This window comes from Salinicoccus jeotgali (genome assembly GCF_039538805.1).
Taxonomy (GTDB): Bacteria; Bacillota; Bacilli; order Staphylococcales; family Salinicoccaceae; genus Salinicoccus; species Salinicoccus jeotgali.
The window spans coordinates 115,343-169,122 of record NZ_BAABCK010000022.1 but is presented as its reverse complement, the minus strand read 5'-3'; the positions used below and the strand labels follow the sequence as shown (position 1 = coordinate 169,122).

Annotated in this window: 45 protein-coding genes, 2 tRNA genes and 1 other annotated feature (1 of these 48 cut by a window edge); of the genes, 6 read left to right on the top strand and 41 right to left on the bottom strand. The window is 45.2% G+C overall.

Annotated elements, in window-relative coordinates; translation table 11 throughout:
- Positions 1–132: 132 nt before the first annotated feature.
- The 4 genes from ABD734_RS06940 to ABD734_RS06925 all read right to left on the bottom strand — a co-directional run bounded on the left by ABD734_RS06940 (position 133) and on the right by ABD734_RS06925 (position 5,389).
- Complete coding sequence (locus tag ABD734_RS06940; RefSeq protein ID WP_344702812.1) at positions 133–1,377, bottom strand: peptidoglycan bridge formation glycyltransferase FemA/FemB family protein; 1,245 nt, start codon at positions 1,375–1,377, stop codon at positions 133–135.
- A gap of 21 nt (positions 1,378–1,398) precedes the next feature.
- Complete coding sequence (locus tag ABD734_RS06935) at positions 1,399–2,673, bottom strand: aminoacyltransferase (protein ID WP_344702810.1); 1,275 nt, start codon at positions 2,671–2,673, stop codon at positions 1,399–1,401.
- A gap of 7 nt (positions 2,674–2,680) precedes the next feature.
- Positions 2,681–3,940: an aminoacyltransferase gene (locus tag ABD734_RS06930; protein WP_344702808.1), complete on the bottom strand. Its 1,260-nt coding sequence runs from the start codon at positions 3,938–3,940 to the stop codon at positions 2,681–2,683.
- A 189-nt stretch (positions 3,941–4,129) separates the two neighbouring features.
- Positions 4,130–5,389 carry a Y-family DNA polymerase gene (locus ABD734_RS06925; protein WP_344702806.1) on the bottom strand — a complete coding sequence of 420 codons (1,260 nt, stop codon included), beginning with the start codon at positions 5,387–5,389 and terminating at the stop codon, positions 4,130–4,132.
- A gap of 133 nt (positions 5,390–5,522) precedes the next feature.
- Here ABD734_RS06925 and ABD734_RS06920 point away from each other — a divergent pair, with 133 nt between their 5' ends.
- Positions 5,523–6,521 carry a cation diffusion facilitator family transporter gene (locus ABD734_RS06920; protein ID WP_344702804.1) on the top strand — a complete coding sequence of 333 codons (999 nt, stop codon included), beginning with the start codon at positions 5,523–5,525 and terminating at the stop codon, positions 6,519–6,521.
- 60 nt (positions 6,522–6,581) lie between these two features.
- On the opposite strand, the gene ABD734_RS06915 is transcribed toward ABD734_RS06920, so the two are convergent.
- Positions 6,582–7,574 (bottom strand): LCP family protein, encoded by a 993-nt coding sequence (locus tag ABD734_RS06915; protein WP_344702802.1) that lies wholly within the window; start codon positions 7,572–7,574, stop codon positions 6,582–6,584.
- Positions 7,575–7,720: 146 nt separating this feature from the next.
- Here ABD734_RS06915 and ABD734_RS06910 point away from each other — a divergent pair, with 146 nt between their 5' ends.
- Positions 7,721–8,677 (top strand): DUF1002 domain-containing protein, encoded by a 957-nt coding sequence (locus ABD734_RS06910; protein WP_344702799.1) that lies wholly within the window; start codon positions 7,721–7,723, stop codon positions 8,675–8,677.
- Positions 8,678–8,712: 35 nt separating this feature from the next.
- On the opposite strand, the gene ABD734_RS06905 is transcribed toward ABD734_RS06910, so the two are convergent.
- The 3 genes from ABD734_RS06905 to parE form a co-directional block, all read right to left on the bottom strand.
- Positions 8,713–10,179: an alanine/glycine:cation symporter family protein gene (locus ABD734_RS06905; protein ID WP_344702797.1), complete on the bottom strand. Its 1,467-nt coding sequence runs from the start codon at positions 10,177–10,179 to the stop codon at positions 8,713–8,715.
- A gap of 71 nt (positions 10,180–10,250) precedes the next feature.
- Positions 10,251–12,659: a DNA topoisomerase IV subunit A gene (parC, locus tag ABD734_RS06900; protein ID WP_344702795.1), complete on the bottom strand. Its 2,409-nt coding sequence runs from the start codon at positions 12,657–12,659 to the stop codon at positions 10,251–10,253.
- Complete coding sequence (gene parE / locus ABD734_RS06895; RefSeq protein ID WP_344702793.1) at positions 12,652–14,631, bottom strand: DNA topoisomerase IV subunit B; 1,980 nt, start codon at positions 14,629–14,631, stop codon at positions 12,652–12,654. The genes parC and parE overlap by 8 nt, the downstream gene beginning before the upstream one ends.
- Positions 14,632–14,845: 214 nt before the next feature.
- On the opposite strand from parE, the gene plsY reads away from it, so the two are divergent.
- Both plsY and ABD734_RS06885 read left to right on the top strand, forming a co-directional pair.
- Positions 14,846–15,430 (top strand): glycerol-3-phosphate 1-O-acyltransferase PlsY, encoded by a 585-nt coding sequence (plsY, locus tag ABD734_RS06890; RefSeq protein WP_344702791.1) that lies wholly within the window; start codon positions 14,846–14,848, stop codon positions 15,428–15,430.
- 14 nt (positions 15,431–15,444) lie between these two features.
- Positions 15,445–15,723: a HesB/YadR/YfhF family protein gene (locus ABD734_RS06885; protein WP_344702789.1), complete on the top strand. Its 279-nt coding sequence runs from the start codon at positions 15,445–15,447 to the stop codon at positions 15,721–15,723.
- 45 nt (positions 15,724–15,768) lie between these two features.
- Here the strand turns inward: ABD734_RS06885 and acnA are convergent, their stop codons facing one another.
- On the bottom strand, positions 15,769–18,474 hold the full coding sequence (gene acnA, locus ABD734_RS06880; RefSeq protein WP_344702787.1) for an aconitate hydratase AcnA: 2,706 nt from the start codon (positions 18,472–18,474) through the stop codon (positions 15,769–15,771).
- 173 nt (positions 18,475–18,647) lie between these two features.
- Positions 18,648–20,228: a glycine betaine uptake BCCT transporter gene (locus ABD734_RS06875; protein ID WP_344702786.1), complete on the bottom strand. Its 1,581-nt coding sequence runs from the start codon at positions 20,226–20,228 to the stop codon at positions 18,648–18,650.
- Positions 20,229–20,449: 221 nt separating this feature from the next.
- On the opposite strand from ABD734_RS06875, the gene mscL reads away from it, so the two are divergent.
- Positions 20,450–20,818: a large conductance mechanosensitive channel protein MscL gene (mscL, locus tag ABD734_RS06870; RefSeq protein ID WP_344702784.1), complete on the top strand. Its 369-nt coding sequence runs from the start codon at positions 20,450–20,452 to the stop codon at positions 20,816–20,818.
- Positions 20,819–20,855: 37 nt separating this feature from the next.
- Here mscL and ABD734_RS06865 read toward each other — a convergent pair whose 3' ends face one another.
- A complete protein-coding gene (locus ABD734_RS06865; RefSeq protein ID WP_344702782.1) occupies positions 20,856–22,271 on the bottom strand; it encodes a YfcC family protein in 1,416 nt (471 codons plus the stop codon).
- A 157-nt stretch (positions 22,272–22,428) separates the two neighbouring features.
- Here ABD734_RS06865 and ABD734_RS06860 point away from each other — a divergent pair, with 157 nt between their 5' ends.
- Positions 22,429–23,808 carry a YfcC family protein gene (locus ABD734_RS06860; RefSeq protein WP_344702780.1) on the top strand — a complete coding sequence of 460 codons (1,380 nt, stop codon included), beginning with the start codon at positions 22,429–22,431 and terminating at the stop codon, positions 23,806–23,808.
- A 16-nt stretch (positions 23,809–23,824) separates the two neighbouring features.
- On the opposite strand, the gene ABD734_RS06855 is transcribed toward ABD734_RS06860, so the two are convergent.
- The 30 genes from ABD734_RS06855 to polX form a co-directional block, all read right to left on the bottom strand.
- The gene (locus ABD734_RS06855; RefSeq protein ID WP_344702778.1) at positions 23,825–25,102 is read right to left on the bottom strand and encodes a bifunctional folylpolyglutamate synthase/dihydrofolate synthase; all 1,278 of its coding nucleotides are present in this window, start codon (positions 25,100–25,102) and stop codon (positions 23,825–23,827) included.
- Positions 25,103–25,105: 3 nt separating this feature from the next.
- On the bottom strand, positions 25,106–27,733 hold the full coding sequence (locus ABD734_RS06850) for a valine--tRNA ligase (RefSeq protein WP_344702776.1): 2,628 nt from the start codon (positions 27,731–27,733) through the stop codon (positions 25,106–25,108).
- Positions 27,734–27,773: 40 nt separating this feature from the next.
- Positions 27,774–27,977, bottom strand: a binding site (T-box leader).
- A gap of 46 nt (positions 27,978–28,023) precedes the next feature.
- Positions 28,024–29,082: an AbrB family transcriptional regulator gene (locus ABD734_RS06845; RefSeq protein ID WP_344702774.1), complete on the bottom strand. Its 1,059-nt coding sequence runs from the start codon at positions 29,080–29,082 to the stop codon at positions 28,024–28,026.
- Positions 29,083–29,175: 93 nt separating this feature from the next.
- Positions 29,176–29,580, bottom strand: coding sequence for a hypothetical protein (locus ABD734_RS06840; RefSeq protein WP_344702772.1), 405 nt, complete (start codon positions 29,578–29,580; stop codon positions 29,176–29,178).
- Between the two features lie 65 nt (positions 29,581–29,645).
- Positions 29,646–30,932 carry a glutamate-1-semialdehyde 2,1-aminomutase gene (gene hemL / locus ABD734_RS06835; protein WP_425568365.1) on the bottom strand — a complete coding sequence of 429 codons (1,287 nt, stop codon included), beginning with the start codon at positions 30,930–30,932 and terminating at the stop codon, positions 29,646–29,648.
- 2 nt (positions 30,933–30,934) lie between these two features.
- A complete protein-coding gene (gene hemB / locus ABD734_RS06830; RefSeq protein WP_344702770.1) occupies positions 30,935–31,915 on the bottom strand; it encodes a porphobilinogen synthase in 981 nt (326 codons plus the stop codon).
- On the bottom strand, positions 31,905–32,618 hold the full coding sequence (locus ABD734_RS06825) for a uroporphyrinogen-III synthase (protein WP_344702768.1): 714 nt from the start codon (positions 32,616–32,618) through the stop codon (positions 31,905–31,907). The genes hemB and ABD734_RS06825 overlap by 11 nt, the downstream gene beginning before the upstream one ends.
- A complete protein-coding gene (hemC, locus tag ABD734_RS06820) occupies positions 32,605–33,528 on the bottom strand; it encodes a hydroxymethylbilane synthase (RefSeq protein WP_344702766.1) in 924 nt (307 codons plus the stop codon). The genes ABD734_RS06825 and hemC overlap by 14 nt, the downstream gene beginning before the upstream one ends.
- A 12-nt stretch (positions 33,529–33,540) precedes the next feature.
- Positions 33,541–34,365, bottom strand: a complete 825-nt coding sequence (ccsA, locus tag ABD734_RS06815) for a cytochrome c biogenesis protein CcsA (RefSeq protein ID WP_344702764.1) — start codon at positions 34,363–34,365, stop codon at positions 33,541–33,543.
- A gap of 15 nt (positions 34,366–34,380) precedes the next feature.
- Positions 34,381–35,727, bottom strand: coding sequence for a glutamyl-tRNA reductase (gene hemA, locus ABD734_RS06810; protein WP_344702762.1), 1,347 nt, complete (start codon positions 35,725–35,727; stop codon positions 34,381–34,383).
- Positions 35,728–35,862: 135 nt separating this feature from the next.
- Positions 35,863–36,450: a ribosome biogenesis GTP-binding protein YihA/YsxC gene (yihA, locus tag ABD734_RS06805; protein ID WP_344702760.1), complete on the bottom strand. Its 588-nt coding sequence runs from the start codon at positions 36,448–36,450 to the stop codon at positions 35,863–35,865.
- A 56-nt stretch (positions 36,451–36,506) separates the two neighbouring features.
- Positions 36,507–37,763, bottom strand: coding sequence for an ATP-dependent Clp protease ATP-binding subunit ClpX (clpX, locus tag ABD734_RS06800; RefSeq protein WP_344702758.1), 1,257 nt, complete (start codon positions 37,761–37,763; stop codon positions 36,507–36,509).
- A gap of 136 nt (positions 37,764–37,899) precedes the next feature.
- A complete protein-coding gene (tig, locus tag ABD734_RS06795) occupies positions 37,900–39,183 on the bottom strand; it encodes a trigger factor (RefSeq protein ID WP_344702756.1) in 1,284 nt (427 codons plus the stop codon).
- 84 nt (positions 39,184–39,267) lie between these two features.
- Positions 39,268–40,227: a hypothetical protein gene (locus tag ABD734_RS06790; RefSeq protein WP_344702754.1), complete on the bottom strand. Its 960-nt coding sequence runs from the start codon at positions 40,225–40,227 to the stop codon at positions 39,268–39,270.
- Positions 40,217–40,831, bottom strand: coding sequence for an NUDIX domain-containing protein (locus tag ABD734_RS06785; protein ID WP_344702817.1), 615 nt, complete (start codon positions 40,829–40,831; stop codon positions 40,217–40,219). Before ABD734_RS06785 ends, ABD734_RS06790 begins: the two co-directional genes overlap by 11 nt.
- 93 nt (positions 40,832–40,924) lie before the next feature.
- A tRNA-Arg gene (locus ABD734_RS06780) sits at positions 40,925–40,998 on the bottom strand.
- Between the two features lie 44 nt (positions 40,999–41,042).
- Positions 41,043–41,116: transfer RNA gene (locus tag ABD734_RS06775), tRNA-Arg, on the bottom strand.
- Positions 41,117–41,199: 83 nt separating this feature from the next.
- Positions 41,200–41,754 (bottom strand): GNAT family N-acetyltransferase, encoded by a 555-nt coding sequence (locus tag ABD734_RS06770; RefSeq protein ID WP_344702752.1) that lies wholly within the window; start codon positions 41,752–41,754, stop codon positions 41,200–41,202.
- A gap of 27 nt (positions 41,755–41,781) precedes the next feature.
- Positions 41,782–42,147: a thiol-disulfide oxidoreductase DCC family protein gene (locus ABD734_RS06765; RefSeq protein WP_344702750.1), complete on the bottom strand. Its 366-nt coding sequence runs from the start codon at positions 42,145–42,147 to the stop codon at positions 41,782–41,784.
- 85 nt (positions 42,148–42,232) lie between these two features.
- Positions 42,233–42,721 carry a YfcE family phosphodiesterase gene (locus ABD734_RS06760; protein ID WP_344702748.1) on the bottom strand — a complete coding sequence of 163 codons (489 nt, stop codon included), beginning with the start codon at positions 42,719–42,721 and terminating at the stop codon, positions 42,233–42,235.
- Positions 42,718–43,326, bottom strand: a complete 609-nt coding sequence (locus ABD734_RS06755) for an XTP/dITP diphosphatase (RefSeq protein ID WP_344702746.1) — start codon at positions 43,324–43,326, stop codon at positions 42,718–42,720. Before ABD734_RS06755 ends, ABD734_RS06760 begins: the two co-directional genes overlap by 4 nt.
- On the bottom strand, positions 43,323–44,135 hold the full coding sequence (gene racE / locus ABD734_RS06750; RefSeq protein ID WP_344702816.1) for a glutamate racemase: 813 nt from the start codon (positions 44,133–44,135) through the stop codon (positions 43,323–43,325). Before racE ends, ABD734_RS06755 begins: the two co-directional genes overlap by 4 nt.
- Positions 44,128–44,571: a MarR family winged helix-turn-helix transcriptional regulator gene (locus ABD734_RS06745; protein ID WP_344702743.1), complete on the bottom strand. Its 444-nt coding sequence runs from the start codon at positions 44,569–44,571 to the stop codon at positions 44,128–44,130. The genes racE and ABD734_RS06745 overlap by 8 nt, the downstream gene beginning before the upstream one ends.
- A gap of 88 nt (positions 44,572–44,659) precedes the next feature.
- Positions 44,660–45,424, bottom strand: a complete 765-nt coding sequence (sdhB, locus tag ABD734_RS06740; RefSeq protein ID WP_344702741.1) for a succinate dehydrogenase iron-sulfur subunit — start codon at positions 45,422–45,424, stop codon at positions 44,660–44,662.
- 18 nt (positions 45,425–45,442) lie between these two features.
- Complete coding sequence (sdhA, locus tag ABD734_RS06735; protein WP_344702739.1) at positions 45,443–47,194, bottom strand: succinate dehydrogenase flavoprotein subunit; 1,752 nt, start codon at positions 47,192–47,194, stop codon at positions 45,443–45,445.
- A 16-nt stretch (positions 47,195–47,210) separates the two neighbouring features.
- The gene (locus tag ABD734_RS06730; RefSeq protein WP_344702735.1) at positions 47,211–47,837 is read right to left on the bottom strand and encodes a succinate dehydrogenase cytochrome b558 subunit; all 627 of its coding nucleotides are present in this window, start codon (positions 47,835–47,837) and stop codon (positions 47,211–47,213) included.
- A gap of 128 nt (positions 47,838–47,965) precedes the next feature.
- The gene (gene uvrC, locus ABD734_RS06725) at positions 47,966–49,735 is read right to left on the bottom strand and encodes an excinuclease ABC subunit UvrC (protein ID WP_344702733.1); all 1,770 of its coding nucleotides are present in this window, start codon (positions 49,733–49,735) and stop codon (positions 47,966–47,968) included.
- Between the two features lie 59 nt (positions 49,736–49,794).
- On the bottom strand, positions 49,795–50,109 hold the full coding sequence (gene trxA, locus ABD734_RS06720; RefSeq protein ID WP_344702731.1) for a thioredoxin: 315 nt from the start codon (positions 50,107–50,109) through the stop codon (positions 49,795–49,797).
- Between the two features lie 179 nt (positions 50,110–50,288).
- The gene (locus tag ABD734_RS06715; protein ID WP_344702729.1) at positions 50,289–52,619 is read right to left on the bottom strand and encodes an endonuclease MutS2; all 2,331 of its coding nucleotides are present in this window, start codon (positions 52,617–52,619) and stop codon (positions 50,289–50,291) included.
- 1 nt (position 52,620) lies between these two features.
- Positions 52,621–53,780, bottom strand: partial view of a DNA polymerase/3'-5' exonuclease PolX gene (gene polX / locus ABD734_RS06710; RefSeq protein WP_344702727.1) — the 3' portion only. It continues 544 nt past the right edge of the window; only the last 1,160 of its 1,704 coding nucleotides appear in the window; the start codon falls outside the window, past its right edge — the gene reads right to left on this strand; its stop codon occupies positions 52,621–52,623.

The following is a 53,780-nucleotide window of genomic DNA, read 5'->3' as shown; positions in this document are numbered from 1 at the left end:
TCGGGAAGTTCAACCGAATGATGCGCACTGCTTTGGAAGCAGACACAAAAAATGGCGATCCATCCGCTTTATCGGGATGGATCGCCATTTTTCTTAGTGTTCAGGGGCCTTTATGTCCCAGCCCCTTCTTTTCTATATTCTATTCAATTTCTGTGCCATCTTGTATACAGGCTTGTTGAATACTTTCTCGAAGGTTCCTGGAAGCTCTTCTATGAAGGTATTGTAGCCTTTTTTGAACTTGAAGACTCCATAGTCTTTGGACTGTTCTGTAAAATCACCAGTCAATCCAAAGAAATTGAAACGTTTCACTCCGAGTTTCTTTGCTTTTTTGATCATCTGCCATGTCGTGAAGTTCGTACCCATGAACATGGAATGTTCCGGATAACTGCCACTGAACAGATAAACCATTTCATGGTTGTTGTAATAATACATGGCTGCAGAAAGCTCTATGACTGTGCCATACTCTTGCTGCACGCCCTGGATTTTTTTTATCCGTTTCTCTTTGTTTCCGAGGAGGTCTTTCACTTCATTCATTCTCCCCTTCATCCTTTTTGTACCATTGCCGGAATCGATCTTCTCCTGCATCTCTTCATATTCTGCAGAAAGTTCGCCGAGTTCACCATGCAATTGTTCCAAATAATCTTCCAGATTGATATAGCTCAAAGTGAGATAAGTACGCTCCTTTAGAGCATGGAGCAGATTTTTTATCTTTTCCCCACTTACCGGGTCGAAACCGATGCGTTCCTCGGTATCTTTATATATCTGGATGAATTTATCATATTCATCCTCCTCCAAATAACGCAATTCCAGCCCCATCTGCTCACTTGCACGCGTATTATAGCGTGTTTTTGAATCCATATCTTTAATGAGCTGCTCTTCATCCTTATTCAAATCAAGTACAGCCTGATGTCTGAGCAGTTCGTCTGTAACCAGCTGTTTGGTGAAGCCATTATGTGAATACCCCTGGTTGATGTAGATGTCTATGATTTCATGATTATTTTCAGGGCTTTCCACGATTTCTCCATCGTTGCCTCTCATCTGGTAGATCATATAAGGCGAATGGATGAGTTTTACAGCATGATGCTTTTTGACGTGATCATCGATTTCCTTCAGGAAGAACTGCAGCCTCTCATTCGAGAACGGCTGGATCAACGGACCTGTATGTGAAGTGAATAGCCGATAGCGTTTCAGGACCGATGTGGCGCTGAGCATGGAAACCCCGACTAGCCCATCATCTTCATAGAGGCCAAGCAGGTGCGTCTCCTGTGTCTTTGAAATGTAATCATAATAAAGCGGGTCATGGAGATAGTGGCAATGCCCGTCATACTCTGCCATGAACGCTTTAAACGTTTCCTCTTGGATTTGTGATATCTGCACTGTTCAACCCTCCTTCACTATTCAGTTGCTTTTTGAGGCTGTCTTCTGTTCGATTTTACGTTTTACCTTATAGAGATTATAAGGCACTTTACTGATGACCTTGACGAAATCACCGACCAGTTCCTCTATTTCAGCGTTGAAGCCACGTTTGAAACGGTAGACGCCATAATCTTCCCCATCTTCAGAGAAGTCACCACTCACCCCGTAGAAGTTATATCTGTCGATTCCATTCTCCAGACAATACTTCATCATTTCAAAATGCATCATGTAAGGTCCGACGAAATGAGCGAACTCGCTTGAACTTGCACCTGAGTTATAGACCATCTCATAAGGGGTTTCAAAGTAGATGCCGGCACCAAGATTCAGGACATTGCCTTCTTTTTCACGCATCTCCATAGCACTGTCGCGATCTTCAGTCATCTTGTTGATCTGTTTATCGTGTTCAGCAATCTTATTCAAAGTCTTATCATTCTTGTTGTCTTTATCCATGAGCTGGTCCCGCTTCCGCTCATTGTCTTCAATCTGCTCTGAGAGGTTCTCCACATATTCATCCAACTCTATATACGCAAGAGGGATAAGGACCTTATCTCCATAGGCTTTCTTGAAATTGGAGAAGTATTCTTTCGGATTCGGATGGGTGAAGAACCCCTGCCTCTCACTTGTATCCAAGTAAAGATCCATGAATATATCAATCTCATCGACATCGAGAAACCGCACCTTCACTCCGAATTTCTGTGCTTTCTTTATATTCCTCTTCCTCTGTGAATCGAAGGACTTGAAAAGGCTCTTTTCATCATGGCCCGATAAATCGAGGACACTCATCCACCGCGCCTGGGAGGTTTTTGAATAGCCACGGGTGAACCCTTGATGCACATACCCTTCGTCCTCCATCAATCTGATCAATGCATCCTGGGCCGGGTATTCCTCTTTAGGCACTACATCCTTATCATACTTTCTATAGATCCAATTCGGATCAAGCTTTACATACAGCCCGTTATTCTTCTTGAGATAGGCAGTCAATTCCTGCAGATAGAACTTTACAAGGTCATGGTCATGGTAATCCAGCACGGGCCCCCGGTTGGAATAGTAGAAATACTTGCCGAGGACCGTCTTCTTCAACGTAAAGAGACATGCTGCTATCACCGTTCCACTTGCATCCTTAACGCCAAGTAGGCGTACCTTCTGTTGATCCATTTCCCTATTCTTTTTATTTTCTATCATCTGGAAAAAGGCCGATTCTTCTCCTTTTTCTATATAATCCTTATATTCCTTTTCAGTCAGTTCAACGAATTTCATCCGTTTGTTACCTCCCTATTCTCTCTCTTAGTTTTACGAGTGACTGATACACCCTATACGCTGGCTTATTGATCGGCTTGATGAAATCACCGATATATTCATAGACTGTGGCGTTGAATCCTTTTTTGAACTGGATGACGCCGTAGTCTTCCGCTTCTTCTGAAAAGTCTCCACTGATGCCGTAGAAATTATACAGTCCAATATCATGGTCCAAGGCATAGTTGATCATATGCCATTGGATCAGATAACTGCCCGCAAAATGCCTGAAATCATTATCGCTGCCTCCTGCAAGATAAACGACTTCATGCGGAGTGATGAAATAGTAGGCACTCGCTATGGGAAGCTCATTGCCGTGGGTTTCGCGCAATGTACGGCCTTCCTGCAACTTATCTTCTATATTTTCGAGCTGCGCCGTCAGATTCGTTATTTTCTTTTCCGCTTTGCTGTTGGCCGGATCTTTTTCAAGGTCACGGTTCGCTTTACTGATGTTTTTCACCAATGCGTCTCGGTCCTTTGTAATCGATGCGACATATTCATCCAAATTGACATAAACAAGCGGAATCAGGACATTGTCCCCGAAGTGCTGCTTACGGCTGATATAGTAGGAATCATCGCGATCTGTGAAGGATTTCATTTCAGATGTATCTCTCATGAATTTCCTGAAGACATCTATCTCATCAAGCCCAAGATAACGGACATGAAGACCATGCTTCTGTGCTTTTTTTATATTCCGCTTCCGGAGGCTATCCATATCATTCAACACAGCTTTGCCGTCCTTGCCTCTAAGGTCAAGTACCGAATGCCATCTGATCTGAACGACCGGATCGAACCCGACGGAGAATCCTTCATGTGTAAAATCCAGCGCTTTGAAGTAATCGAAGATATAGCGGTTTCCACTATCTTCGAGGATATCACCTTCGTGGTTGCGTTTTTTGATTACTTCATAGGGATCTACCCTTACATGCATCACTTTCTTTGGCTTCAAGAAGTCATTCAGTCCTTCGAAAAATGTATCGAACACCTTTTTATCTGAATAGTCCATGACGGGCCCACGATTGGTATAGGCATATTTGAACACCTTCATTACAGGGGTCAGGGTGATCAGGCAAGCTGCTTTTACCGCTTCCCCGTCCTTCACTCCTATCAGGTAGGTTTCAACGCCCTGCTCAATTTTCAGGCGATAATTATCCACCGTCTGTGTAAAATGACTGAAGTGTGTCCGTGTGAACTGTTCGAACTCCTCAGTGGTCAACTCTGTAAATTGCATAATGGCACTCCTGTCAACTAATTTTGTTACTCCGAATATATTATCAGATTCCAAACTTAATGCGAATTGAAACCTCATAAATATATATAGTCCCATCCATTATATCATCTGCGAACGGTACTGGCAGTATTTCTGCGAAGTTCATGTCTACACGACTACAATGCACTGTCATTTCCATCAGAATGCCATTCACCTTTTATGGCCAGCTATCAATCCTTCCCTAAGTTTAAGCGTCGAAGCTTCCGTACAGCTCAGGGCCCTCATCACGCTGAGTTGTCCAAACCGGACCTTTAATGCATCAATGGTCCTAAGAAGATCCTCCCTCTTCAATTCCCCCGGGTCTTCGAACAGGGATAGCTGCCTCACGTCATCCGGTATCAGATTTGTCAAAGAAATACTTAAAGTACGGTACATCGCATAGGCGTCTGCCATTTTGATGATGTGGTCCCATACACCCTCCATGATGATATTTCCGTCACTCGTCCCCCCGTCTAACGTGAATTGCTTTCGGTACACCTTGCCATCTGCTGTCCCTACAGAAAAATGGATGGTGCGTGCCAACCGTTTTGATAGGCGCAAACGATGCGTCACTTCATCAATATGCTCAAGCATTACTACATAGACTTCATCAAGGTGATAATCACGCATAAGGATTTGGCTTTTGGCAATGGACGGCGCATGCACACTATGCTTTTCACTGATAGTGCTGAAATCGATGCCATTGGCATGGAGATGCCAATCGACACCGATGATGCCAAAGTCCCGCTTCAAATATTCGGGCGGGTAGCGCGCCAGGTCACCCACTGAAAATATCCCACGTTCATTCAAACGGGCTTCACTATTCTTATTGATTCCCCACAGTGTTCTAAGCGGTTTGATATGCCACATTTTTTCAGGTACGTCCTCATAACGCCACTCTGCTATACCAAAAGGTGCACGCTTCGCTTCAATATCCAGAGATAACTTACTGAGCAGTGGATTCTCCCCGATGCCGATGGCACAATCAATACGCGTCTCCTGATAGATCTCTTTCCTGAGGCGTAGTGCCAGTCCCCAAGGACTTTCTTCAAACAACCGGAAACTCTTTGTAACATCCATGAAGTACTCATCCACGGAATATTGATGAAAATCTTCCGGAGCGACGTATTTCAAAGCAATTTCCGTTATTCTGGAAGAATAATCGAGATATGTCTTCATTGAGGGATTAATGATATAAATATCTTTACGGTTCGGAATTTCAAACAACCGACTGCCAGTCTTTATCCCCATTCTTTTGAGGGCTGGTGTTGCAGCCAATACAACTGCCCCCGGGTTTTTAGTGTCTGCCACTACCGCAAGACGTGTCGTGAGTGGATCTAAACCTTTCAAGATGCAAGAAACACTAGCAAAGAAGCTTTTTTGGTCTACACAGAAAATGTGCCGTTTTGGGCAGATATGATAGTTATACATGTAACACCCTCCAAACAGAACATATGTTCGTATACCCATAAATTTATCATATCATAAAATAGGAAGTTCCAAACATGATTATTTATGGATTTGGGTATGATATATTGTAAAGATCAGTAAGGAGGAAAATGATTTGAAGGACATCATCGCATTACTTAAGAAAGGCAGTGCAGCATCGCTGACTGCATCTATCGTCAATTTCTTCATCGCAGCCATAAAAGGCGGTGCTTTCATACTGACGGGAAATGTTGCCATGTTTGCTGAGATGATGCATTCCATTGGCGATGCACTTAACCAGTTCTTTGTTTATGTAGGTTCCGGATTGTCGAAGAAAGCGCCGACCAAACGCTTCCCCTTCGGGTTTGGACGTCTCGTGAATCTTGTTTTACTATTTGCTGTCATCATTGTCGGTATATTGGCATATGAGACGGTGCGCGAGGGGCTAAAGCACATTTTAGAACCGCTTCCGGTGGAAACCGATACAACAATGCTGCTCATCAACATCGGCGTTCTCGCTTTGGCGGCTGTGCTTGAGACATTTGTTCTATTTAAAGCAGGTAAAGAATTGCTCAAGCAGGCAGATCAGCCTTTTGATGGCTTAAAACCGCTTACGACAAGCTTTATCCATATGGACCGTGCAAAACCGGCGACCAAATTGGTGTTCCTGGAAGATACGGTTGCAACCGGTGGTGCACTGCTCGCCATCCTTGCCATACTCATTGCACGCTTTACAGGCTTTTCCCAAGCAGAAGGCATCGCCTCGATCATGATCGGTATCGCCATGTTCTACATCGTCTACAAAATTTTCATGGAGAATGCCGCGGGGGCACTTGGTGAGCACGACCCGCGCATGGAACAGCGTGTTTCGGAGATTGTGTTGAGACATGATGAAATCAGAGACATACGTAAGCTCTTCGTCATGAAGGAAGGGGACCTCCTCCACGTTGAAATTGTGGCGGAACTGGATCCCGACCTCTCTGTTGAAGAAGCAAATGCCATCCGGGATGACATAGAGGAGATGATCCTGAAACAAAGGCATGTCGTTGATGTAAATACAGAATTTGAGGTCGATGATGGGCACCGGGCATGGCCGCAGACCCAGAATGAATTGGATAAAAAGCCTAAAAAATAATTATGCTCCAAATAAAAAAGGATGGCCTGCAATACCGCGGCCATCCTTTTTTTGTCTTGTCTATTCGGTTGTAGCCTCCTCTTCAGCCGGATCTTCGGCATTATTTTCCAAAAACTCATGCATATATTGGCTGTTTGCTTCAAAATCGAGATCGATCACATTGCCGGCGTGTGATGTGTCCATAAATTGATAGGTGCCTTCTACAGGTACCGTAAGCGTGTCTATCTCCTTATCACTCCTTAGGAGGAAGGATGCCATCATCCGATACATCTCCCCATCGGTCATGCTTGTGTTGACGTGGCCCATGCCCGTCCCTGCAATTTTAGGGAGCTTCAACACGCCACCGATCGTCAGCACTTCATCTTTCAGGGCGGTGATGACTTGCTGTTGACGCCTTACCCGGCCAAAGTCCCCTTCTTTATCCTGGCGGAATCTTGCATATTCAAGTAGCTCCTGCCCATTAAGACGCTGTTCACCCTTTTTCAGTTCGACTTCTATCTTTTCGGACATATCCTTTTCGACGTCTACCATCACCCCTTTTTTGTTGACCACATCCACTACGGATTCAAATGCTTTGTAGTCGACGACTGCATACTCTTCAATCTCGATGCCGAAATTTTCTTTGATGGTGCGTCTAAGGAGTTCCACGCCCCCGAGTGAATAGACGGAATTTATCTTGTAGCTTTGAAAACCGGGGATATCCACATAGATGTCCCGCATCATCGATATGAGTTTCATATCCTTATTCATATAATCATATTGGGCAAGCATGATGACGTCCGTGCGCTGTGCCCCGTCAACTTCGCGGTCTGCTCCTAACAGCAGTATGGTCTTCTTGCCATCATTATTGTCATCCCCACCGAATTCATGTGCCTCTTGTTCGACTCCATTGTCCTCGGCTATATCCAACCCGGATTGATAGGAGAAGAAGATATACAAAACGATGAAGATGAGCGCTATAAATATAATTAAAGGGATCAGCGTACGCTTGCGCAACCGTTTTCTTTTCATACCCTCACTAGTGCGTCCAGAACGTCTATAGTCGTTATCCATGATACTTGGCTCCCGTCATTAATGTATTCAATCATTCTATCGCGTTTAAAAAGAGATTAAAAGAGAAAACCGCATTTGACCGGATATAATAAATTGTAGAAAGTAATGAGCATATAGTAGAATATAAATATTAGATAAGGAGGGTTATGATGATCCGGAATTGGTTTTTTATCGCATTGGTGGCCCTGGTGCTGATACCCACTGAAGTGCAGGCGGCCGAGTGGCAGGAAGCAGTCACCGTCTATGGTGCCGCCCTTGAGGACGACCCCCAGCTATTGGAGGATACCGAAGGCATACTCGGTACAAAAAAAGAGGACAAAATCACATTCGTCAACTCGGAGGATGTCGCCAAATACATCGGCAAGGATTATGATGATGCCGTGCTCAAATCAAGCATCCGCATCATTCAGAGGGAAGACGGATATGGGCTTGACATCACCGTAGATGAAACGATGGGTAAGATTACCCAAATTACGGAAGAGACGTATAAAAATGCCCTGCTCACATCGGGTATTACAGATGCGGAAGTCACGATCGGAGCCGCTCAAGATGTCACAGGGGAAAGTGCCCTCTCAGGGATATATAAGGCATTTGAAGCACAGGGACAGGAAATTGATACCGACCGCACCCGTAATTCCCAAGATGAGTTGGAAGCCATATCAGATATCTCAAAAGAAAATGCGCAAAAAGAAGGCTTTTCACAGGAACAGCTGAATAAAGCCATTACAGACATTAAAATTGAAATCATCAATCAGGGTGGGAATCTGACTGAAGCGGATATTCGCCGAATAGTAGAGGAACAGTTGAATGAGAACGGTCTGGATGGCATAGTGACGGGTGATCAAATCAACCGCCTCGTCAATATTATGATACAAATACAGAACACGAATATATTTACAGATGAAGAAGCAGAACGCCTCAAGGACAGCGCCCAGAACCTGATCGATGAAATAAGGTCAAGCGATGCATTCAAACAAGCGGCTGATAAGGCAGAAGAAATTGGTCAGGACATCCAGGATTCTGATGCATGGAGCACCTTTAAACGGGCCGTCTCTGATTTCTTCAGCAGCATCATTTCCTTCTTCAAGACATTGTTCAATTAAAAAACCAGACCTTTAGAAGGTCTGGTTTTTTAATGTTAGGATCTATCCTGATCGCGGTACGCGTAACGATTTTCACCCCACTCGTCCACATCGCTAAGATCCGCTTTGATATTATTCGTCTGGAAAACTGGATTTTTACCATCCCTCAGTTGCGTCTTGTAGTCGGCGGCAACTTGCCAGACCACATTGCTCAAGCCGAATACTGCAACAAGGTTGGTCACGGCCATCAACGCCATAAACAGATCGGCCATCGACCATGCCGTTTCAAGGTCCATTATCGCTCCGATGAAGACCATCAGGACTACAAGGAGTTTAAAGGCAAACAACAATGTTTTGTTTTCCTTGATGTAGTTGAGGTTGCTTTGACCATAGAAGTAGTTGCCGAGTATCGAGCTATATGCAAACAAGAGGATGACAATCGCAATGAAGGTGGCGCCGAAGGCACCCATCTGCTCGCCCATCGCCGCCTGGGTCACTTGAATGCCCTGCTGTGCCTCTTCACCGTAACTCAAGTCCGTATACATCAGTATGAGGATTGCGGTTGCTGTACAAACGATCATCGTATCGAAAAATACACCGAGCGACTGGATGAGGCCCTGTTTGACAGGGTGGCTGACGGCTGCTGACGCTGCTGCGTTCGGTGCCGAGCCCATCCCCGCTTCATTCGAGAATAAACCTCTTTGGAATCCATTCAATATCGCGGCACCGATTGCACCACTGAACACTTCCCGGATGCCGAAGGCGTTCTGGAATATATCTGTAAGCATCGGGATGACCCGGTCATAGTTGATGACGAGTATCACGAATATCACCGCCAGATATATAAGTGCCATAATCGGTACGATATATCCCGTGACATTGGCAATCCACCGTGCCCCTCCAAATATGACGATGGCCGCAAGTGCTGCGATGATGAGGCCGATGATCCAACGGTCTATGTTGAATGCCTCTTCATAGGCATGCGCAATGGTATTGGCCTGCAATCCATTGAAGACAAAGCCGAATGTGACTGTAATCAATACTGCAAAGAAGACGCCGAGCCACTTCTGGTTGAGCCCCTTCTCCATGTAGTATGCCGGTCCACCGCGGAAGCCACCGTCTTTATCTTCGACTTTGTAGACTTGCGCCAAAGTCGATTCGAAGAACGCTGTCGCTGCACCAAAAAATGCAATAACCCACATCCAGAAGACTGCGCCCGGTCCACCGAGCACGATCGCCGTGGCCACACCGGCGATGTTGCCGGTACCTACACGGGACGCTGCACTGATTGCGAATGCCTGGAAAGGCGCGATGCCCTTTCGACCGTCCGGCAATGTCTCCGCCTTCTCGGTAAGTACATTGAACATTTCCTTGAACCATCTGAATTGCACGAACTTTGAACTGATCGAGAAATATAAACCTGCAAGAATCAATAGTCCTATGAGGAAATCTCCCCATAAAAGATCATTACCAACTTCAATGACACTTTTGAACCAACCTGGTACTACTCCTTCATTTTCCATAAAGCACCTCCCAATATAAGTGATGTTATATTATTCGGATGGCTGCTTCAAGTCTAAATTTTTCACTTCATTCAAACATTTTTGAATTTCACCCGCTCCACTTCGCCGAATGTATCTTCATCGACAACGAACGATCCATTGGCGTAGCGGCCGCTGAGTCTGATTGATTTGGCATCCAATCTAAAGGCATCCTTTTCGGACTCAAGGGTGATTTCCACATTATCTTCGACAAGGTTAGCCCCTATAATGCGGTGGGGCTTTGATTTTATTTCCTTCAATAATGCAGTGCCGACTTGGGCTCTGGCGCCATTGTCGAACGCATCGAGACTTGTCCGTTTGACCGCCCCGCGCTGGGATACACTGACTATATGACGCTCAGTTGTAATGAGTCCGGCAAACGCCAGCTTGTCATCCTGCTTCAGTTGAATCGCTTTGACCCCTTGCGCCTTCAAACCGACAGGATTCACTTCAGATATCGGATACTTCAGCGACATGCCTTTTTCAGTCAACAGCAGAATCTCCTCTGTGCCTTTAGTAGCCACCATCACTGATGCCACCCGGTCATCTCCTTTCAGGCTGATACCTGAAATTGGCCGTCTTATGCGGGAAGCTTCATAAAGCTCAAGGCCGGTCCGTTTTATCTGACCATTCTGCGTTACTGATATGATGTCCAGACCGGCATCGAATGCCTCGAAGGTGAAGGCAGCCACTGGAGATTCTTCAGCCGCGATTTTGAAGCGGTTTGACAGGTGTTGTCCATTATCCTTCCACCGGATGTCTGACAGTTCATGCACCGGAATGATCATATAATTGCCGAGATTCGTAAAGACGACAAGGTTTTCCAGTGTATGGGCTTGTCTAGCATACAAGACTTCGTCCGTTTCCTTCATACCAAGCTCTTCTTTCGCACTCGCCTGATAACTTCTCAAGCTCGTACGTTTCACATAGCCCTCACGGGTCAGTGACACCATCACATCTTCTTTGGGGACGAGCACTTCTTTTTCCAGTTCAATCGCTTCGATTTCATCTTCGATGACGGTTTTTCTCATGGAACCATATTGTTTACGGATGTCCCTCAGTTCTTTTTTAATGACTTTCAAGAGCTTTTTTTCATCTGCGATAATTTCACGCAGCTGGTTGATCGTATAATCAAGCTGACTGTGTTCCGTCTCAAGCTGGACGATGTCTGTATTCGTCAGGCGATATAGCTGGAGCATGACAATCGCTTCTGCCTGAGCATCGGTAAAGCCGAAAGATTCAACCAAGTTTTCCTTGGCGTTCCGTTTGTTGTTCGATTCCCTGATGACGCGGATGACATCATCGAGAATGGACAAGGCCCGCATCAGGCCTTCTATGATGTGGATTCTCTTTTCCGCTTCTCCAAGCTCATAATTGGAACGGTTCAGAATGACTTCCTTCTGGTGCGCAATGTAGCTGTTTAGTATCTCTTTTAAGCCAAGCTGTTTCGGCGCACGGTCGCTGATGGCTACCATGTTGAAATTATAGGAGACTTGCAGATCGGTCTTTTTATAGAAATAATTTATGATTCCCTCAACGTTGGCTTCCTTCCTGACTTCAATGACGATCCGCAGTCCTTCCCGGTCCGTCTCATCCCGCACCTCAAGGATACCATCAACTTTGCGGTCCGCGCGCACCTCATCCATTTTCTTGACAAGGGTTGCTTTATTCACCTCGTACGGCAGCTCCTCGATGATGATCTGCATGCGTCCGCTTCTTAACGTCTCAGTCCTGACTTTGCTTCGGACGACGATTCTCCCCCGGCCTGTTTCGTATGCCTTCTTCAGTTCATTTCTGCCTTGGACGATGCCACCTGTCGGAAAATCAGGCCCTTTGACGATATCAATCAGTTCGTCTATCGAAACAGTCGGCTTATCGATGACCTTTAATGTCGCATCTATGACTTCCTCCAGATTATGTGGAGGGATATCGGTCGCATAGCCTGTCGATATGCCGGTTGAGCCATTGACAAGAAGATTTGGGAACTTCGAAGGCAGTACCGTAGGCTCCACTTCTGTATCATCGAAGTTATTGATGAATTGCACTGTATTTTTGTTGATGTCCCGGAGCATTTCATTGGATATTTCAGAAAGCCTCGCTTCCGTATAACGCATCGCTGCAGGCGGGTCTCCATCAACACTCCCCTTGTTGCCGTGGATGTCAATCAGTTCTTCTCGCATCTTCCATTCCTGGGACAGCCGGATCATGGCCTCATAGACACTTGAATCCCCGTGCGGATGGTAATTACCGATAACATTACCGACGGTTTTGGCACTTTTCCTGAATCCTTTCTCGGACGTATTGCCTTCCTTATACATAGCATAGAGTATACGCCGCTGAACCGGCTTCAGACCATCCCGCACATCTGGAATCGCACGGTCTTGTATGACATATTTACTGTAGCGTCCAAAACGGTCTCCGATTATATCTTCAAGCTGGAGCTGCTGAACATGATCAGTCATTCAAATCACCACTTTCACCCAGTTTAGTGCCGTCTTTTTCGAGGATGCTGTCTGCATCTTCCAGCGTGAAGCTGACATTCGATTCAATCCATTTACGCCGCAATTCAACATTATCACCCATAAGTGTCGTGACACGCTTGAGGGAAAGCGCTTCGTCCTCGACGCCGACTTGTATCAGCGTTCTTGTTTCAGGATTCATAGTCGTCTCCCAGAGCTGTTCAGGCATCATTTCACCGAGCCCCTTGTAGCGCTGGAGCTCAATGCCCTTGCCCATGTCTTTTTGTGCTTCCAGCAACTCATCCTCGGTCCACACGTAGCGGACATCTTCTTTCTTCTTCGTCTTTTTCTTCAATTGGAAAAGCGGAGGCATGGCGATATAGATTTTGCCAGCATCAAAAAGCGGCCTCATATAGTTGAAGAAGAATGTCAACAGCAGCACTTGTATATGTGCCCCGTCTGTATCTGCGTCCGTCATGATGATGATTTTATCGTAGTTTGTATCCTCCACTTTGAACTCGGTACCGACACCGGCTCCGATGGTATGGATGATTGTATTTATTTCTTCATTCTTGAATATATCCTCAAACTTCGCCCGTTCCGTATTGATGACCTTGCCGCGGAGCGGGAGGATTGCCTGGAACCTTCGATCTCTGCCCTGTTTGGCGGATCCACCGGCAGAGTCCCCCTCCACCAGATACAACTCATTCTTTTTGGCGTTGCGGCTCTGTGCCGGTGTCAGTTTACCTGACAGCAAGGTGTCCCGCTTACGTTTCTTACCGTTACGTGCCTCTTCACGGGCTTTTCTCGCAGTTTCACGTACATTGCGTGCCTTCACGGCTTTTTTGACAAGCTGTGTGCTGAGCGTACCGTTTTCTTCAAAATAATAAGGCAGGTGTTCGCTTATCAATGACTCCATCACATTTCTCGCTTCACTTGTCCCGAGCTTACTTTTTGTCTGGCCCTCGAATTGGAGCAGGTGCTCAGGGATTTTGATGGAGATGATGGCAGTGAGCCCCTCTCTGATATCGTTTCCTTCGAGATTTTTATCTTTATCCTTCAACTCATTGATTTTTCGGGCATATTCATTGAATGCCCGCGTAAAACCGGTTTTGAAGCCAATCTCATGTGTACCTCCGTCCTTCGTGCGGACATTGTTGACGAATGAGATGAGCGTTTCTGCGTACTGGTCATTATACTGGAAGCTCACCTCAGCCAAAATGCCATCGTACTCTCCTGAAAATACGACAACATCACCTATGGAATCCTTGCCTTCATTAAGGAATTCAATGAACGCTTTCAAGCCGTCTTCATATTTGAAGACTTCTTCAATCGGTTCATCGGGCCGCTTGTCTGCAATTGTAATTTCAAGGCCTTTTTCAAGGAAGGCCGACTCACGCATCCGCTCCATGATTGTTTCGAAGTGGAACGTGGTCCCACTCTGGAATATTTGACGGTCGGGTTTGAAAGTGACTTCAGTTCCGTTTTCCTTAGTGTTGCCTGTCACTTCCAGCGCACGATCGACTTTTCCGCCCTCTTTGAATGACATTTCGTGTACTTTGCCATCGCGGAATATCCTGATCTTCACCCACTCACTCAGCGCATTCACTACAGATGCTCCGACGCCGTGGAGGCCGCCTGAAGTTTTGTAGCCGCCGGATCCGAATTTCCCACCGGCATGGAGCACCGTGAAGATAACTTCCGGTGTGGGCTTGCCAGAAGCATGCATGCCTGTTGGCATACCCCTTCCATTATCACGTACTGTAATGCTCTCATCAGGATTTATTTTAATATTTATTGCGTCGCCATAGCCATTGATGATTTCATCTACTGCATTGTCGACCACTTCATAGACCAGGTGATGCAGGCCCCTGTAGTCGGTTGAGCCGACATACATGCCGGGGCGTTTTCTTACAGCATCCAGCCCTTCAAGTATTTGAATCGACTCATCTGTATAAGTATTTCGTTTCGTCAAATCAGATTTCCTCCCACAAACATACGTTCGTTATTTTTATCTCATGTTCTATTTTTATACAAAACTTAAATGATTGCAACCCTAATTGGTCCAGGACAACCATTGTCACACTATATTAGTTTACATAATAAAGTTATAGTAAACTATATTTTATTATACCCAATTAAATTTATATGGTAAACTGTTAGTACCTGATAACAAAAGGGGATTTTAGATGGAAATCAATATGATACTCCTGATCTTCAGCTATCTCATAGGAGCAATTCCTTTTAGTCTTTTAATCGGCAAATGGTTTTATAAAATCAACCTAATGGAGCATGGCAGTGGAAATATTGGAACTACAAACACTTTTAGGATCTTAGGGAAGAAGGCAGGCATCGTCGTCCTTTTATTGGATATGTTCAAAGGAGCACTCCCTGTTTTGATTGCCATACTGGTCGATACGGATATGCATGTCTTCATCCCTGGGCTTGCCGCAGCACTTGGCCATGTCTATTCCATCTTCCTGAAATTCAAAGGGGGTAAAGCTGTCGCGACAAGCGCAGGAGCAGTCTTGGCCTATAACCCTGTTCTATTCATCATCCTGCTCACTGTTTTTCTCACCACCCTAAAATTAAGTAAGTATGTATCTCTTTCAAGCATCATCAGTGCCATCGTCTTCTTTATCTTGTCAATCGTCTTTCGGGATTATCTTCTTATTGCCTTTTCGTTCATCATCATGGTGGTCATTGTCGTTAGACATTCGTCAAACATCAAGCGTATAATGGATGGTACAGAATCGAAGATTACATTCATGTAGCAGGAGGTGGCATCATGTTGGAAGTTACAGACCGTGCAGTCGAATGGATGAAAGATGAAATGGATCCTGATGAGGGCCAAGGTGTAAACGTTTATGTAAGGTACGGAGGAGAAACGCAGTTGAAACAAGGCTTCTCGCCCGCACTCACTGTCGATCAGATTCCTCCAGACAGTAAAATATTCGAATACGAAGGACTTCAAGTCTTCATCAAGGAAGCCGATTTCTGGTATTTTGAAGACGCTGAGCTCCAGATTGATTTCGAGGATGAAGAAGTCATATTCAACCTTAAATAAAAGCATCCCATCTCGAAGAGATGGGATGCTTTTATTTCTATAATCTTAGGATTTCAGTTTATTCCTAAGTACGAGCTGTAGGATACCGCCGTTACGGTAATAATCAACTTCAACATCAGAATCGAAGCGTGCTTTCACTTTGAATGCCACTTTCTCACCGGATTCTTTAGTTGCAGTGACATCAAGAACATGTCCAGGCATGACATTGTCATCTACTTGGATATCAAATGTTTCACTGCCGTCCAGTCCAAGAGCTTCTGCATCTTCGCCATCTACAAATTGGAGTGGCAATACACCCATCATGACGAGGTTTGAACGGTGGATACGTTCATAGCTTGCTGCTATAACCGCTTCAACGCCGAGCAGATTCGTTCCTTTGGCAGCCCAGTCGCGGCTTGAGCCCATGCCGTAGTCGTCTCCAGCAATGACTACGAGACCAGTGTCGTCTTCTTTGTATTTCATGGCTGCATCATAGATGCTCATCACTTCGCCTGTTGGCCAGTACGTCGTGAAGCCGCCTTCTTTACCTTGTCCGATCTGGTTGCGGATACGGATATTGGCGAATGTACCGCGCACCATCACTTCGTGGTTACCGCGTCGTGAACCGTAGGAGTTGAAATCGCGTGGTGAAACGCCTTGTTCAATCAACCATTTTCCGGCCGGCGTATCTTTACCGATCGCCCCTGCTGGTGAAATGTGGTCTGTTGTGACTGAGTCTCCGAATTTGCCAAGTACGCGCAGTCCATTCAGTGACTTTATGCTGTCTGGCTCTGTTGAGAGATTCTGGAAGAATGAAGGGTTTTGGATGTAAGTGGAATCTGGATTGAAATCATAGAGCGGCTCATCTGTTGTTTCAATGTTGTTCCAGATTTCGTTAGCATCAAATACTCTTTCATATTCTTTCCTGAAGAGTTCAGGACTGACGTTGCTCATGACTGCATCCTTCACTTCCTGAGTGGATGGCCAGATGTCTTTCATGAAAACGTCATTGCCTTCTTTATCTTTACCAAGCGGCTCATTGCGGAGGTCGATATCTACTGTACCTGCAAGGGCATAGGCTACGACCAGCGGTGGTGAAGCAAGGTAGTTCGCTTTAACGAGCGGGTGTATACGCCCTTCGAAGTTACGGTTACCGGACAATACAGAACTTACAAGCATATCATTCTCTGTGATCGCTTCTGTGATTTCCGGAAGCAATGGTCCAGAGTTACCGATACATGTTGTACAGCCGTAACCGACAAGGTTGAACCCAAGTTGGTCGAGGTATTCCTGAAGGCCTGAGTCATCAAGATAACCTGTCACGACTTTTGAACCAGGAGCCAATGATGTTTTTACGTATGAAGGGACTTCTAGCCCTTTTTCAACTGCTTTTTTGGCAACAAGACCAGCACCAAGCATTACGTACGGGTTGGAAGTGTTTGTACATGAAGTGATTGCGGCAATGACCAGATCACCTGTTTTAATGTCTACATTCCTGCCGTCCTTGAAATTGATGGTCGCCTTCTTGTCGAACTCCCCTTCTTCCATGCCATGACCGTGGTTGCCGCTTTCAGCGGTTACGGATTTCCTGTATGAATCTTTCATATCAGACAAGTTGATAAGATCTTGAGGACGTTTTGGTCCGGCAAGCGCAGGTTCTACAGTAGAAAGGTCAAGTTCCACTTCTTCAGAGTATACTGGGTCGTTCTCCGGATTGAAGAACATGTCATTTTCCTTGAGATACGCTCTTACAATCTCAATATGCTCTTCGCTGCGGCCTGTCAGCCTCATGTAGTCGAGTGTTTCTTCATCTACTGGGAAGAAACCACAAGTTGCACCATATTCAGGCGCCATGTTCGCAATTGTGGCACGGTCTGCAAGCGGTAATGCAGGCACACCTTGACCGAAGAACTCAACGAACTTACCGACCACACCCTGCTTACGGAGCAGCTCCGTCACACGCAGCGCCAGATCCGTCGCAGTCGCTCCTTCTGGAAGCGAGTTCGTCAAACGGACTCCGACCACTTCAGGTACTGGGAAGTAGGATGGCTGTCCAAGCATTCCAGCTTCTGCTTCTATTCCGCCGACACCCCAACCGAGTACACCAAGACCGTTGATCATGGTTGTGTGGGAATCTGTACCGACTAGAGTATCCGGATACGTAATCATCTCTTCGCCATCTTCTTTCACATGGACAACATTCGCCAAGTACTCAAGGTTGACCTGGTGCACGATACCTGTGGCTGGTGGTACAGCTTTATAGTTATCGAATGCTTTAGTCGCCCAGTGAAGGAACTCATAACGCTCCTGGTTCCTTTCGAACTCAAGTTCCATATTGAGCTCAAGCGCGTTTTCAGTGCCGTATGCATCAACTTGTACAGAGTGGTCGATGACAAGATCAACAGGTACTTCAGGGTTGATCTTCTGGCCGTCGCCGCCGACATCATCCATCGCTTTCCTGAGAGATGCAAGGTCCACTACCGCAGGCACACCTGTAAAGTCCTGAAGGATGACACGGGATGGTTTGAATGGCACTTCTTTGCCTTTGTTGCTGCCCTGATCCCATGTCGCCAATGATTTGATATGGTCGTCTTTAATGACGCTACCGTCATATTGGCGCAATACAGATTCAAGCAATACCCTTATCGAGTATGGCAGTTTGTGAGTTTCTGACATGCCTTGTTCAGTCAAAGTCTTCAAGCTGTAGTAATTATAATCTTTGCCGTCGACAGTGAATGACTTTTTTGCTGATTCACTAATGTTCTGACTCATGTTAATAGCCCCCTATTAATATTCCAGTCGTAAGACCGTTCATATCAATTGTATATCTTTACATAATGGTTGTAAACGCCAGCACCATGTATTCATCAATAATCGTGATACAAAAAAATGACCTAGAGCAATAAGTAATACTTATCTCTCCAGGTCATAATCATAACAATATATTAATCCCTATTATTATTATCTTGTTCTTTTTCGTACTCGCGCATCATTTTCTCATATTTTGTACCTTCATAATCCTCTTTGAAGTATAAGCTGAGCGCCTTTTGTTCTTGCGCCACATCCTTGTAGGTGGCCACCATCATCAGTATCAGTATGATGGAGAATGGGAAAGCTGAGATGATTGCTGAGGCTTGGAGTGCTCCGAGTCCCCCGCCCATGAGAAGGACGATCGCAATCAATACTTGTGCAAATCCCCAAATTATTTTGACTCGGTTTGGTGGTGTCAATGAACCATTGGTCGTCTGCATTCCGAGAACGAATGTAGCAGAGTCGGCCGAAGTGATGAAGAAAGTACCGATCAGCATGACTGCTACAAGAGAAACGACCATGCCGAGTGGCATGTTATTGAACATTTCAAACAACACTGATTCGGTCGCCAGTTCGGAGAAGCCTCCGTTCATCCTCTCTGAATCTATTGCTGTTACACCAAAGACACTGAACCAGAAGAAGCTGAGGACGGCTGGTCCAACCATTACTGCCAACACGAACTCCCTGATTGTACGGCCTCTCGATACGCGTGCAATGAAGATCCCTACGAATGGGCTCCAGCTCATCCACCAACCCCAATAATATAGGGTCCAGTTGCCAAGCCAATCATTCTTTGCGCCATCCAGTGGTGCAACGTCATAACTCATATTGACGAAATTGCCGATCATGCCACCGAATGTATCAGTCCACATATTCAATATAAGGACAGTAGGCCCAAGGACGAGTGTAAAGATCAGTAGAATGCCTCCAAGTACCATGTTGGCATTACTCAAGTACTGGATGCCTTTCGATAATCCGGACCATGCACTCCACATGAATAGGACAGTGATGATTGCAATGATAAGTATCTGTACATAGATGTTATTCGGTATACCGAATAAATAAGTCAATCCGCCGTTGATCTGCATTACTCCCAGACCAAGTGAAGTCGCTACACCTGCAATTGTTGCAAAAACTGCAAGCACATCAATGGCTGTACCGAGCGGTCCTTCGACACGTTTGCCGAGGATCGGTTTCAAGGTCCTTGAAATAAGTCCCGGTTCACCGCGTCTGAACTGGGTAAATGCCAAGGCAAGCCCCACTACTGCATAGATTGCCCATGCATGGAAGCCCCAGTGGAAGAAAGTCCGGCGTAATGATTCCTTCAATGCCTGGTCGGTTTCAGGTTCTGCTGTTGGAGGGGTGAAATAGTGACTGATCGGTTCAGCCGCCCCCCAGAATACAAGACCGATACCCATACCGGCACTAAACAGCATCGCAAACCACGATATTGTTCTGAATTCCGGTTTTTCTGTCGGTTTACCCAACCGAATCTGGCCCATCGGCGTGAATACAAAAATAAGGCAAAATACGATAAATACCGTTGTTAGCGATACATAGTACCAACTGAAGTTACTTGTGATAAATCCCTGGATTGTACCCGTCACCGATTCAAAACTATCGGAAAAGAATACTCCATACAATACGAGTACGGAAACAATAGCCAATGCAATCCAAAACACGGGGGTCAGATGGACTTTTTCCTTTTCTCTCATGTAATTCCTCCTCTGGATATTTCATCCGTGCTGCTTACTTTCAGTAATGCAGCCCACAAAACAATTATTCATGTTATCATACACTGTTGATTATAGCAAACCACCTTATACTTTAAATTATCGATTGCTATATAAAAAACCTTTGAAAACATATTGCACTTTCTTGTCTGTATTGTAGTATTATCTATGTCCTTAAATAAATTGAATGGGAGAGAATCCACATGTGGCAAGAGTTTAAAGATTTCCTGCTCAGGGGCAATGTCCTCGACCTGGCTGTTGCAGTGGTGCTTGGGGCAGCGTTCGGTAAAATCGTCACAGCACTTGTCGAGAACATCATCATGCCCTCCATCGCCCTGATTTTCGGAAACACAGATTTCACTTCTGAATGGGCTTATAAAGGTATTACCTATGGTGTGTTCATCCAAGCCATCATCGACTTTATCATCATTGGTGCAGCAATCTTCATCTTCGTTAAAGTGGTCAATACATTAACCCGTAACCGTTTCGTGGAAGAAGCGGCTGAAGATGAACAGATTGTGCTCTTGAGGGAGATACGGGATTCCCTGAAGAATGACTCTTTAAAATCCTGATTGCATAAAAAGGCTGATCTTTTAAGATCGGCCTTTTTTAGGATATTCCGATCATCGTAGCGGCCACAAGTGCCAATGCGGCGATAAAGAGCCATAATGCAGTAATCTTCCAAACGAATTTCACCCATTTCAGATACGGGATGCCAGATACTGCAAGCACACCCATCAATGAGGCGGAAGTTGGAATGATGGTATTGGTTATTGCATCACCATATTGATATGCAAGAACCGCCACTTGCCTTGGGATCTCCTGTAGATCGGCAATGGGCGTCATAATCGGCATCGTAGTCATCGCCTGTCCGGAGCCGGACGGGATGAAGAAGTTGATGATGACTTGAATGACCAGCATACCAAGGGCTGTGATGGATGGCGGAAGGAAATCCAGTATACTGCTCATGCCGTGGATGATCGTATCAATGATGACACCTGACTCCAGGACCACCACAATGGCGCGGGCAAACCCAACGATGATGGCGCCGTAGACAACCAGCTTCATGCCATCTATGAATGCATCAAAAATATCATTTATCCTCATGCCACTCACGAGACCTGCCAGAAGGCCTATGACGAAGAAGTTGGCGGAGAGTTCGGTCAGGAACCAGCCATGCTGAAAAATCCCGTAGACGTTGATGATGATACCGGCAGTAAAAGTCAGCAGTATGAAAATATGCCTCTTCTTCAACTCTTCAAAGTTCATCACATCTTCTGTGAAGTTGACCTGTCCCCTTTTGGATTCTTCATAGACTAAACTCTTTTCGGGATCCTTCTTCACTTTTTTTGCATAGTGCATGACATACAGGATGCCGGCACCAAGCACCAGCAGATAGATGACTGTTCTGAACTGCCACCCAGAAAAGATGGTAAGCTCAGCAATCTCCTGGGCGATCCCTACAGTGAATGGATTCAGCATACCGCCGATGAAACCTGAAGCGGCACCCAAAGTCACTATCGCAGTCCCCACCATTGCATCATATCCTAGAGCAGTTGCAAGAACGATGCCGATCGGCACAAAGATGATCGCTTCCTCAGACATTCCGGTTGAGAAGCCCAGAACGGAAAAGACAAACATGATGACTGGAATCATCAATCGTTCATTCCCCTTAACTGCCACCATGACTTTTTGGATGGCAGCTTCTATGGCACCGGTAGCACGGACAATTCCAAAAGCACCACCGACGAGAAATATATAGAAAATGATGCTGGCACCGTCGATGAGCCCTGTTGGAATCGCCTTGAAGAGTTCAAAGAAGGTCACAGGACTCTGTTCAACCCCTGAATAACTCCCCGGTACAACCTCAGTTCGTTCGCCCACTTCCACACGCTCGAATTCACCTGCTGGCACAACATAACTGAGGACGGCTGCAATGATCACCACCGCAAATAAAATTGCATAAGTATGTGGGAACCTAAATCCTGGTGCCGGCGCTGACGGCTCGTTTCTGTCGTTGCTCATATAAATCTCCTCTCTCGATTTTATACATCTATTATACAGTTAATCGCAGTTTTTAAAAGATTAATTTGTAGGAATAATCTAAATAATTAATAAAATGATTGCCATAGATTTTCCATACCGTATAATTATAGATGAATAAAATAGATGGGAGATAGCCATGAAATATATCAAAGTGCCCCATGCATTTGTACTTATATACTCTATTGTCATCTTAGCGATGGTTTTGAGCTATATTATCCCGGCTGGGGAATATGAACGCTATGAAAATGAAAACGGGACCCTTGTAGTCGATGGCGATTCTTTTCATTTTACTGAACAGACGCCAGTTGAATGGACCGAAATTTTCCGCGTGATTCCAGCTGGCATGATGGATGCCGGCAGCATCATTTTCCTGATCTTTCTGATAGGCGGTGCTTTCGGCATGATAAACGGCACTGGTGCGATAGAATCTGGCATCAGCAAAGTTGTCTCTTTACTTGAAGATCGTGAAATAATACTCATCCCCCTCACCATGCTGATATTTTCTTTGGGAGGCGCCACTTTCGGTATGGCTGAATCTACGCTAATTTTCATTCCAATGGGAATCCTACTTGCCCGCTCTCTCGGCATGGATGCGATGACGGGCATGGCGATAGTGGCTCTCGGAGCTGCCTCGGGATTTGCCGGAGGCTTTATGAACATCTTTACAGTCGGCGTGGCACAGGAGATTGCGGAACTCCCCTTATTTTCTGGTATGTTCTATAGGATTATCATACAACTCATCTTTGTCGCGATCGCCTCATTCTTCGTCTACAGATATGGTAAACGTGTCCAGCACGATAAGACCAAAAGCTATGTCTATGCTTTGGAGCAATCAAATCATCAGGAAACATATTCGTTCAAAACATTTACGATGAGGCATGCTCTAGTGCTGGTCATCGTCCTGGCTGGATTCGGCCTGATCATCTACGGGGTGGTAAAAGGTTGGTCCACCGGGACCGACCTTGCAGCAATATTCCTTGCAATGGGGATACTATCCGGTCTTGTCGGGGGCAATACGCCTAATATGATTGCAGAAGATTTCATCAAAGGTGCCAAAGAAGTGACCTTCGGCGCACTGATAGTCGGCCTTGCCCGGTGCATCCTGCTGATACTCGAAGATGGAACCATCATCGATACAGTCATATATGCTGTAAGCTCTGTCTTGGACGGGCTGCCGGCTACAATTGCTGCAGTTGGAATGTTTCTCACGCAATTCATTCTCAATTTCTTTATACCTTCTGGCTCTGGACAGGCAGCTACGACCATCCCGCTGATGGCACCGATTGGGGATATCGTAGGCATCTCCAGACAGTCGGTTGTCCTTGCCTTCCAGATGGGCGACGGGCTTTCCAACTACTTATTTCCAACGTCCGCGATTTTGATGGCCGGTTTAAGCATCGCGAACATCCCCTATGAGAAATGGTTGAGGTTCGTTTGGCCCATCATGTTGAGTTGGGTGGTGGCAAGTGCCCTTTTCATGGTCATCAGTCTATGGATTAATTACGGACCTTTCTAAACAAAAACGACGATAATCATTGATTATCGTCGTTTTTGTTTAACTTCTGCTTAACTTCGCTGATGAAGTACAAACTGCCGGTAACAAGCAGTATATCTCCATCAAACGTGTCCAGAAATGCTTTATAGTCGTCAACCACGGCCTTTACCGGATGCTGGACTTTCTCGAATACCGTCTCTTTATCCAAGGCTTTTGGAAAATCGAATTCAGTGACGTTGAAGGAATCAGCAATCGATTCCAGTTTTTCGATCATCGTATCGATCGGCTTACCTTCTATTGCAGAAAACAGGACAGTGATATCCCTATTCGGATATTCCTTCGCCATAGTATTCACCAATGCATCGACGGCCTCATTGTTGTGGGCACCATCCAAAATGATTAAAGGTTCGGTCGACGCCACTTCTATCCTGCCTGGCCAAACCGTCTCTTCAATACCTTGTATCAACAGATTGCAGTCGATATTGACCTGGTTCCTTTCGTATAGTTCAATGAGTGCTGCAATCGCAAGGGAGGCATTCTCCTTCTGGTGCCTGCCTGGCATGCTCAACTTGAGGTCCTGGAAATCATAGTGCCCGTACTGGAATTGGAACTCGCCGTTTTCGGGGATGAGGATGATATCCCGATTCAATTCGATCCCTTTTGAATCGTTCTCTTCAAGGATTTTATGGATATAATCCCTGGAAACATCATCTTTGATACTGAAGACTAAAGGAACCCCTGGCTTTATCACACCACTTTTATCTTTTGTGATATCAAGCAATGTATCTCCCAAGATGGCGGTATGATCAAGGCCTATGCTTGTCAACACTGTCAGAATGGGATTGAATACGTTCGTAGAATCTTTTTTCGCACCGAGTCCTGCTTCAACAAGTACATAATCGACTGGTTGAATGGTACCGAAATGGACGAACATCATCGTCGTAATGATTTCAAACTCAGTCGCAGTACCAAGATCGGTTTCTCTTTCCAATTCTTCGCTTATGGGCTTCACTATTTCGATCAGTTCAACAAGCTGTTCATCGGTAATTGGATGGCCGTTGATTGATATTCGTTCATTGAATGTTTCGATGTAGGGGGAAGTGAAAGTCCCCACAGAGTAACCATTGCGGTTTAAGGCATTCCGCATATAGGCCACAGTGGATCCTTTACCATTCGTTCCCACTATATGGATCCCATTGATGTTCCGTTCAGGATTATCAAGCTGTTTAAGCATCCATTCCATGCGTTTTACACCCGGTTTGATGCCGAACTTCATCCTATCATGGATCCAATTCAATCCTTCTTGATATTCCATCACTTATCCCTTTCTTTTCAGGTTATTCAACCTTTCTTCTACCTCATCGTACTGTGCCTGGTAGTTCTGCTGTTTTTCCTTTTCTTTTTCGACTACTGCAGCCGGCGCATTTTGGACGAATTTCTCATTGCCAAGCTTGCCTTCAACGCGTTTCAGTTCGCCTTCCAGACGCTTCAACTCATTTGTAAGCCTCTCGATTTCCTCTTCCATATCAATCAATCCAGATAATGGCAGAATTACAGTGGCTCCATTCACCACATCGGTTTTGACATCATCATCTGCAGCGATATGTGATGAGATCTCCAATGTTTCCGGATTGCAGAAACGTTCAATGTAGTGGCGGTTGGATTCTATAATTTCAAGCCTTGATTCGTCTTTTACTTCAATGAGGATGTCGATTGGCTTCGACAGTGGAGTGTTTACATCATTCCGTGTGTGACGGATGGATTTTATGATGTCAACCAGAAGTGCCATAGCATTCTTCGATGTCGGGTTGCTTAGTGCAGGGGCCGCCTCAGGCCAGTCGCTTACAACAATCGAACGATCATTGTCGATGGTTTGGTATATCTCTTCTGTAACGAATGGCATGAATGGGTGCAGCATTTTCAACATGCTGTCTAAAGTGTGCAGCAAGACAGAGCGGGTCATCGCCTTTTCACTGTCTGATCCTTCAGTCATTGGTACTTTCGCCATTTCAATATACCAGTCGCAGAATTCGTCCCATATGAAATTATAGAGGATGCGCCCCACTTCCCCGAATTCATATTGTTCAGAGAGACGCGTGACGTCAGAGATCGTTTCATTCAAGCGCGTAAGAATCCATTCATCTGCAAGTGATTTATCCCCTTCGAGATCTATATCCTGCATCTTGAAGTCTTCACCAATGTTCATAAGTGCAAATCGTGACGCATTCCATATTTTATTGATGAAATTCCAGACGGACTCGACTTTTTCATCAGAATATCTGAGATCCTGTCCCGGCGTCGATCCAGTGGAGAGGAAATAACGCAATGCATCGACACCGTAATTTTCGATGACATCCATTGGGTCAACACCATTTCCAAGTGACTTGGACATCTTGCGGTTCTGTTCATCCCTTACAAGACCATGGAGGAGCACATCATCAAATGGCTTTTCTCCGGTGTGTTCCAGCGAAGAGAAAATCATGCGTGCTACCCAGAAGAATATGATGTCGTAACCTGTTACCAGTACGTTGGTCGGGAAGAATTTCTTCAGATCATCAGTTTCTTCCGGCCATCCCATCGTCGAAAACGGCCATAGGGCACTGGAGAACCATGTGTCCAGGACATCTTCATCCTGGGTCCAATCCCCAAGATTTTCAGGAGGCGTCATGCCGACATAAATTTCTCCGGTGTCATTATGGTACCAGGCTGGAATCTGATGGCCCCACCACAGCTGCCTCGATATCACCCAGTCCCGGATGTCGCCCATCCACCGTCTGAATGTTGCATCGAACCGCTCCGGTACAAATTGAATGGCCTCATCGGTATCCTGGTTATCCAGGCTATTTTTTGCCAGTGTGTCCATCTTCACGAACCATTGCGTCGACAAATACGGCTCTACAACTGCGCCGCTTCTTTCGGAATGGCCCACAGAGTGCATATGCGGTTCCACTTTTATCAGATAACCTTCGGATTCGAGGTCTGCCACCAAAGCTTTACGGCATTCAAAACGGTCAATACCTTCGTATTTCCCCGCAAGTTCATTCATCGAGCCATCCTCATTCATTACATTGATGCGCTCAAGATTATGTTTTTCCCCGAGGGTGAAGTCATTTGGATCATGTGCAGGTGTCACTTTCATTACGCCCGTACCAAACTCCATATCCACATAGGAGTCACTTATAATCGGCAATTCACGACCGACGATCGGCAAAGTTACGGATTGGCCGATGTACTCTTTGTAGCGTTCATCTTCTGGATGGACCACAATTGCGGTATCACCAAGCATCGTTTCTGGACGTGTCGTAGCAATTTCTAGATGATTTCCGTCAGGCAGTGGGTAACGGACATGGTAGAAATTGCCTTCCACTTCCTTATGGATGACTTCGATATCACTGAGTGCCGTTTTAGTGGCCGGATCCCAATTGATGATGTATTCTCCGCGATAGATGAGATTTTTATTGTACATATCCACAAACACTTTACGGACAGCTTTCGAAAGCCCCTCATCCATCGTAAAACGTTCTTTATCATAATCAAGCCCGAGACCAAGCTTCTTCCACTGGCTCCTGATGAAATCTGCATATTCTTCCTTCCATCCCCAAGCATGCTCAAGGAATTTCTCGCGGCCGATGTCATGTCTTGAGATGCCCTGTTCACGTAGGCGCGCATCGACTTTTGCCTGAGTTGCTATTCCGGCATGATCCATGCCGGGCAGATAAAGGACTTCATAGCCTTGCATACGCTTCATCCGTGTGATTATATCTTGCAGTGTAGTATCCCAGGCGTGCCCTAGATGCAGTTTGCCAGTAACATTCGGTGGCGGGATGACGATCGAAAATGGTGGTTTATCTGAATTTGCATCAGATTTAAAATATCCTGATTCCACCCATTTTTCATATTTTCCTTCTTCCACTTTTTGTGGATTATATTTCTTCGACATTTCCATATTATTCTCTCCTTAAGACATAATAAAAAGCTTCCATCCTGAATAGGACGGAAGCTCCGTGGTACCACCTAAATTCAACCTCTACGGCTGCACTCGAAATGATTAACGCTCATTACACGTCAGCACCTACTCGATTCAGAACTGATTGCAAGCAGACTACTTTCACAGCAAGTTTTGACATGTTTCCAGCACCACATGTTCTCTGGATTTCCCGCTTACCGCTACTCTTCTGCACTCTTTATATATCATTAGTTTTATAGTATTCCAACGGTTGGGAGCTGTCAAGTTCTTTAGCTGTCCTCGCTGTATCTGTTGCGTTTCAGCATGAAATTGATGAGGGGTGCAATGATGAGCAGGATGAAGAAGATACGGAAGATATGATAGCTTGAAATCATTGCGATGTTAGCATCCATCTCAACAGCCACGATGATGATCTGGCCGATCCCCCCCGGCGCAGCACTCAGGAAAAGATTTGTAAACTGATGATCCGTAGTGATTATAAATAAAAACACCAGTATCATCGTTCCGAAGATAAGAAGGACATTTTGAATGATCATAGAAACAATCATCCGTGTATTCAATTGATTGACCAACGTTGAAATCTGCATGCCGATCCTAAGGCCGAACAGAAGTTGAGCGGCATATAGGAATTCTATATCGACTGAAAAGCTGTAGCCTGTCGTCAAATTCCACACCAATATTGCGATCATTGGCCCGATCATGACGGGTACAGGGAATTTCAATCTCCCTAATATGTAGATGAGCAAGGGCGCAAAAACGATGATCCAGATCATTTCAGGGATGAGCATTTCCGATAAAGGCGCCGCCACATCATTTATACCGACAGAACTACCGTGCGGTGCCAAACTTGCAATGAAGGGGACGATGATGACCACAAGAACTATTCTGGACATTTGAGTTAAAGTAACTAGCAGAAGATCCGCTTTCTCCTCCTCCTCAGCCATGACGATCATCTGCGATAAGGCACCTGGAATTGTAGCGAGCACTGCCGTTTCATAAGAACACCCGGTCAACTTCATGAAGAACCGGGAAAGCAGCAGGCTCAAAGCGACGATTAGAACAGAAAGCAAAATGATATTCATATAATCATCGGCCATATCAATCAGTGTATCTTCTGTGAAAGTCGAACCGATTTCAGCCCCTATGATTATCAGTCCGGCACTGCCCAACCATTTCGGATAGGCAAACTCCGTGTTTACGAAGCGATGAAACAAGATTGCAGCAATCATGGCACCGAAAAGCCAAGGCAAGATCATGCCACTGAAGTGAAGTATGGAAGACACTGCTGCTGCCATTACGAAGAGCAGTATGAGGTAGAAATATTTCATCTGTCCCCTCCTTTATATCAATCAGAAACCTTTACAATAGGCGCAGACATAAGAAAACCCTGCCTCCCGGCAGGGTGCCCTCATGGTCATGGTTCAACTGGTCGCGGTCAATGCGCCTGTTGATGGAAATGTAGCGGAAATCATTCCCTGGAATGGCTGCACTACGCTGGCCATGTCTGCTTCTGAAATAAGCTCTTGCTCTGAAGTCGCTTCAAAATGCACTGCTGCTTCACCAGTTGCTGGCGCTTCCTGAATGATTGCAGCGCTTTCTTCCTCATCTTCTTCCTCAGAACCACCACCGCTGAACTGATTCACAATCAATGGAATGATCAATAGGACGATGAGGATTGGAATGATCCACATAAGAGGATTTTTCTTATTGACTGTCTCCCTCTGGATCATTTCCCTGTTCTGGCCTTCGATGTAGACCAGATCTTCTTCTCTTTCACCCTTCATATTCACATCTTTGTCAGAGACGTGTTCGTCTTTTTTATCCACTTGTGATTCCCCCCACATTATATAATTTACTCCATTATACACTTAAATACTGCTTTGGCAAAAGCCTATTTGGTTGCCAATCGATCCAATGCTGTCGAGAAGGCATCGATTGTACGCTCAATATCTTCTGGCGTATGTTTAGTCGAGAGGAACATTCCTTCAAATTGGGAAGGTGGCAGATAGACCCCTTCCTTGAGGAGTTCTTGATAAAGTTCCCTAAACAGGTTCAGATCGCTGGTATTGGCGCTGTCGAAATCCACTACAGGCCCTTCTGTAAGGAAGAATCCAATCATGGATCCGGCGCGGTTTACAGTTATAGGCAGGTCATGTTTGCTGAAGACTTTCTTGAGGCCGGATTCGAGCATGTCGCCCAGTTTATTGAAATGCTCATAACTCTCAGGCGTCAGTTGACGCAATGTTTCCAACCCTGCCGTCATAGCGAGCGGATTGCCTGAAAGCGTCCCTGCCTGATAGATATTACCAACTGGTGCAATGTGTTCCATGATATCGCGGCGTCCGCCATAGGCACCTACCGGGAGGCCCCCGCCAATCACTTTACCGAGGCATGTAAGGTCCGGCTTGATGCCGTAATGACCCTGAGCACTGTTATATCCGACACGGAATCCTGTCATCACTTCATCGAAGATAAGCAGTGTCCCATTCTCTTCTGTAAGTTCACGCACAAATTTCAAATAGCCATCTTTTGGAGGCACTACCCCCATATTACCGGCTACCGGCTCCATGATGACCGCTGCAATGTCGTCACCGAACTTGTCAAAAGCGATCTTTAAGCTCTCTTCATCATTGTACGGGACCGTAACTGTATTCTTTGCCGTCCCTTCCGGCACACCTGGGGAATCAGGCAAACCTAATGTAGCCACACCACTCCCTGCTTTAATCAGGAGGGAATCACTATGTCCGTGGTAGCAGCCTTCAAATTTAAGTATTTTATTTCTGCCGGTAAACCCCCGTGCCAACCGTAGGGCAGCCAGAGTCGCTTCTGTACCTGATGACACCATGCGGAGCATTTCTACTGACGGTACCCTTTCTATGACCAGTTCGGCCAACTCGTTTTCAAGGCGGGTAGGTGCACCGAAACTTGTGCCTTTTTGGGCTGCTGCTGTAAGTGCATCGACGACCTTCCTATCGCTGTGACCTAGAATAAGTGGTCCGAAACTTAAAACATAATCGATGTATTCGTTGCCGTCCACATCATATGTCCTGGCACCTTCTGCCCGATCGATGAATAAAGGATCCATACCAACCGATTTGAATGCTCTTACTGGACTATTGACTCCTCCAGGCATGAGTTCCTTTGCTGTCTGATAAAGTTCCTGTGACTTTTCATACATTCCTATTCCATCCCTTCATCAAGCATTCTGCAAATATCTTTTGCAAAATAAGTAATTATCATATCTGCCCCCGCGCGTTTCATTGAAATCATCTGTTCCATGATAACTGCTTCATCAAGAAGACCCATATCTACTGCCGTGCGCGTCATTGCATATTCCCCACTCACATTATAGGCGACCACTGGCACATCACTGCGATCACGTACATCCCTGATGATGTCAAGGTAGGAAAGTGCAGGTTTGACGATCATCATATCGCAGCCTTCTTCGAGGTCACTTGACAGCTCGCGGTGGGCTTCAAGACGATTTGCAGGGTCCATCTGATATGTTCTTCGATCACCGAATGATGGTGTGGAGTCTGCTGCATCCCTGAATGGTCCATAAAATTTAGAAGCATATTTGATGCCATAGCTCATGATTGGAATATGGCTGAATCCATTATCATCAAGTCCCTTACGGATTTCAGTAACAAATCCATCCATCATATTACTTGGAGCAATTATATCAGCACCTGCCCTCGCCTGAGACACTGCGGTCCTTACAAGAAGCGGTAATGTGCTGTCATTGTCGACATCCTGCGTATCAGGGTCTATCAGACCACAATGGCCATGGTCGGTATACTCACAGAGGCAAGTATCAAGTATGACAAGGATTTCCGGGTGCAATCTTTTCGATATTCGGCATGCTTCCTGTACCACGCCATTATCGTCATAGGCACCGTGTCCCTCGGCATCTTTCTCTTTCGGGATGCCAAAGAAAATTACAGACTTTATCCCTGCTTTTTTGACAGCGTCTAGTTCCTCCTCAAGAAGATTCAAGGAAATCTGGAAAACGCCTTTCATTGAAGGCACTTCTTCACGTATATCATCTTTTTCCACTACAAAAATAGGATAGATGAGATCCTCTTTCGTTATTTTCGTTTCGCGGACCATATCGCGCATGAATGCAGAACTTCTTAAACGCCGATGTCTATCAAAATTCATCTCTAGCTCTCCAATCGATTCTATTTTCTAGAAGGTTCATAATACTTTCCATTGTTGCTTTTTCAGGCTGCATTGGTTCTATACCAAATTCCATCAGTGCCGTCGCCGTAACGTGGCCGATTGCAATGGCCAATACGCCGTCCAGTTCAAAAGCAGAGAAATGCTCCTGAAACGCCCTGACACCTGACGGACTCAAAAAAATGACAGCAAAAAGATCTTTTTTCAGAAGCACTCTCATGTCCTTGAGCGATTTGTCGTTCTCTACCGGATGATAAAGGAAATGCCTATCGACTTGGCAACCTGCCTTCAGGAGATGCTTATAGATCAGCGGACGGGCATTTTTACTGACCGGATACAGGAGACGTTCTCCTTTTTTTGCTTCAAATTCAGCCATGAACCCTTCTTGGGTATATTCAGTGGGCTCAAAATCAACATGATAGCCCCGTTCTTCCAGTGCTTCGCTTGTTTTTCTGCCGATTGTGGCAATTTTTTTCCAATCCACTCTGTCGATATAGGGCATAAAGAATTCGACCGCATTTGGACTGGTCAGAAGGAGCCAGTCATATGTTTCTTCAAACACAGATTCATCCAGTGCGAAAGGTTCGACAGTAATGAGCGGCAGATGGACAAGTTCCATCAGATCAGAATGGACTGTAGGTGTCCTGCTTTGGGTCGTGACAACGATGGGCTTATAGTGATTCATTGATCCGATCGATGATATCCTTGGCTCCCATGCGTTCCATCTCATCTGCGACGATATTTCCGAGTGCCTCTGGGTCTTCATGGGATTTTTTGACGATATACTGTTCACTGCCGTCTTCAGGCATGATGAGGCCAGTCAAATAAAGTTCTCCATCCTCATATGAAGCATGCCCCCCGATAGGCACTTGGCAACTGCCATCCATTCTTCTCAAAAATGCCCGTTCTGCAGATGTGCAGATTGCATCTTCCTTTGAATGGACACTCTGTAGTATTTCAATCAATTCATGGTCGTCTGAGCGGCATTCAATTCCCAAGGCCCCCTGGGCAATCGCTGGGATGAACTCTTCTGGATCGAAGTATTCCGCTACGATATCATCTGACCATCCCATGCGCTTCAGTCCGGCTGCAGCCAGGATGATGGCATCATATTTACCGTCCTTCATCTTTTGGATGCGGGTATCGATGTTGCCTCGTACCCAGTCTACCTTGATGTCGTCTCGCATCGACAACAGTTGTGCACCCCTTCTGAGACTGCTCGTCCCTACCACACTGCCACTCGGCAGATCCTTAAACAGTATATTATCGTTCGACAGGAAAGCATCACGCATATCTTCTCGTTTAGGGACACATGCAATCGTGAATCCCTCAGGCATCACACTTGGCACATCTTTCAGGCTATGTATAGCCATATCGATCTCTCTATTCATCATGGCATCTTCGATTTCTTTGACGAACAGGCCCTTCCCTCCTACTTTTGAAAGTTGGACATCAACAATCCTGTCGCCTTTTGTCACAATTTCCTTTATCTCAATTTCCATGTCTGGGTAATGTCTCTTCAGCTGTTCGATAAATTGTTTGGATTGTGTCATAGCAAGGCCGCTCCGTCTGGAGCCAACGATAAATTTTCTCATGCTCTCTCTCCTTTAGTAATTCCAGAAATGAAAACTGGAAAGCTGTGTTATAAACAAATAATTCATCATACAAATAATAAATATTATGATGTTCGCTACTGCAAACTTATAGATGTTGCGCGTCAACCTCAAATAGGAAAGAAGACCCCCATAAAGTATGAGCACAATCAATGTACCAAGGACTTTAAGATCCGTCAGAATATCTGTACCGAATATATATAATCCCCATTGGATACCGAGGAATATACCTATCAATATAAACAAAAATCCAAGTATTGCTGTTCGGATCATCATTTTCTTGGCCGTCTCTACACTAAAAAGTGAGAAGAAGAGACGGTTGAAACGCTTCTTTTTAAGATTATCATATTGGATGATATAAATGCCGGCATGAAGGACCGAAATAAAGAACATGACGTAGGACAACAATGACAAAACGACATGGATCACGAGCAGATCATTCATGATGGCAGATACTTCCGTCACTTCATCATATGTCACGGGTGCGAATGTATACAATGAGAGCAGCAAAAAAGCAGTGAAGATATAAATTGCAAATGCGATTTCCGAATCACTGCGTTTATATTGCACGATTCCGATGATGACAAGTAGCATTGAAAGTACATATATCCCTTCAAAAACCGTCTGTATCGGCAAACGTCCTAGGGACAGGCCGATTTGCACAAAGGAAAATATATGAAAGATCGCCCCTGCCCCGACAAGATAAAACGAAACCTTTCTGGCCTGCCGATTTCTGAAAAACAAATCGTAGCTCAGCACAGAAAGGCTTAAAAAATATAATAGAAGTATAAACTCATGACTGCGGAACATCATATCCATATGGTTTCCACCTATCTAATCACTTGCGAGTGCCTGTTTTCTGGCCAGACGTTTCTCATGTTGCTTTTCTTTTTCCTGACGAGTTATCATTTCCACCTCTTCTTCGATGCCGAAGAGCTGTTTGATTTCTGCGAGCTTTTCGGTCGATTTCCTGTCACCCGATATCTCTTTTGTATAGGTGATTGGTTCTCGCAACATCTGATTGATGATACTCTTCATATGCTTTGAAATAACGGCACGTTCACGATCGCTCATTTCAGGTATTTTCCGTTCAACACTCTGCAATGTTTCTTCCTGTATGCCAAGTGCTTTAGTACGGAGCGCCTGTATTACTGGAACGACGCCAAGCATGTTGATCCATTCGTTGAATTGATCCATACTCTCAGCTATCATGCCTTCAATCTTATTTGCTTCCTGTTGTCTAGTCGACAAGTTGGCATCCACCAGTCCTTGTAGATCATCAACATTATACATATATATATTGTCCATATTACCCACTGTTGGTTCGATGTCACGTGGCATGGCGATATCCATCATTATAAGCGGACTGCCTTTACGTCCGCCTGTTATAGCGGCGACCGTCTCTTCAGTGATTACATATCCCCGAGCTGCGGTACTTGAAATGACTATATCAGCATTTTTCAGTTCATCCTCGAGCATTTCGAGAGTTGCACTGCGGCCATTGAACCTTTCTGCAAGCTGTTGCGCCTTGTCAATAGAGCGGTTGACCACAGTGACATCCTTGATGCCGTTGGAAGTCAGGTTCAACAGCGATTGCTCCGCCATCTCCCCTGCCCCGATGATAAGAACCTTACTGTCGCTGACACGTGAAAATATCTTCTTGGCGAGTTCTACCGCAGCATACGATGTTGAAATCGCATTTTTGGAGATATCTGTCTCATTATGTCCCCTTTTTGCCACTGTAATCGCTTCTTTAAACAGTTTATTGAATATGGTGCCAGTAGTATGTTCTTCCTGGGCAATCATGAAGGCTTCCCTGATCTGACCAAGTATCTGCGTTTCGCCCAACACCATGGAATCGAGGCCTGATGCTACCCGGTACAGGTGCTCTATCGCCTCATCACCGATTTTGACGTCAGTAATCTTCTTGATGGTATCAAGTTCCAGGTTGAACCAGTCTGCCAAAAACATCTGTGTATAGTATTTGCCTGTATGCACTTGATCACTGACTACATATACTTCCGTCCTGTTACATGTAGAAAGAAGCACAGCTTCCAATACACTTTTTTGTTCCCGCAATGAGTGGAGCGCGTGAATGACATCTTCATCTTCGAAGGCCACTGCCTCACGTTCTTCAACACTCGCTTTTCTATAATTTAGGCTCAATGCGATGACATGCATGTGATTTGCCTCCCTATACTATTGTGGCTATGTCTGAGCCACTATCAATACTTATTATTTTAACAGAAAGTGTTTCCTTAATCCATCGCATAGGATTAATTATAGTAATTATAAATAAGAAACTTTTGTGAACTTCTAGATGTATTCCGAAATGGCGTCCATCACTGGTGACACATTTTTTTTATCTATAGAAGAAAATGGAATCATGACATCCTCTTCTTCCAAATCAATCGTTTCCCTCACTGATTTCAGATGCTTCTGGAGTTTGCTCTTTGGAATTTTATCCATTTTAGTGCATATCAGAATGACTGGGATTTCGAAGTGCTTCAAGTAGTCATACATCAATATATCGTCCTCTGTCGGTTTATGCCTTAGGTCGACAAGTTGGATGACTGCAGATAGCTCCTCACGCTCTGCAAGATAACTCTCAATCATCTGTCCCCATTTCTCACGCGCTGTCTTGGATTGCTTCGCATAGCCGTAGCCAGGCACATCGACAAATATGAATTGATCGTCCATATTATAAAAATTCAATGTTTGGGTTTTACCTGGTTTAGATGAAGTCCTCGCAAAATTCTTTCGCCCTGCAATTGCATTGATGAATGAAGATTTACCGACATTCGAGCGTCCGCTTAACGCAATTTCTTTCAGACCGGTGGCGGGATATTGTGCTTTCTCAACGGCGGATATTAGTATATCTATATTATTTGGATTGATCTTCACTATAATGCTCCTCTCAGAAAAAAAAGCTGCCACAGATTTGGACAGCTTTTTTTGTATTATGCACTTTTACGGTTCAATTCGATCTTTTCGTTATTCTCATCAAAGAGCAACGGATCTGCTTCTTCTTCTATAGTCGCTCGTGTAATTTTAACTTTGCGGATCTCATCATTGGACGGTACGTTGAACATGATATCGACCATGCGTTCCTCTATGATTGACCGGAGTCCACGGGCTCCGGTCTTTCTTTCGATGGCAAGCTCACTTATTGCATTCAATGCATCTTCTTCGAATTCAAGCTCGACATCATCAATCTGGAGCATTTTTTCATACTGTTTGACTAGCGCGTTCTTCGGCTCAGTCAAGATTGATTTAAGTGCTTCAACATCAAGTTCTTCAAGGTGGCTGATGATCGGAACACGACCGATGAATTCTGGAATCAGGCCGTAGCTCTGAAGATCATCAGGGCGTACTTTGGACATCAACTCATCTTTGTCATTCGCTTTGTCTGAAGCACCGCCGAACCCAATGACTTTTTCACCTATACGGCGTTTGATGATTTCATCCATACCATCAAAGGCACCACCGAGCACGAACAGGATGTTCTTAGTATCAATCTGGATTGATTCCTGATTTGGATGCTTGCGTCCACCTTGTGGCGGTACGCTTGCTGTCGTTCCTTCAAGGATTTTCAGCAAGGCTTGCTGCACACCTTCACCTGAAACATCGCGGGTAATGGAGGTGTTTTCCCCTTTACGTGCAATCTTGTCAATTTCATCTACATAGATGATGCCTTGTTCTGCCCGCTCGACATCGAAATCCGCCGCTTGAATTAGGCGCAGCAAAATATTTTCAACGTCGTCACCGACATAACCTGCTTCAGTCAGGCTTGTGGCATCAGCAATGGCGAAAGGCACATTCAGTGTGCGTGCCAATGTTTGGGCCAACAGTGTTTTACCACTGCCTGTCGGGCCAATCAGCGCGATATTACTTTTAGAGATCTCTACACCATCTTCTTCGTTCTGGTTGATTCTCTTATAGTGGTTATATACAGCTACACTCAAAGCACGTTTGGCATTATCCTGTCCAATGACATAATCATTCAGCGCTTCCAATATTTCCTGCGGTTTTGGTACTTCTGTAATGACTTCGGTCTTTTCTGACTTCAGTTCTTCTTCGATGATTTCATGACAGAGTTCTATACATTCATTACAGATATAGACGCCGCTGCCTGCAATGAGTTTCTTGACCTGCTCCTGATCTTTTCCACAGAAGGAACAAGTCAGATTCGTATCGTCCTCATTAAATTTGAACATATTCAACACCTCTTTTTTCATTCTTGTAAAATATACTAGAAAACTTAAGCGAAATCAAATATCCGGTTTTAGGCCCCATAATACAGCGAGCCCCGCAACTTTATGCTGCAGAGCTCACCCTTATAATCTTTTGATTCTATTTCTGTTTACGGTTATCTACAAGTACATCGATTGCTTTTTGTACTTTAAGGTCATCTTTAAGCATTGATAGATCACCAAGAGTGGACTTGATGTCTTCTACGCTGATGCCGAACTGTTCACTCATCTTTTCGAGCTCCTTGTCCATGTCTGCTTCTTCAACTTCGATGTTTTCATCGATGGAAATCTGTTTTAGGACAAGGTTCGTGCGTACACGCTTCTCTGCATCATCTTTCATCTGCTCGCGCAAGGCGTCCTCATCCTGACCAGAAAGCTGCTGGTACATTTCCATGTTGATGCCTTGTTGTGAAAGACGCTGCTCAAATTCTTGGAGCATGCGGTCTGTTTCTGTCTTGACCATTGCTTCAGGCACATCGATTTCAGCATTTTCAGATGCTTGTTCGATGAGCTGTTCCTTCATAGTTACGTCAGCTTCGTTCTCTTTGGCTTCTTTGAGGTCTTTTTCAAGTTTCTCCTTCAAAGCGTCGACCGTTTCTACATCCTGGTCAAGCTCTTTGACGAGTTCATCATCAAGCTCTGGGATTTCTTTAGATTTGATGCTGTTTATTTTAACTTTGAAGACCGCTTCTTTACCAGCAAGTTCCTCTGCATGGTACTCTTCAGGGAAAGTGACGTTGACATCTTTTTCCTCTTCTAGGGACATGCCCACTACTTGCTCTTCAAAGCCAGGGATGAAGCTGCCTGAACCGACTTCGAGTTCATAGCCGTCTGCTTTGCCGCCTTCAAACTGCTCACCATCAACGTAGCCATCGAAATCAAGGTTTACGACATCTCCGTTTTCAACCGAGCCTTCTTCTTTAACGACCATGTCAGCATGTGCTTCAAGCATATTATCGATTTCTTTTTGGACATCTTCGTCAGAAACTTCAGTATCAAGTTCTTCTGCTTCCAGGCCTTTATATTCACCGAGCTTGACTTCTGGTTCAACAGTGACTTTAGCACTGAAGACGAGGTCCTGTCCTTTTTCCATCTGCTCTACATCGACTTCCGGCTGATCGACCGGATTGATGTCCGCTTCTTGAACTGCCTCTGTATATGCTTTAGGAAGCAGTATATCCAATGCATCCTGATAAAGGGATTCTACACCAAAACGTTTCTCGAACATTTGACGCGGTACTTTACCTTTCCTGAATCCAGGCATGCTCACTTCTTTGGATACTTTTTTAAATGCTTCATCGAGAGCACCGTCTACTTCTTTTGCTGGTACAGTAACTGTAAGAATGCCTTCGTTACCCTCTTGTTTTTCCCACTTCTGAGTCATAATCATATTCCTCCGTTAGTCCATAATTTCAATTAACCAGTATAGTATAACATATCACTTTTTTATATCCAACATTTGATTTGTTCAATCGGACGGTGACATAAGGCGTTCGATTGAACGTACCCACTCGAGGACCTCAGGTGTGGGTTCGATGCCACTGTCCACGTTCACCATCCTGAGTAGCTCATGCAGATAGGCGTCTGCCAGATTTTCATGATCATAAGGCAAGTCGAGTGGATAGATGCCTATTATATGTGCGATCAACATCGAATCGGCTGCTTCAGCGAACTCAGGCATCCTGTCTTCTAAGTGTTCCAGCACATCGTTGCGTACTTTGACATACATTTCCGTCTCTTCGATATCAGGAAGTAGCGCTGGTATGACCTCTTCTTCTGACCCCATCTTGTGGAACCGCACCGCCTGGTTCTCCCCACACATCTTCAAGTACAGTAACATGAATGTAATGGTTTCGGGGTTCTTTTCCGACGTAATCACGTTCATGATGAGCATACTGTAACTTTTATCCCCGGCGTCCATAAGATGTTTCAAAAAATCCAGTCTGGCATGCAATGGCATCTCATGGAAACTTTCTTCATCCATATCCTGGTACGTTTCATCATATGATTCCTCGGGCTGCACATCTTTATCATCCAATGCTTTTTTAGCTTTGTGACGCAAAGCGGCGACCTCTATGCGGAATTCCTGGGGAAGTTCTTCCTGCATGATCTGATCTGAGAATTCTATCACTTCGTAATATCTGCCTTGACTGAGCAGAGCTTCCAGGAGATTCTTCATGTGCAGATCGTAATTTCCAAATCCTTCGTTCATCTGGATCAAGGAATAATCGATGATATCATCATATTGACCCTTATCACCGAGTGATTTGTAGAAATACTCGGTAAGAGCCGTACTTGCTGGGTGATGACGCTCGTACTCCTTAAAGCGCATAATGAAGCCCCGGGCGTCTCCTTGTTCATATAGGACATGCAGATCCTGCTCCATCTTTTTTTGAAAACGTCTATGTGACAGGATATTATTGTCCATAAGCATCCCTGATGATCAGTTCACTCCACGATTCGTATGGCTTCATTTTTGGGAGGAGACTCCTGTCTTTCCATACCAGTTCCAGAGTATCCTCTTCCCTGGCATGTACTTTGTCCTTATCCACTTCAACTTTGAAGACGACGCCGATGTGCCCTCTTCCGACTTCATCCTCGTCATCATTGATCAGGCCCATGACTTCTATACCCTCAAGCGCGTCTTCTTGGAGTCCGACTTCTTCCTCCAGTTCACGTGCTGCGTTGATGAATAATTTTTCATTGATGGCCCCGGTCTCTGGCACATCATTCATATGGCCACCCACTCCAATGGACAGGAGACCATGCAGACGGTCTTCGCCCCCGCCTTCAAGGCGCTTATAAACCAATGTCTCCTCCCCCGCAGTGATGACTGCGTAGCTGATTAGTTGCTTATAGGTAGGATCTTCTTCCATATCACCGCGTCGCTTCACTTTATAGTCATTGAATGCAGATAATATACGGGCATATCTCGGGTCTTCTTTGCTGATGAACCCATTGAATGCATCAGCTTCATCTTTGAAGACCTGTTGCCTTGGTACGACGAGGATCTGTTCATCGAATTTACTCATCATGGACCTTCCTCTCCTTATTTACATTTATTTTATATTTCGTCCGTTAATTTGTAAAATAAAAATACCCTTCAATAATATGAAGGGTATGGACGTCCCAGGAGGGATTCGAACCCCCGACCTACAGCTTAGGAGGCTGTCGCTCTATCCTACTGAGCTACTGGGACAAAATATGATAAAAAAAGAAAAACCCCAGAGCGGGGTTTTTTAGCATCCTGGGAGGGATTCGAACCCCCGACCGATGGCTTAGAAGGCCATTGCTCTATCCGACTGAGCTACCAGGACTTAATCAGACAAGTACCATTATAATCAATCGTGCCGACAAAAGTCAAACTTATTTTTAAAACTATTGATGTTTTATTACACAATCAAAGCAGACTTTTCCAATCCTCATATTCCGCTTTCAACTGGCGGTACATTATGCAGTCATGAAAATGGTCATATAGGTATTCGTACTCTTTCATGACACCCTCTTTAACGAACCCGAGTGATTCGGGCAACGCCCGGCTACGGTAATTGAAGACGCCACATATGATTTCTATCCGGTTCAAGTCGAACACTTCAAACCCATATTGGATGAGGGTCTCGACAGAACGGCTCACTATTCCTTTACCTTCCGCTTCCTTCACTATCCAATAGCCTATTTGACCCCTTTGGCTCATGGAAAAGATTTCATTATATCCACACATCCCTACGAAGCTGCCGCGATAAAAAATCCCGAGCTGCATACCGCTGCCCTCATCTATCGCATTTTGCCACATCTGAATGATTTCTATGTAATCGGCTGAGTTTGTCATATAATCGACCCAAGAGAGCCACTTTCTCAAGTGCCCTCTGTTCTCATCTATTGCTTTATAGACCACTTCATTCTCTTTTGGAGTTAGGGCCCTCAATTCTATTTCAGAATCTACGGTGATGATCATCTCTCTGCACTCCCTTGTATAACGACTTCATTTCGTGGATTTAACAATCTTGCTGCGCACATCCGGGTCTATTGTGCATGATTTCCCTCTATTTACTCGATGGCGGTTGGCGGCAACCAATTTGTACAATGCATTTCTCCAGCATATGGGGATGACCTTCATTAATTTGACCGGTTTAAAACCTGTCGTGTCTGCGAGTACTTCAATCACTGCATCCGAATATATATAGATGTCATCAGAATAATAAATAAGCGAGTCGACTTCTTCCGGCATGATGGTATCCAATGTTTTAATCGATTGAAATCGAATTTTATCTTTCCGGTCCAGACTGGTGATAATTTTTGCAAATCGGTTGCAGATGATGCAATCATCATCGAAATAAAGAATGTTCATAACCAACGCTCCCCGCTGACGGTTCTTTTATTTAAAACTTCGGTATACAACAGTACGATAATCAATCTGCCCGCCCACCAGAGCCTTATAGATTGCCAAGATCTGTTCCCTTCAATACTTTATGGTCACGTCCAAGGAATGTCACGACATCATTATCTGTATCTAAAATGGCATAGGATTCAGGCATTTCCCCTTTTGAAAGTGATATGCTGCCAGGATTGATGCAATAGACACCATTTATTTTTTCAGCTTTTGCAATATGGGAATGTCCATAAAAAGCATAACTGGCACCATACTCACGTGCTCGTGACGCAAGCTTACCACGATCCTTCTTTATACCGTAATAATGTCCATGTGTATAGAAAACCCCGGATGCTTCATCGTACCCTTCTACAGGATAACGGGAATCCGTATCGACATTTCCGCCAACACGTTTGAAGTGGCGCATTTCCGTATCATCATATTCAAACTCGCTGTCTCCAAGATGAATGTTCAAACTACCGCTGTTACTGCCGAATGCATCATATACGATATTTTTTTCTCCATGATTATCACTTACAATCAATATCTTCATTTATCTGCACCTCCGTCATAGTTCAACAAAATCTCGAATGCTGAAGCATCATGCTTCAATTTCTCCAAAGCCTTTCTTCTATGACTTATTTCCCCTTTTTGTTCTGTGCTAATCATCCCTAGGTACTCACCCTGCAGTGTCTTAAATAGAGGGTCATAACCAAAACCACCCTGCCCGGCGGGTGATTCCAATATCTCCCCGTGCAGTTGTCCAACATAGCTCCTCGTATCCTTGCCAGGGATCGCCAATGCAATGACACAGACGAATCTTGCCGCGCGGTCTTCAACACCCGTCAGGGTTGTCAGCAATTTACGGTTATTATCTTCATCGCTCGCCCCTATGCCTGCATACCTTGCAGAATATACACCGGGGTCTCCATCAAGGGCATCGACGCATAGACCCGAGTCATCACTGATGACTGGCAGACCAAGTGCTTTTGAGGCTGATTCAGCCTTCAGTACAGCATTCCCCTCAAATGTATCTTCTGTCTCCTCCACCTCAAAGTCGGGGAGCAGTTCCTTAATGCCGATCACTTCCACATCTGAAAATATTGTTTTGAAGTCCCTGATCTTCCCTTTGTTGCCTGTAGCTATAACAATCTTCATTGAGTCTCCTCCTCAAGTGTAATCTGTTCAATTTCATAATCGAGGAAAGGCATCCAATCCTTCAGAATATATTCGAAACGCTCTGTCTTGCCATTGACGATCATAGTATAGGTCGGTTCAGATTGTGATATCGCGTGTGCCTTAAGCGCGGTGAGTATTGAACTCGCTTCGCGCGCTGTCTCGTGCCCCGAGTCGATCACTTTCTTTCTACCGGAAAAATAATCATATATCTCATCCGCCAACAATGGATAATGTGTACAGCTGAGGATGATTGTGTCTGCTTTGGAGCTGTGTAGATGCTTCAATGTCTGATGAAGGACAACTCGTACCACAATCTTATCTTTATAGCGCAGTTCCTCGACTAGAGGGACCAGTTTCGGACAAGCCGTGCTCTCCACATTGAATTTACGGTTGATGCGCTGGATGGCTTCAGGGTAGGCACCAGAGTCGACTGTACCATTCGTTGCAAGAACAATGACATTCTGGTTATTGCTGCTTTGGATGGCACTGCGCGCACCGGGCCCGATCACACCGACCACCGGAATCGTGTATCTCTCCCTTAGTATGTCGAGAGCAGCTGCTGTAGCCGTGTTGCAGGCTACTATAAGCATTTTTATGCCACGCGCCACAAGGACGTCTGCGACTTCTATTGTGTATCTTCTGACCTGGTCCATCGGCCTATCACCGTAAGGACATCTGTTCAAGTCCCCAAGATATATAATGGATTCATTCGGCAACTGCCTGATGACCTCCCTTACTACTGTAAGACCCCCGACACCAGAATCCATCACTCCAATCGGCCTATCCATCACTTCTTCGTTCGCTTTCATCGAGTATTGATTCAAGGACATCAGGCAGCATGCTCTTCTCGTCCTCCGTCAGATGTGAAGTTATATCAGAGATATAGGATATCCGTTTATTGATGACTTCTTTTATGACTTCCCGTCCTTTGTCCTGCATGAGAACCAGAACGATACGTTTATCCTTTTCATATTTCTGTCTTTTGACGAACGCACCATTCTCAAGCTTATCCACGATATCAGTTGTCGTTGAATGCGCCAAATACAATCTGTTTGACAACTCACCTATGGTAATGCCGACCTTATCATCCACCCACTGAAGTGCCACGAACTGCAGTGGTGAAATCTCATACTCTTTAAGTATTTCCCTGCCGTGGCTTTTTACATGAACCGATATGTATCTGATTGATTTTTCTATGGAGATGATTGCTTCCTTATCACTCATTATCCACAGTCCTTCCCACTGATTTATTTCATTATATCGTAGTTGAAAATAAAAAAATAGGAAGAGCACTGCTCCTCCTATTTCAAAATTATTCTACTTCATGGTCGCTTCCGAAGAAGGATTTGAACATATGGAAGTTTGTTTCCCGTTGCATCGCTGCAATTGAGGTAGTCAATGGAATGCCTTTCGGGCATGCTTTGACACAGTTTTGCGCCATGCCGCACTCGGCAACTCCGCCTACGCCCATCAATGCATCCAGGCGCTCATTTTTGTTCATGCTCCCTGTCGGGTGGAGGTTGAACAATCTGACTTGGCTGATTGGGGCAGCACCCATGAATTGGGAACTGTCATTGACGTTAGGACATACTTCCAGGCATACGCCACATGTCATACATTTTGAAAGTTCATACGCAGTCTGACGTTTCTTTTCAGGCATACGTGGTCCAGGACCAAGATCATATGTTCCATCGATCGGTACCCAAGCCTTGACACGTTTCAGGCTATCGAACATGAATGACCGATCGACCTGCAAGTCTTTGACAACCGGGAATGTGGACATTGGTTCAAGCTTGATGGGTTGATCCAACTGATCGACCAATGCAGTACAAGATTGGCGTGCACCACCATTGATGACCATTGAACAGGCCCCACATACTTCTTCAAGACAGTTCATATCCCAAGTGACAGGAGTAGTACGCTCACCTTTAATATTAACAGGGTTCCGCTGGATTTCCATCAGAGCGCTTATGACGTTCATATTCTCACGGTAAGGTACTTCAAACTCTTCCCAATAGGATTGGGATTCTTTGTTTTCTTGACGTTTTATTGAAAATTTTATCTTTTTCTCACTCATCTATCTTCGCACTCCTTTCTAGCTTTTTTTAGAATAATCCCTCTCGCGCGGTGGAATCAGACTGACATCCACTTCTTCATATTCGAATCGAGGTGCCTCTTTCGGGCCTTCGAAGTATGCTTTAGTCGTCTTCAACCATTCTTCATCATTACGTTCTGGGAATTCAGGTTTGTAATGGGCGCCGCGGGATTCATTTCTGTTGTAGGCACCGATTGTGATGACACGTGCAAGTACCAGCATGTTCCATAATTGACGCGTGAAGAAGGCGGCTTGGTTACTCCATTTCTTCGTATCGTTGATATTTATGCGCTGATAGCGTTCCATGAGTTCAACGATTTTTTTGTCCGTTTCAAGGAGTTTGTCGTTGTGGCGGACAACTGTTACATTATCCGTCATGAGTTCACCAAGTTCCTTATGGATGACATAAGCGTTTTCATCGCCGTCCATACTCATGATGGCATCGAAATTCTCCTGTGCCATATTGACATGTTTTTCATAGAGGGAATCATCAAGATCTTCATATGTGCTATCAAGACCTCTGACGTATTCTATTGCGTTAGGTCCGGCTACTGTTCCGCCGTATATTGCCGACAGGAGGGAGTTCGCTCCAAGCCTATTACCGCCATGCTGTGAATAGTCACATTCTCCTGCAGCGAAAAGTCCAGGGATATTCGTCATCTGGTCGTAGTCGACATACAGACCACCCATTGAGTAATGAACTGCCGGGAATATTTTCATCGGCACTTTACGTGGGTCATCACCTGTGAATTTCTCGTAAATTTCTATGATTCCGCCCAATTTAACATCGAGCTCGTGTGGATCTTTATGTGATAAGTCGAGGTACACCATATTTTCGCCATTGATGCCGAGCTTCTGGTTGACGCACACATCGAAGATTTCACGTGTGGCGACATCCCTTGGCACAAGGTTTCCATAATCTGGGTACTTCTCTTCCAAGAAATACCAAGGTTTGCCATCTTTATAAGTCCAGATGCGTCCCCCTTCTCCTCTGGCCGACTCACTCATCAACCTGAGCTTATCATCTCCCGGTATTGCAGTCGGGTGAATCTGGATAAACTCCCCATTTGCATATACTGCACCTTGCTGATAAACGACTGAAGCCGCAGAACCAGTATTGATCATGGAGTTCGTCGATTTTCCGAAGATGATTCCAGGGCCACCTGTCGCCATTATGACTGCATCAGACTTGAATGTCTGAATTTCTGCACTCGTTATCTGTTGTGCTGTAATTCCACGCGCACGCCCCTCATCGTCAAGGACGACTCCAAGAAATTCCCAGCCTTCGTATTTATTGACGAGGCCGTCTACTTCAAACTTCCTGACCTGCTCATCCAGGGCATACAGCAACTGTTGCCCAGTCGTTGCACCAGCATAAGCTGTCCTGTGGTGAAGCGTTCCACCGAAGCGTCGGAAATCAAGCAATCCTTCATTTGTCCTATTGAACATGACTCCCATACGGTCCAGCAGGTGGATTATATCCGGCGCTGCATCAGTCATCGCCTTGACCGGAGGTTGATTGGCCAGGAAGTCTCCACCGTACACCGTGTCATCAAAGTGGATTGCTGGAGAGTCACCTTCACCTTTAGTGTTGACCGCCCCATTGATGCCACCTTGGGCACATACGGAGTGAGAACGTTTCACTGGCACTATAGAAAACAGGTCCACTTCGGCCCCTGTTTCAGCCGCTTTGATCGTCGCCATAAGACCGGCAAGTCCGCCCCCGACAACGATAATTTTGTCATTAGCCATTCTGTCCACTCCTTAATTAGATAAATGCCAATATTGCTTGAATGCCGATGAAGCTGACCACTACGAAGATGACTGCTGATACATAGCTCATCATACGCTGTGATCTATCAGATTGTGTGAAGCCCCATGTAATCATGAATGCCCATAGACCATTGGCGAAGTGAAATACAGTCGCAATGATTCCAACGATATAAAATATTAGCCATGCTGGATTGTTTACAATCTGATGTACCAAGTCAAAATTAACTTCCGCTCCAAAGAACACCTGCACCCTTGTCTGGAACACGTGGATTGCAATGAAGATAAATGCAATCACACCGCTGATCCTCTGAAGTGCAAACAGCCAGTTTCTGTATGTACTATGGAAGCCATAACCTTTTCCGCCTATATTATACTTCGCAGTGAAAGCGATGTAGATTCCGTAGACGCCATGAAACAGAATCGGAAGATAGATTACAAAAATCTCCAAAAACAGAACAAAAGGCAGACTTGCCATGAATCCGGCTGCAGTATTGAACGCTTCTTCACTACGTGTTGCAAAGTGGTTGACGACCAAGTGCTGAATAAGAAATACACCCAGCGGAATTACACCCAGCAACGAATGAAGCCGCCTGATCGCAAAACTTGAATCTTGTTTTGACACTCGAATTCCCCCCTAACTCTCCAATGAAATAAGTTTATACAAACACCATTTTACTCTCAAGAATTATATAAATCAAGGCGACTTGACGTGTTGCATAAAAAAGATCATGCCCATTCGAGTGCTGCTGTTCAGTCTTTCAATGTTTCCAAAATGCGTTTTGCGATCGGCGCAGGTATGCCTATCTCAGTAAAGTCTGCCACTTCCTTTTCACCCATGCGTTTAATTGAACCGAAGTGGCTCAGTAATTTCTGTTTGCGTTTTGGCCCCACACCTTCAATACCATCCAATCGGGAGGTCACGGATGTCTTCCTTCTTGTATTGCGGTGGAAGCTGATTGCGAACCTGTGCACCTCGTCTTGTATCCTTTGCAGAAGATAGAATTCCTGTGAATTCTTTTTAAGCGGTATGATTGATGCATTATCGCCATAGAGGAGTTCGGCCGTCTTATGTTTGTCATTTTTGGCCAACCCCGCTACTGGGATGTCCAAAGATAATTCATCGAGGAGGACGGATTTGACGGTATTCATATGACCCACACCGCCATCCACTATAAGTAGGTCGGGCAATGGTAATCCTTCTCTAAGAACACGTGTGTAGCGTCTTCTGACCGCTTCAGCCATGGACGCATAGTCATCTGGCTGGGTGACGGTCCTTATTTTATATTTCCGGTAATCCTTCTTGCTCGGCTTTCCATCGACGAAGGCCACCATGACGCTGACCGGGTCGACACCTTGTATATTCGAGTTGTCGAAGGCTTCTATGCGCACAGGCGTTTCGATATTGAGTGCTTTCCCAAGTTTCTCTATCGCTTTTACGGTTCTGGCCTCATCTTTTTCAATCATCTCGAACTTATTGCTAAGTGCTATCTCGGCGTTCTTCGTTGCAAGATCGACCATTTCGCGCTTTTGACCCCGTTTGGGCTGTATAACACTGACAGGCAGGTACTCTGCAATGACTTCATGTTCCAGATGACTCGGTATATGGACTTCCTTTGGCAAGAGATTGGATTTCACATCATAGAATTGGGCAATATACCTGAAAAATTCTTCTTGGGGCTCATCATTTATTGCGAACATATCTGCTTTCTTCTCAATGAGGTTGCCATTTCTTATCAATAGTACTGATACTGCCATCCACCCTTTGGATATGCTGTAACCGAAGCAGTCGCGTGCAGTCATATCCTTGGTCATCATCTTCTGCTTGTTCATTGTAGCCTCTATATGTCCAAGCAAATCCCTATATTCCTTAGCCTGTTCAAACTCCAGGTCTTCGGAAGCTTTCTGCATCTTATCCTTCAATTCGTCCGTTATCTGTTTGGTATCTCCATTAAGGAAACGGGTTATACCATCAATCATTTCTTTATATTGGTCCTGACTGACATCGTAGACACAAGGACCGAGACATTGGTCGATGTGATAATAAAGGCACAGTCGATCCGGCATTGTATTGCATTTCCTGAGCGGGTAGATCCTATCGAGCAACTTTTTTGTCTCGTGCGCACTGTAGGCATTGGGATAGGGCCCGAAATAGGTGCCGGAAGATGGCTTGACTGTACGGGTGACGATAAGTTTAGGATGCCTCTCCTTTGTGATTTTAATAAAGGGATAACTCTTATCATCTTTTAGGAGTATGTTGAACCTTGGGTAATGCTTCTTGATGAGATTGAGTTCAAGCAGTAGTGATTCGACTTCGGAATTGGTTACTATGAAATCGAAATCTTCGATTTCTTTTACAAGACGCATCGTTTTCTCATCATGGGCTCCGGAAAAATAGGATTTGACCCTATTGCGGAGATTTTTCGCCTTGCCGACGTAGATCACGATGCCATGACGGTCTTTCATCAGATAACAGCCCGGTTCAGTCGGCAGGACGGACAATTTCAATTTAAGTTCTTCCATAATCATCCCTCATGTTGAATTAAATGATAAAAAAGCCGCCTCAGAGGGCGGCTCATTCATTATGCGTGTTTTTCAATAAGTGCTACAAGCTGTTCTTTTGGTTGGAAACCAACGACTTTATCTACAGGCTCCCCATCTTTGAACAGGATGAGCGTCGGAATGCTCATGACTTCATATTCGCTTGCTGTAGCCTGGTTATCATCAACGTTAAGTTTGGCGATGTCTGCTTTGCCATCCACTTCTTGGGCCACTTCTTCGAGTACAGGTGCAATCATTTTACAAGGTCCGCACCATGGTGCCCAGAAATCCACCAATTTAACGCCGCTGTTTACTTCTTGTTTGAAATTCTGGTCGTTCACTTCGATTATTGCCATTTGAAATTCCTCCAATAAGTTGAATTGTGAGTTGATTATATCATGCACGTTCAGCATGCTCAATTTTACTGCCTATGCCAAAAAAGCTAAATAGACAATGCCACCCAAAAACATGATGACACCAATCACAATCAGCACTTTGGCGAGTTTATACATATCAAAATTATCCATCAGACCACCTACTTCATCTCAACGATCGTTACACCGAAGCCACCTTCACCAGGCATGCCACCCCTAAAGGATTTCACTTTGGAATGGGATTTAAGGAACTGCTGCACACCTTTTTGCAGCGCACCGGTCCCCTTCCCATGAATGATTTCAACTTCATTGTAATTGGAGAGCAGGACCTGGTCAAGATAACGATCGAGTTTCTGGAGCGCTTCTTCATAGCGTTCCCCCCTCAGGTCAAGCTCCCTCTTCACCGGTGTTTTCCCTACCCGGCGTGATACGGTACGCTGCTGTTGCTTTTCCTTCTTCCTCTTCTTGACCTCATCGAGGCCCACCTTCATTTTGATGATACCCATCTGTACAGTGACGGAGTCATCATCCGCTTCAAGCACTTCACCCTTTTGGCCATAGGACAAGACATCCACTTCGTCTCCGCGTTCGATGTGCTCTTTTTCCTTAGCGCGCTCCTTCTTACGGATATCCTCCTGATGATAACTGTCAGACAATTGTTTTTTCTGTTCTATCATTTCATGTTCCTGTATATCCGCACCGCGTTGCTTCATGTTCTCAAGGGTTTGGATGACAGTCTCTGCGTTCGCTTCTGCCTGTTTGATGATGCGGTTGGCTGATTCGCGCGCCTCTTTTCTGATCTTTTCTTTATATTCTTCATGACTTTCCATATATGCATCCAGTTCAGCATGAAGCTGTTCAGTTTCCTTCAGAAGCCGCGCAGTCTCTTCCTCATTTGCCCTGGCAGTCTTCGTATGCCTCTCAAGTGCTGTAATCATTTCATTGACATCTTCCGAGTCGCGTCCGGCAAGGGCCCGTGCCCGCTCAATGACACTCTCTTCCAAACCGAGTTTATTGGATATCTCAAAAGCATTGGACTTGCCGGGGATCCCCATGAGAAGACGATATGTCGGGGAGAGCGTCTCCACATCGAACTCTACACTTGCATTAATGGTATCTTCCCGTGTATAGCTGAACGACTTTAATTGAGGATAGTGCGTTGTCGCTACTATGGTCGACTGCTTTGAAAGCAGATATTCCAAGATGCTGATGGCCAGGGCCGCCCCTTCTTCAGGGTCTGTCCCCGCCCCTAATTCATCAAGGACTACAAGACTTTCCCCATCCGCTTCTTCGAGTATCCCGGTGATATTCGTCATATGACTTGAAAACGTCGAAAGAGACTGTTCGATGGATTGCTCATCCCCGATGTCACTGAATACCTTACGGAACAGCTTTAGACGGCTGCCGTCCCTCGCTGGTATGGGTATGCCGGACTGGGCCATAAGCACGCTCAGACCAAGTGTCTTCAGTGTGACTGTCTTACCGCCGGTATTCGGTCCCGTTATGATCACAGCACGCGTTTCATCATCCATTATGATATCATTTTTCACCACTTCATCCGCCGGGATGGACGGATGGAATGCCGCGGGCAGATAAATGCCACCCCCAGTCATGATATCCGGTTTTGTACCATTGATGCTTTTACCATAACGCGCTTTGGCGAATACCAGATCAATATGGTGGAGTGCATCATCGGTCATGGATAATTCACTGCTGACTGTAGCGACTTCAGCAGACAATGCATAGAGGATACGCTCCACTTCAGATTGCTCCTCATCCTTCAAATGTTGGATCTGGTTCGTCATCTGAACGACAAGCATGGGCTCCATATAGACAGTTTGGCCACTCGCTGATATATCATGCACGATGCCATTGAAATCCCCTTGATGTTCAACCTTTACGGGCACGACATACCGGTTATTGCGCATTGTGATGAGGCTATCCGATAACTTCTTCTGGTTGTTGCCGCGGATGATATCATTCAGGCGTTCTCTTATCTTACCTTCTTCAGCCTTGATTCTGCGGCGGATTCTAAGAAGGGCTTCGGACGCATGATCCAACACTTGATGGGCGTCACATGTCTCAGAAATTCTACGGTATAGGAAATGGATATCGGGAAGGCCGTTAATATAAAGGGGCAGATGCATAAGATTGATCTCATCCGCCTCAAACTCGTCGAACACGCCCTCCAGCGTATGTTTACGGTTCAGCATCATCCGTATTTCATTCAATTCTGAGACTCCAAGCATACTGCCTATTTCCGCCCGCTTCAGATGACGTTTGATATCAGTGATGCCTGAGAGTTCTACTGCCCGGTACCTCAGCATCGTCGATGCGTCATCAACTTCATCGATCATCTGACGGACGAGTTCTATATCGGTGGATATGATATCCTCACTGATGGCCTGCTTCGTCTTCTCACTCTCGGCCAGATTGCCCAAATCAGCGAGTATCTTATCGAACTCTAAAGTTTTTATTGTTCTATCATTCATTTTAAAACCTCTGTTTTCCATTTTTGATCCATTCCCGGAATCTTTCCCTTGTGAACGTATTGATCACCTGATCTTTTTTCACCAGACCTTTTTGCAGCGTAGCGATACCGTACTCCATAAAGTCCAAGTGATCTGTATGGTGGGCGTCCGTATTGACCGTCAACATCAGACCGGAATGGCGTATCACATCGGAAGATAGATCCAAGCGTCTTGGGTTAGCGTTCACTTCGAGCACTGTCCCTGTTTCTTTCGCCTTTTTGATCAAACGTTCCATATTAACGGCATAACCATCTCTTTTTCCAATGAGTCGTCCAGTGGGATGGGCGATATGTCTGACGTGTGGGTTATCACACGCTGCTTCCAGACGCTTCATGATTTGTTCTTCAGTCTGTTGGAAACTGGAATGGATGGCAGCAATGACATAATCCAATTCACCGAGTATATCATCATCAAAGTCCAGGCTGCCATCTTTTAATATATCCATCTCGGTGCCGGTGTAAATATCTATTTCTGGATATTTCGGCCGCAAGCTCTTCACTTCTTCAATCTGTTGCCTAAGTCTTTTCTCATCCAGTCCATTCGCGACTTTAAGGCTCTTCGAGTGATCTGTGATGACCATATATTCATAGCCCTTATCAATGCATGCTTCAACCATTTCAGAAATCGAATGGGAGCCATCACTGTAGACGGTATGCATATGCAAGTCACTTCGAATGTCTTCTGGGGCTACAATTTCACTCACATCCATATCCACCTCTTCTCCTGACTCGCGCATCGCTGGAGGGATATAGGGTAGATTGAAATGATTGAAAAAGTCTTCTTCAGAAGAGAATGTAAGCATTCCACCGTCTTTTTCGATACCATACTCACTGATTTTCTCACCCCGTGATTTGGCAATCTGCCTCATCCTCACGTTGTGTTCCTTGGAGCCGGTGAAATGGTGGAGTGTGGTATGGTACGCACCAGGAGTTGTGAAACGGATATCGACATTGATCTGATCGAAATCGTAATCGGCGACTACGGAGAGCTTGCGCTCCCCTTTGGCGACCACCTCTTTTATGAACGGCAGTTTCAAAAATGTCTCCGTTACCTGCTGCAAGTCATCTGCTTCCACGATAAAATCCAAGTCCTTGCTCATTTCCTTATAACGCCGGGCACTAC

What these genes read in the sequence shown, in the direction of transcription:
- ABD734_RS06935 (WP_344702810.1), bottom strand. Translation starts at nt 2,673, where the DNA reads ATGAAATTCGTTGAACTGACTGAAAAGGAATATAAGGATTATATAGAA.
- ABD734_RS06930 (WP_344702808.1), bottom strand. Translation starts at nt 3,940, where the DNA reads ATGCAATTTACAGAGTTGACCACTGAGGAGTTCGAACAGTTCACACGG.
- ABD734_RS06925 (WP_344702806.1), bottom strand. Translation starts at nt 5,389, where the DNA reads ATGTATAACTATCATATCTGCCCAAAACGGCACATTTTCTGTGTAGAC.
- ABD734_RS06915 (WP_344702802.1), bottom strand. Translation starts at nt 7,574, where the DNA reads ATGGATAACGACTATAGACGTTCTGGACGCACTAGTGAGGGTATGAAA.
- ABD734_RS06910 (WP_344702799.1), top strand. Translation starts at nt 7,721, where the DNA reads ATGATGATCCGGAATTGGTTTTTTATCGCATTGGTGGCCCTGGTGCTG.
- ABD734_RS06905 (WP_344702797.1), bottom strand. Translation starts at nt 10,179, where the DNA reads ATGGAAAATGAAGGAGTAGTACCAGGTTGGTTCAAAAGTGTCATTGAA.
- parC (WP_344702795.1), bottom strand. Translation starts at nt 12,659, where the DNA reads ATGACTGATCATGTTCAGCAGCTCCAGCTTGAAGATATAATCGGAGAC.
- plsY (WP_344702791.1), top strand. Translation starts at nt 14,846, where the DNA reads ATGGAAATCAATATGATACTCCTGATCTTCAGCTATCTCATAGGAGCA.
- ABD734_RS06885 (WP_344702789.1), top strand. Translation starts at nt 15,445, where the DNA reads ATGTTGGAAGTTACAGACCGTGCAGTCGAATGGATGAAAGATGAAATG.
- acnA (WP_344702787.1), bottom strand. Translation starts at nt 18,474, where the DNA reads ATGAGTCAGAACATTAGTGAATCAGCAAAAAAGTCATTCACTGTCGAC.
- ABD734_RS06875 (WP_344702786.1), bottom strand. Translation starts at nt 20,228, where the DNA reads ATGAGAGAAAAGGAAAAAGTCCATCTGACCCCCGTGTTTTGGATTGCA.
- mscL (WP_344702784.1), top strand. Translation starts at nt 20,450, where the DNA reads ATGTGGCAAGAGTTTAAAGATTTCCTGCTCAGGGGCAATGTCCTCGAC.
- ABD734_RS06865 (WP_344702782.1), bottom strand. Translation starts at nt 22,271, where the DNA reads ATGAGCAACGACAGAAACGAGCCGTCAGCGCCGGCACCAGGATTTAGG.
- ABD734_RS06860 (WP_344702780.1), top strand. Translation starts at nt 22,429, where the DNA reads ATGAAATATATCAAAGTGCCCCATGCATTTGTACTTATATACTCTATT.
- ABD734_RS06855 (WP_344702778.1), bottom strand. Translation starts at nt 25,102, where the DNA reads ATGGAATATCAAGAAGGATTGAATTGGATCCATGATAGGATGAAGTTC.
- ABD734_RS06850 (WP_344702776.1), bottom strand. Translation starts at nt 27,733, where the DNA reads ATGGAAATGTCGAAGAAATATAATCCACAAAAAGTGGAAGAAGGAAAA.
- ABD734_RS06845 (WP_344702774.1), bottom strand. Translation starts at nt 29,082, where the DNA reads ATGAAATATTTCTACCTCATACTGCTCTTCGTAATGGCAGCAGCAGTG.
- hemL (WP_425568365.1), bottom strand. Translation starts at nt 30,932, where the DNA reads ATGTATGAAAAGTCACAGGAACTTTATCAGACAGCAAAGGAACTCATG.
- hemB (WP_344702770.1), bottom strand. Translation starts at nt 31,915, where the DNA reads ATGAATTTTGATAGACATCGGCGTTTAAGAAGTTCTGCATTCATGCGC.
- ABD734_RS06825 (WP_344702768.1), bottom strand. Translation starts at nt 32,618, where the DNA reads ATGAATCACTATAAGCCCATCGTTGTCACGACCCAAAGCAGGACACCT.
- hemC (WP_344702766.1), bottom strand. Translation starts at nt 33,528, where the DNA reads ATGAGAAAATTTATCGTTGGCTCCAGACGGAGCGGCCTTGCTATGACA.
- ccsA (WP_344702764.1), bottom strand. Translation starts at nt 34,365, where the DNA reads ATGGATATGATGTTCCGCAGTCATGAGTTTATACTTCTATTATATTTT.
- hemA (WP_344702762.1), bottom strand. Translation starts at nt 35,727, where the DNA reads ATGCATGTCATCGCATTGAGCCTAAATTATAGAAAAGCGAGTGTTGAA.
- clpX (WP_344702758.1), bottom strand. Translation starts at nt 37,763, where the DNA reads ATGTTCAAATTTAATGAGGACGATACGAATCTGACTTGTTCCTTCTGT.
- tig (WP_344702756.1), bottom strand. Translation starts at nt 39,183, where the DNA reads ATGACTCAGAAGTGGGAAAAACAAGAGGGTAACGAAGGCATTCTTACA.
- ABD734_RS06790 (WP_344702754.1), bottom strand. Translation starts at nt 40,227, where the DNA reads ATGGACAATAATATCCTGTCACATAGACGTTTTCAAAAAAAGATGGAG.
- ABD734_RS06785 (WP_344702817.1), bottom strand. Translation starts at nt 40,831, where the DNA reads ATGAGTAAATTCGATGAACAGATCCTCGTCGTACCAAGGCAACAGGTC.
- ABD734_RS06770 (WP_344702752.1), bottom strand. Translation starts at nt 41,754, where the DNA reads ATGATCATCACCGTAGATTCTGAAATAGAATTGAGGGCCCTAACTCCA.
- ABD734_RS06765 (WP_344702750.1), bottom strand. Translation starts at nt 42,147, where the DNA reads ATGAACATTCTTTATTTCGATGATGATTGCATCATCTGCAACCGATTT.
- ABD734_RS06760 (WP_344702748.1), bottom strand. Translation starts at nt 42,721, where the DNA reads ATGAAGATATTGATTGTAAGTGATAATCATGGAGAAAAAAATATCGTA.
- ABD734_RS06755 (WP_344702746.1), bottom strand. Translation starts at nt 43,326, where the DNA reads ATGAAGATTGTTATAGCTACAGGCAACAAAGGGAAGATCAGGGACTTC.
- racE (WP_344702816.1), bottom strand. Translation starts at nt 44,135, where the DNA reads ATGGATAGGCCGATTGGAGTGATGGATTCTGGTGTCGGGGGTCTTACA.
- ABD734_RS06745 (WP_344702743.1), bottom strand. Translation starts at nt 44,571, where the DNA reads ATGAGTGATAAGGAAGCAATCATCTCCATAGAAAAATCAATCAGATAC.
- sdhB (WP_344702741.1), bottom strand. Translation starts at nt 45,424, where the DNA reads ATGAGTGAGAAAAAGATAAAATTTTCAATAAAACGTCAAGAAAACAAA.
- sdhA (WP_344702739.1), bottom strand. Translation starts at nt 47,194, where the DNA reads ATGGCTAATGACAAAATTATCGTTGTCGGGGGCGGACTTGCCGGTCTT.
- uvrC (WP_344702733.1), bottom strand. Translation starts at nt 49,735, where the DNA reads ATGGAAGAACTTAAATTGAAATTGTCCGTCCTGCCGACTGAACCGGGC.
- trxA (WP_344702731.1), bottom strand. Translation starts at nt 50,109, where the DNA reads ATGGCAATAATCGAAGTGAACGACCAGAATTTCAAACAAGAAGTAAAC.
- ABD734_RS06715 (WP_344702729.1), bottom strand. Translation starts at nt 52,619, where the DNA reads ATGAATGATAGAACAATAAAAACTTTAGAGTTCGATAAGATACTCGCT.